Below are 41070 nucleotides of genomic sequence, written 5' to 3'. Positions count from 1 at the left end.
TCTCGCTGCTTGGTGCAACACATGCACCAGGGTTCCTCCGCCTGAACAGCATCCGCAAACCCTCGGCAGAGCCTACGTATCGCGAGCCGCTGGTGCAACACCTGCGCCAGGTATCCTCCGCCTGAACAGCATCCGCAACTGTCAACTGTTTACCCTGCTTCGTTGGTGACAAAATCGGCAAGTTTGGCTTCACCTGTCATTTGAAGAGCGGCTTTGAGCGTATGCCAGCCGAGGTTGGCGCATTTGATCCGCACGGGAAATTGGGCGACGCCTTTCATCACGTTGAGCTTGCGTTGCGCCGTGGGAAATTCGGTTTCCCCTTTCATCATCCCTTGAAAAGTGCCGATCGACTCCAGAGCTTCATCGATCGTCTTGCCAATCAATGCTCCAGCCATCAGATCGACAGAAGCCATCGCGATCGCACAACCTTCACCTTCAAATTTGATATCGGTAACGCGTTCATTACTGGCATCCAACTGAAGTGTCAGCTCGATCGTATCGCCACAGGATGGATTGTGCCCTTTCTGATACCGATCGATCGGGTTGGTTTTGCCGCGATGTTTGGGTTTCTTATAGTGTTCGAGAATCACCTGTTGATACAGATCTCGCAAATTAGTCGTATTCATAGCAAATTAAGCATCATCTAGCGATCGCCGGATCTTTATTATCCGCGATCGCTACTGGACTAGCTAGTGATTTAGCTGACTAGAATCTGAACAAGTTGAGTAGACCATTGAACGGAGTCAGGATCGTGCTGAAACCGTCGCCAATCCGAGTCAGACCATTACGACCGATCACGATCGTATCGTTGTTTTGGAGGCGGGGGTTGTTTTCTGGATCGATCCCTCTGGTGAAGTTAAGTTTGATCAACCGTTTGGTGACACTCCCGTTGGGATTGAGCCGGATGAAGTCAATTTCATTTTTATTGGCACGCACGTTATCAAAACCACCTGCAATTAGCAGTGCTTGGTTGAGAGTCGTATTTGGCGGCATTTCGATCGTCCCACCGCGACCAGCTTTGTTGGCGATTTCTCCGATGACGTTGACGCGGATCGTGGCAGGCGAGAAGGTGGAGGAGGCGACGAGATCGACATCCTGTGCGCTAGGATTGGGCGCGATTGGGATGAAAATGCGATCGCCTTCTTGGAGGATGATATCTTGGCTGGTATCGCCTTGCTGGAGCAATTTGAACAGATTGAGTGAGATCTTCTGTTCGCCAGAGCGAGTCATCCGAATCAATTGTATTTGCCGGATATCAGCGGTAGGTTTGATCCCTGCGGCAGCTTGGATGGCATTGGTGACCGTTGGGAGAGCAACAGTTCCGGTGAGCTGAGTGTTGTTATTGGTGGTGTTACCAGCTCCAGTGACTGTATATGTACCTGGACGATTGACTTCACCGACGACTACTACCTTCGGTGGGCTGATGGCTTGGGGGCCGAGGTTGGAAGCTGCAACTAGACTACTATTGGCATTGTTGATCTCCGATGAAGTCGGTAGCAAGATGGTATCGCCATCTTGGAGGATGATATCTTGACCGAAGTCTCCAGATTTCAAAAGGCTCAATAGGTTAATCGGCACGGTTTGACCTGCACCTGTGCGCGTATTCCGCCGCACTCTGATCCGGCTCAAGTCGGCTGAAGCCGTACTACCACCCGCGATTTTGATCGCTTCGGTGAGTGTGGGCGGGGTGACCCGTCCCGTACCGCCAGTAGATACGCCACTTTCGCCTCTGAGGGTGTAAGTACCTGGTTTGCCGACTTCGCCGAGGATTGCTACTTTGACAGTCGCATCTTGATTGGCGAGGTTGGAGCCTGAGAGCCGCAATCTGTCGGCGGCACTGACATTCTCAGATCGGGCAATGTATACTGTGTCGCCATCGCGCAAGGTGATATCCTGTCCGGTATTACCACGCTGAAGGACATCAAACATATTCACCGCCATAATCCGACCAGTCGCCGCACGACGTACCTGTACTTGGCGCAGATTAGCAGTTTGAGTCGTTCCACCAGCTAGTTGAATTGCTTGGCTGACAGTCGGGAATTTACGGTTGTCAGCCGTGAAGGGGATGGTATAGGAACCCGCCCGTGTGACTTCGCCCGCAATGGCAAATTGCACCGGACGTGGAGCCAAGACACTAATTGTGACGATCGGACGCTTGACGTAGCGGGCAAAATATGCAGTCAGCAATGATGAAGCTCTTTGGACAGTCAGTCCTTGAATCGGAATCGCGCCCACAACGGGGAGATTGATCGCGCCATCGCCGAGGACATAAAACTCACCGCTATATTCAGGAACGTTGAAGATATCTACGCGCAATCTGTCGCCAGGACCCAGCGTGTAAGAATCGGCAAAATTAGATGCAGGCGCGGCTAATCTAGTCATTGGGACTTTCTTGGCTGGCGTTTTTTTAGCTGGTTTCCCTGGAACTGTGACACTGATTTTGGCAACGTTCGTCTTGGCTGGTGTCTTGGGCTTGATTATTTTGGCTGGAGCTGCTAGATCGATCGATTGGAGCACGATCGCTTTGGCTGGAGTCTTGGGCTTACCTGTCTTCGCTGGAGCGGCGATCCCGATCGACTGGAGATTGACGATCGTCAATACTGGCACCAGACCGACGCTGAGACCTTTGTAGAGGTAAGTCCGCAAACTAGCAGTATTCATAAAAAATTTAGATATTAGTATATTAGAGTTGGTGTTTAACAATCTAGCTTATCGCTTAGAGATTGGTGATATTTTCAGTCTTTTATCGTACCTTTACCGCATCATAGTTCGAGACCAACTCATCTAAACTGCATCCAGCGGTAGGTCGAGACGAGGATTTGCATCGCAACCGATCGGTTGTCAGAGACTCTACTCACCTTACCATCAACAATCTGCTCAGATTAGTTTTCAGCCGATCTGAATTGACGACGCTTGACAACAATTTGATGTTCCATAAATAGCTTACACTACTCATTACGATCTCTTTTCATTATGCCCAATTACTCGACCAAAAATAGCGATCGTAGAATCTTTGAGCGGTTGGCGAGCGAGATCGATCGGCACATTGGCGGAACTCAACCTCATAGCCGATCGCCCCAAAAGCCGATCGAGAAGTGTTAATCTAAGAGTAGGCATGTTATCGCAAAAATCTCAATGTTGCCAGCTTCAAAAAAAGTCGTTGTGGGACTCTCCGGTGGGGTAGACAGTTCGGTCGCTGCCGCGCTCCTGTGCGAACAAGGTTATGATGTCCTCGGGTTAACCCTGTGGTTGATGCGCGGTAAGGGTCAATGCTGTTCCGAAGGGATGGTAGATGCTGCCAAGATTTGCGAACAGTTGGGAATTACCCACCAGATCGTCGATAGTCGCGATACTTTCGAGCAGTATATTATTGATTATCTCGTTGCTGGCTACGAAGCAGGTATCACCCCCTTACCCTGTTCGCAGTGCAATAAAGCCGTGAAATTTGGGCCGATGGTGGCGTACGCCAAAGCCGAGCTAGGAGCTGACTATATTGCCACGGGGCACTATGCACGGATTACTTACGATGAGCAGTTGCAACGGTACCAGTTGCGGCGGGCGATCGATCGATCGAAGGATCAAACATATTTTCTCTACGATCTAGAGCAAGATATTCTGGGTGCTACCATCTTTCCGTTGGGGGATACCCTCAAAACCCAGACACGGGACATTGCCGCCGGACTGAATTTATCCACTGCTGACAAGCCTGAGAGTCAAGATCTCTGCCTGGTTGAAAAACACGGCTCGATGAAAACATTCCTCGACAAATATATTAACGAACGTCCAGGTGAAATTGTCGATACGCAAGGCGCAGTTTTAGGTCAACATTTAGGCATTCATCATTACACGATCGGTCAACGTCGCGGGATCGGCATTGCTGCACCCGAACCGTTATATGTAGTGGCTCTCGATGCTATCAAAAACCGCGTAGTGGTTGGTGCGCGGGCTGATGGTCACGGTCTAGAGTGTACAGTCGATCGCGTCAACTGGGTATCGATTCCGCAGCCAGCAACCCCGATTCGTGCCCAAGTGCAGGTGCGATATCGCGCTGAAGCCGTACCTGTGAGTGTCATCCCGCTAGCCGCAGGCAAGGTCAAGCTAGTATTTGATGAGCCGCAATTTGGGATTACCCCAGGTCAAGCGGCGGTCTGGTACGAGGATGATATTGTGCTGGGTGGCGGCATCATCGATCCGATCGTTGCCTAGCTCTACTTAGCCTTCCTTACCAGTGACAACTATTTCGGTTTCGACGTTCCGATCTGGTACTGGCTCGGTATAGTCGCGATCTTCACTAGAGCGATCGCGCTTACCGCGCCGCTCTTGCCACCGATCGAGGATATCCTCGATCAACACAGCATTAATCCAGATTTTGGCAACCACAGTCAGCGGTAACGCCAATAATAACCCCAAAAACCCAAAGAAGGTCGTAAAAAATACTTGAGCGATCAGCGTAATCGCTGGTAGTAAAGATACCTGTTGCGACATAATATATGGCGTCAGGAAATTACTTTCAAATTGCTGGATTAAGAGGTAGATAATAAATATCGCTACCGCTTTCCACGGTTCGTCGAGCAAGGCGATCGCCGTTGGAATCACGACACTCATCGTCGGCCCGACATTGGGGATAAAATTGAGGAGTCCAGCCAGGATCGCTTGGGCGAGGGCTAGCGGAATCCCCAATGACAATAAACCAATCAAACTGAGTACTGCCACCACTACCATGCTCAGGAGTGCCCCACCCACCCATTTACCCAGGGAGATATCGCATTCAGTTAAAATCCCATCGACGCGCCGTCGATAAAAGTTGGGAAATAGCGAGATAAATACTTGACGATAAGCTCCTGGTTGAGCCAGTAGCATGATTGTCAGAATCACCACAAATAAGAGATTTAAGATCGCGGCTAAGGAACTAGAAAATAATGTCAGCGATTGCCCCGCCATCGACTTGAGGAGCGGCTGAATCTGCCGCTCGAGATCGTCTAGCTTTGGTACATACGGAACGAGTGGGGCTGGGATATATGACTGGATACTAGCCTGCCAGCGATCGGCAGACTGAATAATTGCGGGGAATTTGGTGACAGTCAATTCTTGGAACTGCGTAATAAATGGTGGGACGATCAGGATGAAGAAACCAACTAAAATGGCACTAAAGATCCCGAGCGCAGCAACTACGCCGAGCGATCGCGACAGTTTCAACCGCTGCTGAATTTTTCGCGCCAGTTTATTTAGGGCTGTGGCTAGCACGATCGCGGCAAAAACTATCAATAAGACTTGACGAATTTGCCATAGTATGTATAACGATACTACTAAGGCAATTAATCCTAGCCACTGACCGATCGACATAATAGCCCCCAATTTGATTCAAACTCCTATTTAAATTTTAGATGTCTATGACACTAAATCCCCAGCTTCTGAATGAAGTCGGGGATTTAGTGCTGAGATTGGACAATCGTTAGCCGAATCGACCAGATACATAATCATTGGTACGATTATCGACTGGGAATGAAAAGATTTGTTTAGTTTCGCCAAATTCTACCATTCGACCGATCCGACTTTCATCAGTACTGAAGAAAGCAGTATAGTCAGAAACTCGCGCAGCTTGCTGCATATTGTGAGTGACGATCGCGATTGTCAGCTCGTCACGCAGACTGTGGATCAGATCTTCAATTTTGATAGTTGCGATCGGATCTAATGCCGAACAAGGCTCGTCCATTAGCAATACTTTGGGTTTCACAGCCAGTGCGCGCGCGATACAAATTCGCTGCTGTTGTCCGCCTGATAGTCCTAATGCTGATTTGTGCAGTTTATCTTTGACTTCATTCCAGATTGCCGCACCTTTCAAAGCAGTTTCGACAATACCATCGAGTTCGGAACGACTAACTTTCTCCTCACCGATCTTGATGCCGTAAGCAACATTTTCATAAATGCTCATCGGAAAAGGATTAGGCTTTTGAAATACCATTCCTACTTGTCTTCTCAGTTGATTGAGATTGACTTGGGGATGATAAATATCTTGTCCGTACAGCTCTACTTGCCCCTCTGTTTTAATTTTCCCTTCTAATTCACCAATCCGATTGAGGGCTTTGATAAAGGTAGATTTACCACAGCCAGAAGGACCAATAATCGCTGTTACATGATTTTTAAAAATAGTCATGTTGATACTCTCTAGTGCCCTAGACGTACCATAGAAAAAACTCAGGTTGTTTACCTGAATTGCCGTTTCTAACTGTTTAGGAGGTTGATGTGTTTCTGACATAAAATTTTAATAAGCTTACTAATTTCGGCGAATACTCGATCGTGAAGTCATCCATTTTATCTTCCTTTATTCACCAAGAACCGAGCAGGTAAATTGATAATTAAAACTATACCAAGTAAAAATAGAGATGCCGTCCAGACCAATTGACTTTTGATTGGATCGGGATCGTTGTATAAGTTAAAGATCAAAATTGGCAAAGAAGCTGTCGGACTCAAGAGATTATCTGCCCAATCTTGGGCAAAGAGTGCAGTGAATAGTAAGGGAGCTGTCTCACCAATACCACGAGCGACGGCGAGCAATACTCCAGTGGTTAACGCTGGTACAGCATTTGGCAAAATAACCCGTGTAATTGTTTGAAATTTACTCCCACCCAATCCAGATGAAGCTAAACGAAAATTGTTGGGAACTAGCTTCAATACTTCCTCTGTTGTCAAAGCAATAATTGGCAACATCAGAATTGACAAAGCGATGCCGCCAGCAATAGCACTGTAACTAAAATCAAATAATTTTTTAGTAACTAATACGACTGCACTATAAGTAAAAATCCCCACGACGATCGAGGGTACTCCAGTTAAAATAGTCGTCAAAAATTTGATAGTGCGATTGATTTTACCATTAGGCTCGTATTCTGCTAGATAGATGCCAGTAGCAATCCCGATTGGGATGCTCAATAAAGAGGCGATCGTCACCATCAGCAAGGTGCCAACCACTGCATTTGCAAACCCATCATCAATGATGGGTTTGGTAAACATTGCGGCTGTCAAACCAGGAGATCCCTTCAAGATAATATTCCACAAAACTGAAACTAGTGGTAACATCCCAAGGATTGTTAACGCGAAAGCCAAGAGAGTCATCCCGCGATCGAATAAATTCCGAATCGGGGATAAATTTGTCGTTAAATTAGTAGAGACTGATTGTTTCATAGTACTATTTTTCGCCACGTTCGACCAATCTAACTAGTCCGATTGCACCAATATTCACTACTAGAGTGATCGTAAACAAGATCAGCACTAGATAAGTTAGTGCACCAATGTGAATACCTTCTTGAGCCTCTGCAAATGTATTTGCTAAGATGGCTGGAATCGAGTAGGCAGGTGAAAATACTGAAGGACTAATGTTTTCAGCGTTGCCAATTACCATTGTCACTGCCATCGTTTCGCCGAGGGCGCGTCCCAATGCCAACATGATACCACCGACGATCCCCGAAAAAGCTTTGGGTAAAACAACTCGGAAGATTGTTTCCCACCGAGTAGCTCCAAGAGCCATCGAGCCAGTGCGGAGATATCCAGGCACAACCAATAACACCTCTCGACTCACAGCCGCCAAAGTGGGTAAAATCATGATACCCAGCAACATTCCTGCTGTCAAAAGTCCAGAGCCTGACGGTTCGGTACTAAAGAAGGGGATAGTAGTGCCAAATCTGGTGTAAAGGAACTGCTGAACTGGTAAGAGTAGGGGGATGAAGGTATAAAACCCCCATAATCCAAAAATAACACTGGGAATCGCTGCGAGTAATTCGATCGTGAACGCTATCGTCGATCGTAACCATTGAGGTAGTAGATCCTCACTGGTGACAATCGCCACTGCTAAACCGATGGGAATGGCGAAGATCAGCGAAATCAAGCCACTCCCAATCGTGCCATAAATCATTGGTAATGCCCCAAACTTGAGTTCTGGCACATTCCACTCCTGACCCACCAGAAATCCCAGCCCAAACTCTGAAATTGCAGGTAAAGCCTGCTCAGAAACGACCCAGCCCATCATTAAAAGAATGGCAACCGATACCCCGCTAGCTGCATACATTAGATAGCGGAACAATCGGTCAGCCAAATCGGTTTTGGTGGGACGAGTGCGCCTAGCCAAACTATTTTCACTTGGTGTCGGCACAATCAAATTTTGAGGAGAAGACATTGTTAGATTTAGGTTATTATTTCACGCCAGTTTCAACAGCTTGGATCGCACGCTGGGCAACAGCACTAGGGATCGAAGTGTAGTTGAGATCGTCATTAAACTGTTGACCGCTAGTCAGCATCCATCTGACCATCGTCTTGATTGCTTTAGCCTTGGCAGGATCTTTCTGGGCTTTAGGGATCAACAACCAAGTCAAACCAGAAATAGGATACCCTTGATTGGAATTAGCATCAAATACACGAAAGTTTTCTGGGAATTGAACGTCGGATAGAGCTTGGTTTGTAGCCTTTAAAGATGGGGCTACATAGTTGCCACTACCATTCTGTACTAAAGCAGATGTAAGTCCATTTTTGAGTGCAACTTCATACTCGACATAACCAATGCCGCCTGGAGTTTGCTTGACTGACGCAGCTACGCCAGGATTACCTTTACCTTTCAAGAAACTAGCTGGCCATTTAGGTTGGACATTAACACCAATAGCAGATTTGAATTCTGGGCTGATGGCACTGAGATGGTTGGTAAAGATAAATGTGGTTCCACTGCCATCAGCTCGAACGGCAGGTTTGATTGCAATGTTTGGTAATGCAATGCCTTTATTAGCTACAGCGATTTGAGGGTCACTCCAGTTAGTGATTTTACCCAAGAAAATGCCGCTCAAAACTTGTCTGGAAAGTTTAAGATTTCTGACTCCAGGTAGGTTGTAAGGTACAGTGACTGCGCCACCAGCAGTAGGAATCATCAGTACGCCGCCCTTAACCTTGGCAATTTCGGCATCGGTCATGGCGGCATCGCTAGCACCAAAATCTACGGTACCAGCGATTGTTTGTCGAACTCCACCACCACTACCAATACTTTGGTAGTTAACCTTTATGTCTGGGTGAGCCTTCCGCATCTCACGGATATATCTTTCATACAAAGGTTGCGGAAAAGTCGCCCCAGCACCACTAAGAGTTACATCGGCTAATGCCACGAATTGAGTACCAAAAACTGATACTGCTACTGCGGCGAGAGTGGTAAGCCGACCGAATTTTTTGGATAACATATTTGAAGCTGTCAGATTTATTTAGAACAGTTAAGGTTGGCTGATTTCAAAGTCACAAGTTCCGACATAAGCGGCACTACTTATTGCTAACTTTTTTGATATCAGAAGCATCTTAGCGCAACCTCAGATGACTATTCATTATTGTTAGATTAACAGTTGGTTAAGCTTTAATTAATTATTAGTTATAACAGTCACAGATCTAACCGATCGTTAGTGCGATTTTGGTACCCAAACCGATACAGAGCCTCCCTGACAGCAGAACTCGCCCCAGCCATCAGCATTGGTCAGAATTGGGGTTGTGATATTTGTCATGAGATCGATGTAGGTGGTATTTGGTTTACCGACATTCATCCATTTCGTTCCGGCTGCGCTATTTGCGATGATGACAGCCATGCTGTCAGGATGCGCGGTATCGCCGAGTCGCGTCCAGCCGACAGTATTGGGATGGTCGAAATAATCATGCTGGATGCCATAAGCGTAGTGGCGACGCGCGTGGAGCAGTCGATCGATCGCCGGACGATGAGACTGAAGTACGATATCATACTGATTGCCATCGCGACCGCGATCGCGATAAGTTGCGCCGTAATAATCACCATAAAACACACAAGGATAACCAGCTTCACGTAGCAAAATCAGCGCGTAAGCGAGGGGTTTGAACCAATTTTCTACTACTGATTCGAGGGCTTGAAGTGGTTGGGAATCGTGATTTTCGACAAATGTTACTGCTAGTGTGGGTTGATGCTGAACTAGGGAGCCATCGAAGATCTGGCGCAGATCGTAACTTTGACCCTGACGACTAGCGACATGAAAATTATTGTGCAAGGGTGCATCAACTAGGTGAATTTTGCCTTCAGTCTGGTTGATAAAATATTCCAGAGCATCGAGTTCATAAGACCAGTATTCACCAACAGTAAATAGATCTTTTTTGGTATGATTATTAAGATGCTTGAGCCAATCATCAAAGAATCTCGGTTCGATATGTTTGACCGCATCTAGACGTAAACCATCGATTTTGGTTGTATCGAGATACCATTCACCCCAGTAGTTTAACTCGCCTAACACTTCAGGATTGTCCATATCGAGATCGCAGCCCATGAGGTAATCAAAATTACCTTTTTCTGTATCGACATGGCGATCGAAGGTCTTATCTTTAATCAGATATACTGCTTGTTGTTGCTGGTTGTGAACGTTGTAATCGATCGCATCAAAGTGCCACCAATGCCATTGCATCGTCGAGTATTTACCTTGTCTGCCAGGAAAGGTAAAATGCGTCCAACCGCTAATAGTTTGCAGGGAATCGATCGGTTGAAACCGATTATTTGGATCGAGGGGAGTTGCTAGAAATTCTTCTTTGGCATCGGCACCCAAACGGTGATTTAACACGATATCGCCATAGATCTGGATACCTGCGGCATGGGCGAGAGCGATCGCTTTTAGATACTCATCCTTGGTACCATACTTAGTCGCGATCGATCCTTTTTGGTCGAATTCACCCAGATCGAACAGATCGTAGACAGCATACCCGACATCATTGCTACCGTTATTCCCCTTGTAGGCAGGTGGCAACCACAGAGCCGTAAATCCAGCCGCAGCAAGTTCCTGAGCATCACGAGCTAGTTGCTGCCACAACCCTCCTGAATGTGAGTACCAATGGAAGTATTGCATCATCACCCCATTAATTGCTGCCACGATCTAGCTCCTAAATGTAAGTTAATGAAGCATTGATATCAAAAAAACTTCAGACTGTCAACAGCAGTTACTAACTCTGGCACCGCCGCCGCCGCCCAATTGCCTTCGCAACTGCGTCCGGTATTCAAAATCAGCCGTAAGGTGTACTCATTGGGGATGCCAGCTACCTGCATCCATACCAGTTGGCTCTCGGCTTCACAGGCGATATTTTCCTCATCCATCAATTCTGCCTGCATCGATCGCATATTAGCGACAAGTTGCGCGAGTAAGCGACAGAAATCAGCTAACTCGTCAGCCGTCAATTCAAATGCCCAATCATCCCCACCGACTAAGCCTTGATATGCACTTTCTGGACGCCAACCGATCCGCCATCCCGCACCAGACTTGAGAACTTTTTGCATAAAATTTGGGAGCTATAACAAGACTAAATTCGGTGCAGCCTCTTGGTATGAGACGATCCAAGCACTACTTCATACTCGATTTTTAAGCAAGCACCCCTCGCAAGGATACTAATTGTGCTTGAACGATTTGATAGTAGATCCAACTACCTCGACGCTCTTTTGACAATAAACCTGCCTCATACATCACCTTGAGATGGTGGCTGACTGTTGGCTGTGAAAGTCCTAGCGATTCTACCAACTCGCAAGCACAAACCTCTTTACTCGGCTGGGCGGCAATTAAACTCAACAACTGGAGGCGTGCTGGTTCGCCCAATACTCGAAACAAAACTGCGGCACTAGCTGCTTCTGTTTCAGTTAGACGACCCGCTAACAAAGGTGGACAACAAAAAATCGGCGGCGTTTTTAAAGATTTCATAAGTTCTATATTGACATAGATCGATTTGAATTGATAAGATATCGACAACTCTCAATATCAACTAGTATCGATATAGTAAGCGATTGTCATTCTGTAATGTCAAGTGCAAGGCTCCGCCAAAGCGTAGCTTCTGCCTTGGCAAAGAGGCTACGCCAACGCATCCGTCAACGCATCTAGGGAGAAATTAGCATGAATGACGAACAACTCAATCGATTCTCCAGGGGAGAGGCTCCGCCATCGAATGGCGAAAAACCAAATCTAAATATCCGTAGATCGCTCACTCTTGAGATATTAGTAGCCCTGACGCTGGGACTTACAGTATCTGCCTGTAGCAAAAGTTCCGAAGTTACATCATCGCCATCAGGTACTGCTTCACCTGCGACATCTGGATCTGCATCCGCAAGTAGTGGGAGTATTGTCTCTGTTAGTGGTGCTGGGGCAACATATCCCGCGCCTCTATACCAACGCTGGTTTGCTGAATACAACAAGGTAAATCCTGGAACTCAAGTTAGTTATCAATCCGTCGGTAGTGGTGCTGGTGTAGAGCAATTTTTGGCGGGTACTGTCGATTTTGGAGCATCAGACGCACCCTTAAAAGCTGACGAACGCGCCAAGTTCAGAACAAAGTTCGGTGGAGAACCACTTCAGGTGCCTATGACTGGTGGGATAATCGTATTTGCATACAATCTCGATGGGGTTAAAGATTTACAACTATCTCGCACAGCCTACTGTGGGATTGCATCAGGTAAAATTACTAAATGGAACGATCCGGCGATCGTCAAAACCAATGCTGGCGCAAAATTACCCAGCGAAGCAATTAAATTCTTCCACCGTTCTGATGGCAGCGGTACCACTTTTCAGTTTACCAATCACCTCAAAGCTGCTTGCCCCGAATGGACAGCGGGTGCTAGTAAATCGGTAGATTGGTCAAAAGGGATGATAGGTGCTAGAGGCAATCAAGGTGTGTCTGAGGAAATCGCCGCATTACCCAATTCGATCGGGTATGTAGAGTACTCTTTTGCCAAGCTAGCTAATCTCTCGATGGCAGCGATCGAAAATAAGTCTGGAAAATCGATCGTTCCATCCCCAGCCGCAGGTGCGGAGGCATTTGTCGGCGAAAAAGTACCTGCCGATCTTGGACTTACGGTGCCAGATTCTACCAACCCAAAGGCTTATCCCATTTCTGGACTAACTTGGCTCCTACTGTACCCACAGCCGAAAGATGCCACCAAGACAACAGCATTAAAAGCAGTCATTGAGTGGGCGTTGACAACAGGGAAGGCTTCAGCCACCGACCTTGGTTATCTACCTCTCGATGATGAATTAGTAGCCAAGGCAAAAGCAGAACTCAACAAAGTTAAATAAGCTTTGTTGACTGTAGAACTTCATCGAGCCAATGGAAACATAACTCCTAAAAAGCATTAACTAGGTTCAACGTAGCTCGATGATTCTAAATATAGAGTCATGTAAATATCAAGATTTAAAACTTCAAAACAGGAGGCAAACAGATGACAGTTCGGGTGGGAATTAATGGATTTGGACGGATTGGGCGACTAGATTTGCGGGCGGCGTGGGATTGGTCAGAATTAGAATTCGTGCATATCAATGAGGTCAAAGGCGGGGCTGAGACAGCCGCGCACTTACTCAAGTTCGATTCTGTCCACGGACGTTGGGCACCAGAAGTAGAGGCTGAGAACGGGAAAGTCACCATCAATGGTAAATCCCTGACTTTTAGCGAACATGCTCAACCTGGAGATGTACCTTGGCAAGATTTGGGTGTGGATCTGGTACTAGAATGCTCCGGTAAATTTAGAACTCCTGAAACCCTCAACCCTTATTTTAAAGGTGGTGTTCGTAAGGTCATCGTAGCGGCTCCGGTGAAGAAAGAAGCCTTAAATATCGTAATGGGGGTAAATGATGGACTTTATGAGCCAGATAAACATCATCTGCTGACCGCCGCTTCTTGTACTACTAATTGCTTGGCTCCGGTTGTGAAGGTAATTAATGAAGGTTTGGGCATCAAACACGGGATGATTACCACCATCCATGACAATACCAACACGCAAACGATCGTCGATGCACCGCATAAAGATTTGCGTCGTGCCAGAGCTACTAGTTTATCGTTGATTCCCACTTCAACCGGATCGGCAACTGCGATCGGTTTAATTTATCCCGAACTCAACGGTAAACTCAATGGTTTAGCAGTGCGGGTGCCATTACTCAATGCTTCGCTGACTGACTGTGTATTTGAAGTAATGCGATCGACCACAGTTGAAGAAGTTAATCAATTACTCAAAACTGCTGCCGAGCAAGCACCGCTTAAAGGTATTCTCGGCTATGAAGAACGTCCGCTAGTATCGATCGATTACAAAGACGACCCCCGCTCGGCAATTATTGACGCGCTCTCCACAATGGTCGTCAATGAGACGCAAGTGAAAATCCTAGCTTGGTACGACAACGAATGGGGCTACGCCAATCGGATGGTCGAACTCGCCCGTAAAGTAGCTCTGAGCCTGAACTAGTAATAGCGATCGTAAGTTGCCCTCTACCCTTATCAGCTCATGGACTCTCCGACAGCTTCCAGTGCCAATTTTAAGAACTATGTACTAGTAACATTAGCCTACTGGGGCTTCACTATCACCGATGGTGCCCTGCGAATGCTGGTGCTGCTCTACTTTTACAACATTGGTTATACCCCCATCCAGATCGCCTCACTGTTCCTGTTCTACGAAGTTTTCGGTGTAGTCACCAACTTTTTTGGCGGTTGGATTGGCTCCCAATTCGGACTGAAGGTGACACTTTACACTGGGATTGGATTACAGATCCTTTCATTAGTGATTTTGTCCTTCCTCGATCCAACTTGGACACAGTGGATTGCCGTCCCGTATGTGATGGTTGCTCAGGCATTTTCAGGAATTGCCAAAGACTTGACCAAGATGAGTTCCAAGAGTGCGATTCGGTTAGTGGTACCTCAAGATGCTCAGTCATCGCTATTCAAATGGGTGGCAGTGCTGACGGGTTCCAAGAACGCGCTTAAAGGGGTGGGCTTCTTTATTGGTGGTGCTTTGCTGACTTCCGTTGGATTCATCAATGCCTTATGGATCATGGCAGGTGGACTGTCATTAATTATGTTCTCTGGGCTATGGCTGCCCAAGGGGATGGGCAAAATCAAGAAAAAGGTCAAATTTAGCCAGCTCTTTTCTAAGAGCCGCGAAATCAATATTCTCTCGGCTGCTCGGTTCTTTTTATTTGGCTCCAGAGATGTCTGGTTTGTGGTGGGTTTGCCAGTATTTTTGCGGGGACAGTTGAACTGGACTTTCGCGCAGGTGGGGGGCTTCTTGGCTTGTTGGGTGATTGGTTACGGCATCATTCAATTTTCAGCACCAGCATTGCTCAAGCGATTTGGATCTGGTCAGCCGCCAGGAGCGAAAACGATCCAATTTTGGACATTTACGCTGGTTGGAGTCCCCGCCGCGATCGCGTTAGCACTCCAACTAAATGTTCCCCCGACTACTGCCGTTGTGGGTGGACTAATTATCTTTGGTGTGGTGTTTGCCTTCAACTCAGCCGTTCACTCTTACCTAGTATTAGCCTTTACCGACGATGACAAGGTGGCGTTGAATGTGGGCTTTTACTACATGGCCAACTCTGGCGGTCGGCTGGCAGGGACGGTATTATCGGGGCTAGTTTATCAGTTTTATGGGCTGGTGGGCTGTCTGTGGACATCAGCATTCTTTGTGCTGGCGGCAGCACTGGTGACGCTGAAATTACCCGATCCTCAGCCCAGTAACGCGATCGCGTGGAAGGCTGGCGACGGCGATTAATTTTGGGAAGTGACTGACATACATAACCCAAGTTGCTATCGATAGAATGCCTACGATTGAAATCGTGGCTAATGTTGCAAAGTCCGCCTACGCGGACTAACTATATCCATCAGTCCGCGTAGGCGGACTTCGTATCACGAACAGCGGTTTCCAACCGCTGGAGTTACACACTTGAAAATCAACAAGGAACCAAACACGATGAACGCAACAGTAAAAAAATTCGCTACAGTATTGGGAATGCTGGCGGTAACAGTCAGTACCACTGCAACAGCTAACACAACCGCCCACAGCCAATTGTTGGCACAGGGGGCTGTGGGAGATCCAGGAAAAGTGACTACACCAGCGATTAAGATTGATGGTTCGAGTACGGTGTATCCGATTACCCAAGCGATCGTCAAGCTATTTGAAGCAGAGCCGCGCAATAAGGGGCAACAAGTTGAAGTTAAAGTCTCCGGTACGACAGGCGGGTTTGAAAAATTCTGCGCTGGTAAAACAGACATCAGTAATGCTTCGCGACCAATTTTGCTAGCCGAGATGGAAACTTGCAAGAAAAATGGGGTGAGATACATGGAGTTTCCGATCGCTTTTGACGCACTGACGATCGCCATCAATCCTCAAAATGACTGGGCAAAAGACATCACCGTTGCCGAATTGAAAAAGCTCTGGGAACCTGCGGCACAGGGCAAAATCCTCCGCTGGAACCAAGTACGCGCTGCTTGGCCCGATCGACCCATCAAGTTATTTGGGGCGGGTGACAAGTCTGGTACTTTTGATTATTTTACCGAAGCAATCGTCGGGAAATCCAAAGCTAGCCGCAAAGACTATACGCCCAGCGAAGATGATGAAGCCTTGGTCGAGGGGATTAGTAAAGATCCCAATGCTTTGGGATATTTTGGGTATGCTTACTACCAAGAAAACCAAAGCAAGTTGAAACTATTAGCAGTCGATAACGGCAAAGGGGCAATATTGCCATCGACCCAAACTGTCGAGAAAAACCAATATCGACCACTTTCTAGACCGTTATTTATTTATGTAAATCTGCGCTCTAGTTCAAATAGACAGTTACTAGGTAAATTTGTAACACTATATATCAATCGAGTCTCTAAAGTGGCTGATGCTGTAGGATACGTTCCGCTGCCAAATGGAGTTAGAGATCTTAATTATGTTAATTTTAATCGTGGTAAAACAGGCACGGTATTTTCTGGTAAAGCCAGGATCGACTCCAAAATTTCGGATTTACTACCAAAGAAACCAGTTTATTAGGTGTTAATTTAGAATAGAGGCAATTCATGAATTGCCTCTATTCTAAAGTTCAAAGATTGCCTCTAGAATAGCTCACGGCAAAGATCTGTAGTTGGGTTAAAGAATGAAAATAGAGCATACCCAATCAAGTTTATTTCATCCCTTAAACGACGTTTTCGTCGGCTCAGTTGCTCTGCAACAGAATCGCTTATCCTGTCACTTACATAAATTAAAATCAATGGAGCAGCAAACTGAACCGATTATCGATAACTTATGGTGGGTAATTCCTGGCAAACTAGCAGGAGTGCGGAAGCCCACAGCAGCCGAATTGCGGGAATTACAAGCAGTGGGAATTGGGGCGATCGTCTCGGTAACGCACGATCGATCTAATCTGGAATTATACGATCGGGAAAATATTCCTCACTTGTGGCTACCGATCCAGATTGCCAGTTCGCCGAGTCGATCGCAAGTCGCAGAATTAATCGATTTTGTAGATCGACATCATCGCCAAGGTGTGGGGACTGCCGTCCATTGCACGGGCGGCTTACATCGAACGGGGACGATGCTGGCTGCCTACCTGATTTTGAATGGATTATCTGATGAAGATGCGATCGTGACGATCTCAACTGCAAACTCACAGGCAGTGCTAGAACTAGCTCAGACAGTCTTTTTACGTTCTCTCTCAGCGGAAAATAGTTAAAAAAACTGCTAATGACCGCAAGTTTAAATTGAGCGACTCGGATTAAAGTCACATGGAAGTTCAAACTGATGGAACCGCAATCGCTCCAATGGATTGCGGCGGACGGGCACCATGCTGGCTGCTTATCTGATTCATGTCAGTTCGTCTTATGAGGCGGCGATGCAGACAATAAATTTGGCAAATCCTCAAGTCGAGTTACGAGCGGCCCAAACTGAATTTTTACGCTCTTTGGCAGGAGTATAAGCAGCCATTTTTTAAAGCATCATCACCAGCTTTGTAGTTAATAAATTGCACGACCCGATGAAGAATTTCGACCATCCACCCAGAATATTATTTTTATATGGCTCATTGCGCGATCGATCCTACAGCCGCTTGGTAGCGGAAGAAGCTGCCCGAATCATTCAAGGGTTTGGCGCAGAGGTAAAGTTCTTCGACCCCCGTGAATTGCCCATCTATGGCAGCGTTCCCGATACTCATCCGAAAGTACAGGAGTTACGCGAATTGAGCCTGTGGTCGGAAGGTCAAGTCTGGTCTAGTCCAGAGCTGCACGGGCAAATTACAGGGATTATGAAAAATCAGCTCGATTGGATTCCCCTCTCAATTGGAGCCGTGCGACCGACTCAAGGTCGGACATTGGCTGTCATGCAGGTGAGCGGGGGTTCGCAATCTTTTAATGCCGTGAATACGATGCGGTTATTGGGGCGGTGGATGCGGATGTTTACCATTCCCAATCAGTCGTCGGTAGCCAAGGCATATCAAGAGTTTCATGAAGATGGCACGATGAAAGATTCGGATTATCGCGATCGAGTGGTGGATGTGATGGAAGAATTGTACAAGTTTACGCTGCTACTCCGAGATAAAGTAGACAATTTGACCGATCGACATAGCGAACGCAAAGCCGCAGCGAATGCCCTCGAAATTCAATCTCAACAGGTATCATGACTTCTACCAGATCGGCACCTCAAAAAAAGCTATCATTCCTAGATCGATTCCTGACGCTCTGGATTTTTCTAGCAATGGCAATCGGCGTAAGCATCGGCTATTTCTATCCAGCCGTCGATAAAGTAATTAATCGATTTCAGGTCGGCGCGACCAATATTCCGATCGCCATCGGGCTGATTTTGATGATGTATCCACCATTGGCAAAGGTGCGCTATGAAGAACTCAGCGATGTTTTTCGCAATGGCAATGTTTTGGCAATCTCCCTGATTCAGAACTGGATCATCGGCCCAATCTTGATGTTTCTGCTGGCGATCGTATTCTTGCGCGACTACCCAGAATATATGGTGGGGTTGATTTTAATCGGGTTGGCGCGGTGTATTGCGATGGTAATCGTATGGAGCGATCTCGCACGGGGGAATACTGAATATACAGCCGGATTAGTGGCTTTTAATAGTATTTTCCAGGTGATTTTTTACAGTCCTTATGCCTGGTTCTTTTTGACTGTATTGCCGCCAATCTTTGGGCTAAAAAGTACTGGTGTAAATGTTAGTATTGCTGAGATAGCCCAGAGTGTGATGATTTATCTGGGTATTCCCTTTTTAGCTGGCTTTTTGACGCGGTTTTTCTTGGTCAAAGCCAAAGGAAAGCAGTGGTATCATGAAATATTTATCCCCAAAATTAGCCCGATTACCCTAATTGCGCTGCTGCTGACGATCGTCGTCATGTTTAGTCTCCAAGGAAATCTGATCGTCCAGATTCCCCTCGATGTGGTGCGAATTGCGGTACCGATGATTATTTACTTTGTCGTGATGTTCTTGATAAGTTTCTATATGGCGTGGCGGATTAAGACAGATTACGATAGAGCCGCTAGTGTGGCGTTTACCGCTGCGGGTAACAATTTTGAATTAGCGATCGCCGTCGCAATTGCTGTGTTTGGGATTAAATCTGGCGTGGCGTTTGCCGCTGTAGTTGGCCCGTTGGTAGAAGTACCAGTGCTAATTGGGCTGGTTAATATTTCGTTCTGGTTACAGCATAAGTTTTTTACTGAGCGCATAGTCTAAATTAAATTTAGACTAGCCTTTAAATTAAATTTAGAGGTTACAGATCGCCATAGTAGGGGCAATTGAACTAGTACTGGGCGGCACAAATAGCCATATGATTAGAGGAGAGATTTCCCAGAAAAAGTAATACAACTTATGCCAAAACTTGAAGCCGTCAAAATCGACTTGAGTGATGCCGAAGCTCAAGAGTTGGAGCAGTTACTGAGACGAACAAGTACACCACAACAGATAGCCTTACGTGCCAAAATAATTCTGCGGGCTGCTACTGGTTCAAGTAATGGAAAGATCGCTGAAGAATTAGGGATTAGCATCGAGATGAGTCGTCGATGGCGGCAGCGGTGGCGGGAATTGTCGAACAGAGAAGTACCAGCGATAGAACGACTTAAAGATGAAGCTCGACCGGGACATCCTGCCACCTTCACAATGGAACAGATTACGCAACTATATGCAATTGCCTGTTCGCCGCCTGAGCAATATGACCGCCCTCTAAGTCACTGGAGTGCGCGAGAGCTAGCTCTGGTGATGGTCGAACAATGTATCGTTGAATCGATTAGCGAACGACATGTCGGGCGATTACTCACTGAAGCAGACATTAAACCATACCAGAGTAACTACTGGTTGAATCCCCCCCCGACCATCAATTCAAACCGAAAGTCGAAGATATCTGTCAAGTCTACGAGCTAGCACAGGCAAGAGCAAGGATGGGAGAAGTTACATTCAGCCTAGACGAAATGACGGGAATTCAAGCTTTAGAACGAACAATGCCAGATCTCCCGATGAAGCCAGGACGGTGTGTAAAAAGAGAATTTGAATACATTCGGCATGGTACTCAGACCTTAATTGCCAGCTTTAATGTTGCCACTGGTACCATCGCCCTTGCCACGGTAGGAGATACACGTACCGAGCAGGACTTGAAGGCTCATGTCAGCCAATTGATTGAGCTTTCGCCCAATGCCGCAAAATACCATCTAGTTATGGACTGTCTTAACACTCATCAATCTGAAGCATTGGTTCGTATTGCCGCAAACCTAGAACCAGTGCCAATTGAATTGGGTTGTAAGGGCAAATCTGGCATTCTGCATTCGATGATTACTCGATCTGAGTTTTTGGCAGATCCTACTCATCGCCTAGTGGTGCATTTCACTCCAAAACATTGCTCGTGGATGAATCAAATTGAAATTTGGTTTAGTATTTTGGTACGGAAGCTGTTACGAAGAGGAAATTTTACCAGTACGGATGCTCTGAAGACTCGGATTTTAGAATTTATAGAATACTTTAATCGCACAATGGCAAAGCCGTTTAAGTGGACTTACAAAGGAAAGCCATTGTGTAGTTGAAATACGTCTTTATTTATGCTGCTCAGTACTAGTACCTACGCAGCGTAAGCGGCAGGTACTAGTTCACTGAATTGTCCTTACTATTTTGACAATCACTCGATGCTCTATTCTCCCAAGATTTCTGGCTGAGTGAGTTCGTCAGACATCTCGATAATAGCCCGCATCACAGGCTTGATGGAAGGATCGTCAATGTTATCAGATTCATACCGATGGCGTTTTTTAGCACGGTTGGCTACTTGAACGGTAATTTTGTAACGATTAGAAGCTGCGCCAATCAGTTCCTCAGCTCGATAAGCAATCTGAATCGAGTCAAAGTGAGAATGCGAACGACGTTGAATCATATTTGCTCCTAATACAGTTCTATTATCTTCTAGTGTACTCGACCGATCGGTAATTGCGTTGAGAGTCGATCCATCATTCACCATTCACCACCCACCATCCACCATCCACCATCCGTCAGGTAGCAAGATCCCACCGCAGCGGTGAATTCGCTCCGCGCTCATGAAATATACCCAAGCACAGCAGCCCGAATTTCCATTGAGTGTATAAGTGGTGACTAATTCACGGTTATAATCATTCTCAACTGGTTGCCGTTGCGGATCGTAGTCTTCGAGTTCGTCCAATGCTTGTAAGATCCGATCGTCCCTAAATGCCAGCACAAATCCATGTACTTTGTGGCTGCCATGAATTGCTGCTGGATAGCCGCATGAGGGCAAATCGTATAAATCCCCATAAATGTACGCGCGATGGCTAGTAAGTACCTGCTTGCCACAATAGCGATCGAAATTAGCCGCTCCAGGTTTGAGCGTACCGTAGACAAAAACACGTAGATCTTCAGTCATCATTGCTATGTGTACCCCACCACCCATCACTCCCCATCCCTGAATTCCTACTCCCATGACGACAACTACCAACCACAGCCAGTCAATGCAAGTGCCAAAATTGGTGGCAGATCACCTGCGGTGGATGGTTGTCTTGGCGCAATTGCGCGAACTTGGGGGGACGGAGCATCGCTATCCCGTCAAGCAATTGGTAACCGATCTCCAGTTGAGTAGCTTGTTTGCCAAACCAAGTGGTGAAATAGAGCGCGAACCAGTGGTGGGAATTAGTAAGAAAGCTTGGGAGATCTGGTTTTGCGGGAAATCGGTAGAAAAGGGTGAAAGTCCGCTCAATTCTATTTATCAGTGTCGCAGTTTTTATGGTTTGGATGCACCAAATAACTTATTGCAACGATTGAATAAACTGCTAGATCTGGCAACCCTGCGCCACAAAACGCTCGAACCTGAAGCCAGACGCGGCAAGAAGGATAGTAAGTACGATCGCTATCTCGAACAGTGGGGGGACTATGCACTCGCATTAGTTGCATTTAATGGTGGGTGGGAGCAGTTTAGCTCTCGCACGAGTTTGGCACAAATTCAAGATCTGTGGGTAGGTATCCAGCCACCACAAGTAGGGATGACGGGAGCAGATCGTGAGTCATTGATTCAGCGGATTATTTATCTCGATCGCGATCGCTATGTGCAGATTGTGACGACAGCTATTAGTTCATTATATCCGTTGTGGTTTTTCAAATCGCAGGAGCGCAAAGAATTACTCGATCGGATTGCCGCTCGGGATCGGGGGCTAAAAAAAGCGTTACCCAAGCGAGATTTATATATCGATGTCAATACTCAAATCGGACAAATGGCGGGATTACCTTATCCATTTGGCGTTGCTGATGAGCTGCTGGCTTATTGTTGGGATGTAGAGATTGGCGATGTCAGCAGTCATTTGGGTGAGTCGGCATGGTGTCCGATTGCGATTCAATCGATCGCTAGAGAGCTGCAAAATGAGTATTGGAGTCCACCTTTATTATTTACGATGTGGGGGGATGAGTTTCCATTACCCGATGATGATAAACACAATTATTCGATTCCCTTGATCGCCCTTACCCAAGGCGGCAATCAGTTCGGTGAAATGTATCAGCGGATCGCCATTGAGGAGCAACCACTTACAGATCTGAGGATCGGGGTGGAAGCCCATACTTATGGTGAAAAGATCCTCGACAAGCTCGCAACTGAGCAGGTAAAGATCGGTATTCAATCTTACTATAGCCGTACCCAACTCCTCACCGAACAGGTGGATGTCGATCTGATTGCTAGTTATTTCCCAGTTAGTTTGGCATTGCACATCAACCCAAATTACCACCAACTTAGTACGGCAGATTTGTATCAAAAATGGGGAAAAGTCGGGAATGCCTTTAACTATAATTGTCCCCAATTAGTTTTAGCTGGTGGCTTATTTTTAGCCAGACAAGCAAAAACTACAGATCTGATGATCGACTTAGGGATTTACTTGCATACTGTCGAGTTATTAATTCGTCATCTCCGTCCAGAATGGGACTCGATCGAGCGTTATTTTCCGCATTTGGCTAGCAATGATATTACCACCAAACAAGCGGCTGCACAGGCGATTAGGGAGGCTTGTCAGGTAGTCGCCAAAAAGAGTAAATTGGTCAAAGGTGGCGATCTGGTAGCTGCAAATGCGATCGCCCAAATCTTGAGTCAAATTGCGATCGAGATGGTGACAGCTTTAATCCCGAAAACTAGCCCCGAATATCCACAATGTGTAGAGCAGATCGATGATTGGGGGTGGGCAAAGTTATTGGAATCAGTGCAGTTTACATCAGTATATATTGCCTGTGAGTTATTTACAGGGTGATCGATCGGGGTATAATTAAATAGCCCCGATTTCTGGAAGAAATCGAGGCTGTTGATTAGGATTGAGCTGCTTGGTAAAGTCGATTTAAATTTCGTAAGCCTAAGCCGCTGCCCACCCTACTGGGACTGTTAAATCAGATTGAGTTATCTGTTAAAGTCTTAGATTATACTAATTCTTTGACACTGACAGCAAAAGGACAGATTACCGACTCGCGATCGAGTTTATCTGTCAAAGTAGTCTCATCACGATAATGTCGCGGTGTTGCCATCAGTAACCGCCAAGCTTCACCAACAGGAATCAGATTGTAAGAATCCGGGTAGTGAGCTTGCAACAACTCTTGGACAAGTGGATAGTAATCAGAATTGATGCTTGGAAATAAATGATGTTCGGTGTGATAGGAAAAATTGAAGTGCAACAGATCGAAAATCTTGGGCATTCGTAACGACACACTATTGACTAATGGATCGTTAACATCAGTCATCGGGCACAAAAAATGGTTGGTGTAAATATAAAACATTACCCCTGCATAACCAAGTCCTAATGGTAAAATATACGCCAGTAAAATTGCGATAATACTAAACTTGAGATAGGCTAAGATACCCAAATGAATTAAGCTAATTGCTACTAACTCGATCGCGATCGTCTGACGTTTGCGGGGGCTGACGACAACCGGAGCCGGAACATAATCAACATCATCGCGATTGAATAACAAAATTGAAGTAATGTGGCGAAAAGTATGCACTACCCACGATGTCGCCATCCCCAAAACCAAGAGAGCATAGTTGACACCTGAAGATGGTACGAACAGATTTTGAATCCACTTCCCCCAGGTATCATTTTGCCCGACGAGGTACATCCGATCGGGATCGCCGATCGCATTGGTTTCGGTATGATGTTTGTGATTGTGGACGGATTTCCAGAGCGTTGGTGGCATCCATAACAGAGCCAATGCCAAGAAGCTGAGTACGTATCGCCAGCGGGGCTGCTCGACGGTGCTACCGTGCATCATGTCATGCGCGGCAAATAGGCAAATTACAATGCTATTGCCCATGATGAGACTCAATGGGAGATACAGCCACAGCCAACCGAGATCCCACCGATCCAAATCGCGCGCGATCGTCCAACCAAGCCCTAAAATGAGGAGATTGATGGCGAGAATAAATAACTTATTGGCATTGGGTTTAAAAGCTGCTGCGGGAAGTAAGGGGCGGATAACTTTGAGATATTCAGTCTGACTAATCATTAATTTGAGAGGATGTGTGCTTGGAATACTGTGGTAAAAATTGGCTTGACGCTAACGGCAGTATCCAAGTTGCGCTACATTCTAGCTTAACGAAAAACAGGGGTTGAAATCCTCCACCTAATGGTGGATTATTGTTAGGGTGCGATCAAGATCGCTATTGGCAGGAGATCCGTCTAGTATCCTCACAACTTAATTATCAATTATCAATTAATTTAATTAGCGATCGCGAGATCTCCGCCGCTCGATCTCCCGTTGCAATTCTTCGATCTCGCGGCGTAGGCGTTCGGCTTCACTTGTCGCTGGAGTAGTACTGACTACTTCGACAGCAACTCGCGGATAGTTACCCCGACGAATATCGCGATACTCGATCGATTCCGTCCACTCTTGGAGATAGTGAATGCGTTCAGCGGGAAAAGGATGACTGAGCATCCCATTTACGCCAATATACATCAAGGCTTTATAAATCTGATTGAGTCCATCTTCATCCAAACTCCGATAACTTTCAGATTGTTTGATAAATTCTTCGAGACTACATTCATCACCAAATCGCTTGCTACCACCCGCTATTTTCATCATCGTTGTCATCACTGTGCGGGGATTTTCCATCACTAGTAGTGCCGCGCGATCGGATGACAATTCAGCTTTGCGCCGCCATTCATAGAAAGCAACGATCAATCCATTGCTCACAATATTTCCCAGCCCGAATGTCATTTCTCCGAGCGCGGAAGCGGCACTCATCACCCACGTTCCCATTTGGATCAAGATCGTATGTCCGCACTTAATATGTCCCAATTCATGTGCTATGACAGTTTTGATTTCATCATCATTTAAGAGATCCAGTAGTCCGGTATTGATGACAATGTAGGGATGCTCTTGTCCCATCGCATAAGCATTGACTTGGGGATTCTGACTGACAAACAAAGTTGGCTCGGGGTAGATATCTAGATCGCGAACGCATTCTCGAAACATGCCATAAATGGACGCATATTGTCTCGGGCCTGCTTGAATACTATTGCCCATTAGGTATACTAGTTGAGGACGCTCGTAGATAAATTCCACGAATTTACTCGCCACTAGATTGAAGCCAGGAATGCTCCGCAGAGCTTGTTCGGCTTGAAGATCGAGGGGATGTTTGAAAGCTTCGCTCGAAATACCTGGATAAGTAGCCATGTGAATTATAAAATGTGGTGATAAATTGGGCGATTGGTAGGTTGGATGGGAATACTTACTACTACTATACTGAGGTATATTGACAGACGACAATTGCGATGATTTGGTCGAAACCTTGCCATCGGTCGATCGAACTACCACAACGCAGAATATTGTTAAGATCGTTGGCGTAGCCGCGCTCGCTGGCGGTAGTCGAACTTTACCAAGACTCGTTCGATCGATCGAGTCGTTGGCGTAGCATCTGGAAACAAGCATCGCGGGTAAATGTATGAATCAAAATTTAGTTGATAAATTACTCTTAGATCTCAAAAATAGCGATCCGAATATTCGCGAACGCGCTACTCGTCAACTCTGGAGCATCTGGTTCTGGCAAAAAGGTAAAATTCCACTCGAACAAATTGAAGAAAGCGAGCGATTATTGTCTGAAGGTGATGTCGATGCCGCTACATCGATCTTAGACGATCTCGTTGATGCGGTGCCAGATTTTGCAGAAGCGTGGAATCGGCGGGCGGTACTGAAGTTCATGACTCAAAGCTACGATCGCGCGATCGATGATTGTGAGATGGTGTTAACGCTCAATCCAGTTCATTTCGGGGCGTTGCACGGTTTGGGCTTGTGTCACGCCGCACTCGGCAATTATACTGACGCCATTAGGGCGTTTCGCTCCGCGCTAGAGATCCAACCCCACGCGATCGAAAATCAACGTCTGATCTTGGAATGCACAGCTAGGTTGAGTTAAACAGAGTTGATATCCTCAGTGATGAAGGTAAGATCTTGGTGGGTGGTGTTGTGTGCCGTTGGGATCTGTTGGGGCTGGTTGTCTCACCAGCCTATTTTGGCAAATCTGACACCCACCATTTCGGCTGTACCGCTGGTGGTTGCGGCAGCGAATGACAATTTAGACCAAAAAATCAGTAGTAGCAGTCAGAATGATAACTATCGCCCAAATGGTGAATGGATTGGAAGACTAATACTTCCCAGTCAGAAGGAAATTAAACAATCAACTTTAACCGATTGGGCGTGGGTGGAAATCAAACATGCACCTGAGCAAAATCGAGCATTAATCGATCGCGCGTTGCGCCTGACATGGCAACCTCAAGCTCAGATCCAGTCAGATATCCGCCAGGTAACTACAGATGTCCAGTTTACAGCAGGGACGATCGCCAGTCAAAAGCAAGGCAATATTCACCCCCACAGGCTAAATGGGAGATCGGCTGTCGGGGCACTTGAGTCGTTAGCAGGTGCGAGACCTGTGGATGATGTTTTGGTAAGATTGACTGGGGTAAATATCGATACTGAAACTGGCTCACAGAGTCCAATTTTGACGATCGATCGCGAACCAATTCAAATTACTGGTACCTTAACTGGATTAGTGAAGATGCTCGGTGCCGATCATCTTCGGCAACCAGCTTGTACGGATGCTAAATTCTGCCCTCATGAGTATTTTCAAGTCCAGCATTACAATTTAACTACTGAGAATTTTGATGGCGAAGTCGAATTGATTCGGATACCGCAGGTGCCCGCCAAAAAGTCGGGGCTATTGGCTAGTACGAATCGGGATTTGGAGCGATCTCCCTCAGGGAGCCAGGGCTGGTACATCTATGGAGATCGAGATCCGCAGGGTTTATTTACAGTTGCGGCACTTCAACCGCGCTCTTTATTGGCACTGACACCGCAGCGAGAGATTGTCGATATTGATGCCAAATTTGATTATCTCGATCGCCAGCATTGGCAAAATACGCCTCAAAATAAAGGAAAATTATCACAAGTCAAATTCGTGGGTATGTCTACTCAGACTCATCCAGCAACATTGGGAACTAGAGCATTAGTCATCCATTCATTCGGTGGCATTGGTGGTAAAACGGGCGATCCTGCCGACATCTGGCAAACTATTACCGGACATTTTGCCTATGGGATGGCGACAGTGACGCGATCGACATTTACTGGCGCGCCAGAGTGGCAGGTAGCATACAATCAGGTGTATGCTCACAATCCCGATGGTATCATTGCCGGAAAACAAGATTGGGCGACGTATCTAGGACATCTCCAGCGGGGCTGGTTGGCGACTCGCCCAGTTGCGGATCTCTTAATCAGTTATCCACCTGTAACGGTAGATTATGATTTTGGCGGTATCAAAATCTCACCCCTGACTGAATTACAGCGACAATTAACTATTTTTGCAGCGCGTTACCGCACTGGCGACGGTACGGGAGCTGCTAGTGTGACACCTGCGACTTCTTGTGTGCAAGATGCCAATCAAGCTTTATACATCACGATTCGGCAATTAAACCGTAAAGTTATCACACAGCCTGCAATTCAAGCCTGGATCGATACTCATCCCCAGCATCCTCAAACCCTCAGATTTCGAGAGCTACAATCTTTGGGAGCAGAGCTAGAAACTACCCTCGCCCCACTGGGAATAGTTCGCCAAGATTGGCAACAAAATGCAGCGAAACTAGCAGGGATTCAGTCGAGCCAGGGGTTTGTAAGTAGTAACAATCCGATCGCGGGATTGGTAAGTTGGCGGACAATGTTACCACGCGGTGCTCAGGATGGGATTGCCAAAATTTTTACCCAGCGGGGGGCAACGATTTGGTTTTTAAATACCTATCAGGTGGGTGGTATAAATCCAGATATTTTTCCGATCGCGCCAACTATTTTATTCGGACAAATACCCATTTTAGCGACGTTAATCGTGAGAATCTGGGCGGGAATAGTCACACTCCCAAGTCTATCGGGATGGTTATTGGGATTGGGATTACTAATCGGTTATGCAGTATTTGCGCTGGCGATCGGATTTAGATCGGGATTTCTAACACTCAATCATTTATCATCAACTTCAAGGCTAGGATTTTGGCAGCATATTCGATCGTGGTTTGCACTATTCTTGATGCCTGCATTAGTAGAAGAGTTGATATTTAGACTATTATTAATACCACACCCGATCGAGACAGCCTCACCATTACATATTTATGTAACGTCACTGATATCCTTGATTTTATTCGTCAGCTATCATCCATTTAATGCTCGAACATTTTACAAATTAGGCAATCCCACATTTATGAACTGGAGATTCCTAACCTTGACAGGTTTGTTGGGTGGAGTTTGTACGATCGCTTATTTAGCCACTGGCTCGATTTGGAGTGCAGTAGTCATTCACTGGCTAGTAGTCGGAGTTTGGCTCAAGTTTCTCGGCGGAGCGCAACGGCTGGAGACATCGCGCGTCCCACCGTCGATGGCACATTGGCTGTAAGATGAAGTCGCTCTAGTTGAATAGTCAGCCAGGGATTACCTAAATTAACTGCAAAAAAAGGACTCTCACTCGGAATGCTCAACTGAAACGGCGTCCATTGGACTCCAGTTTCAACATCACCGCGAAACGATAAAATATCTCGCTCTAAGCTACCAAAGACATCACCACTGATTTTGAGCTTTCCCCAGAATGAGAGTGGTAATGTAGTCGAAGAGCGATCGACTCGACACAGCGATTTATCACCTTGCGAAACCGTAATATCTCGATCGCTCCAGCTAAAATCAGCTAGCTCTTTTGGCAGTCCCCAGATATTTCTACCTCCCGCCACTGACACGGGATTGTCTACATAAATATGCGAAATCCACGCGCCCAGTTTGCCCCGATAACGGACTAGAGCCGGAGCGACAATCAATTCATGATATTGGAGTGTCGAATTAGGCTCGTAGATAGACAAGTATAGGCTTCCCACTGTTTTGCTCGGGAGCACGGGGACGATCTCAAAATCTCCAGGTACAAATTGTCTGGCGATGGCGAGATCGAGCAGATGAAAAGATTGCAATGCGGTACCATAAAGCTGCCAGGGAGCTGCGGGATAGAACATAGTTGTGCGATCGGCAGAGTGTCTCTATTTTTGAGTATGACACGGAAATTAATTGGCGGGGAAGTTGCCCAAAATCGCCCCCGATCTTGTTGCTTTTAGTATCGCCATTGGGTCAAATCCAGCCGATCGATGTCAGAATGGTTCAGATAAAGCTTTATACGTCCCTTCAATCAGTGGTAAATATGTTAAATAGCCTGCACACAGCCTTTGCTAGCAATCGAGTCCTCAAAGTCATCAGTGGGTTGAATAATTTCGATTTTCTGCGGGTGGCGATGGTAGTCAGAGCCGCAGATCGTGGCGGTGCAACATTTCTGGATATTGCTGCCGATCCCGAATTAGTACGGATGGCACGTCAGCTCACCCATCTCCCGATCTGTGTTTCTGCCGTCGAACCCGAGTTATTTGTCGCGGCTGTCGCCGCAGGTGCTGACTTAATCGAGATTGGTAATTTTGATAGTTTCTACGCTCAAGGCATCCGATTTGAAGCAGATGAAGTTTTGACCCTGACTCAAGCTACGCGTGCCTTATTGCCCAGTATTACCCTGTCTGTGACCGTTCCCCATATCCTGAGCTTGGACAAACAAGTCGAGCTAGCGCAAGCTCTAGTCGCTGCGGGTGCAGACATCATCCAAACCGAAGGCGGCACCAGCAGCACTCCCAGCCACCCTGGTACGCTCGGCTTAATCGAAAAAGCAGCACCAACTCTCGCGGCTGCTTATGAAATCTCACGCGCTGTCAACGTTCCCGTACTTTGTGCCTCTGGTTTATCTAGCGTCACCGCACCACTAGCGATTGCCGCTGGTGCCGCCGGAATCGGCGTCGGTTCGGCAATCAACAAGCTCAACGACGAAATAGCCATGATTGCCGTAGTTCGCAGTTTGGCAGAAGCTCTCGCCGCAACTCCTGTTGCAGTAAGAGGGTAGATGGTAGGGGGTAGAGGGTAGACGCGTCTTTGACTCTCTACTCCTTTTTCTATGCTCCTCACTCCCTCACTCCCTACTCCCGATCCTATCCCTACCCTCTATATCCGGTAAACCCCACTGACATCGATCGGCAAATACCAGCTAAAATACTTAATAGCTTCCTAGTGATAATGGAACACCTGCTGTGCTTGCTCAACTAATTGCTGACTTCCGAATTATTTTCGATCGCGATCCTGCTGCTCGTAACTGGGTAGAGGTTCTCTTCTGCTATCCAGGGCTACAAGCCTTATCGCTACATCGTTTTGCTCACTGGCTGTATGAATTAGGTATCCCCTTTATCCCCCGCTTTATTTCACATCTAGCACGGTTCTTTACAGGCATTGAGATTCACCCAGGTGCGACAATTGGCAAGGGGGTCTTTATCGATCATGGGATGGGGGTAGTTATTGGTGAAACCGCAATTATTGGGGACTATGCGCTGATCTATCAGGGTGTGACGCTCGGCGGTACTGGGAAAGAAGTTGGGAAACGACATCCGACACTGGGTGAAAATGTCATTGTTGGGGCAGGGGCAAAAGTATTGGGAAATCTCCAAATCGGTAGTAATGTGCGGATTGGTGCGGGTTCGGTGGTATTGCGGGATGTCCCGTCAGATTGTACGGTAGTCGGCATTCCTGGGCGGATCTTGTATCGAGCTGGCGAACGCGTCGGGCCATTGGAACATGGTAGCCTACCGGATACTGAAGCTCAAGTGATTCGCGCCTTGGTCGATCGGATCGAAAGTCTAGAGCAACAAGTCCAGAAAATGCAAGTGGAACAAACTTGTAATGCGATCGTCCAAGGGATCGAAACTCCCTCAGCAGAGGGGATCGAGGCACCGCAAAGCTGTCATTTGGAAGATAAAGTCATTCGGCAATTTTTAGATGGTGCAGGTATTTAAAATTGACAGTTGACAGTTGACAGTTGACAGTCGATAGCATTGTGATTAAGTAGGTGGGCGTACTTAAACATAAGATATAATGTAGAGTGGGCAGTGTCTTTACTAAAATACATGCGGATAAGACCGCCGCGTGATTTTAGTCGCTGCCCACCAGATCGGTTTCAGGAGATATCGATTTGACAAATAATTATAATGACTTACTTAAATAGCAGGGGTGATTGACAATCACCCCTGCTGTTTTGATGACAAATTCGGAGCCAATTTAACGATCGTTACTAATAATGGATGCGATCGAATATCCAATCGATCGCCGATCGTGTAGGATAATTGGGTATTGTCGTAAACCCTGCATTTATCAATCTGAAAATTGAAATAATGATAAAAAAATCCTTGGTTGCTCTGTGTTTAGGCTTGATTTCGACCAGCAGCATCGCTGTGCCCATTGCTGTTGCTGCGGACGCTAAATCTACCAATCGGGTATTGCCAGATCTGACGATCGGGTGCGATCTGGCGATCGCTGGTGGTGGGTTGAGTGGTACGGCGACTGCTTATGAAGGGTTACTGGCTGGGAAAACAGTCTGCATGACAGAGATAACTGACTGGGTAGGGGGACAAATCACCGCGCAGGGAGTATCGGCACTAGACGAACGTCCCACTCAACGCACCAAACTGTACTTCCCACGCGGCTATCTCGAATTTCGGCAAAAAGTGCAAGATTTTTATGGCAAATTAAATTCTGGCTACTGCTGGGTGAGTGAAGTTTGTTTCATCCCCAAAGACGGTGACAAAATCTTGTATGGGATGTTGAAGAGCGCGGAGAGTAAGGGTAAAGGGAAGTTGTATTGGTATCCCAACACAGTTGTCAAAGAACTCATCGTCCGCAACCGAGGGACGGGAAAACAGATTAATGCCGTTGTCGCTATCCAACACCAGCCGCAACCTGGAACGGCACCACTCAACACCGAACCATTGTCACAGACGATCGATGATACCTATAGCGACAGCGATTCTGCCAAGTTCAAGAAGCAAAAAATCATCTTCATCCCCACCTATAAAACTCCCAACCAGCAAGCAACTCAACCCGCAGATTGGTATGTAGTCGATGCCACCGAAACCGGAGAACTGATCGGATTGGCGGATGTCCCATATCGGCTGGGACTCGATCCGCGCTCATCTGACGAACCCTCGGCCGCAACTACGACAGGCGACCCTTACTGCACCCAGGGATTTACCTACCCATTCGCGATGGAGACAACAGAGACACCGAGACTACAGGTGCAACCAGTATTCTATCAACAGTATGCGCCCTACTATAGCTATGAACTCAAACGCTTGGCTGATTTTGGGGTAGTCTATACCTATCGGCGCATCTACAGCTCCGGTACGGGCAAACCGAGCAAATTTGGCGGAATTAACTACACTGCACCCACACCAGGCGATATCTCCATGCAAAACTGGACGTGGGGCAATGATTATCGTCCTGGTAGTGCCGCTGATAATTTGATTCTCGATCGATCGCAACTGCAAACCAGCGGTCAATTGCAACCAGGTGGCTGGATGGGCGGCTTGCGGACAGATACCCTCCGTAAAGGTGAAGAACATGCCCAAGGCTTCTATTATTGGCTAGTTGCGGGTTCGACTGACTCTCAAGCCAATCCCGACCCCCAATCACCCGATTATTGGGTCAAAACGCCCAATCCCAATCAACGCTATCTGAGTGGATTGGACTCACCGATGGGGACAGTACATGGCTTATCCAAATATCCCTACATCCGCGAAGGACGGCGCATCATCGGTAGACCTAGCTATGGGTACAAAGATGGATTTACGATCGCCGAGGTCGATATCAGCCGCAACAACCTACTCGATCGCGCCAAAATGCCAGAATTATCAGCCGCCGCCAATCGACGGCTAGAGGCAAGTTTGTCGGGGGTAAATGCACTCGATGTCTTGACCGGAGCTAAAGTGACCCCTCGCAATCGCGCGACTATCTACGCCGATACAGTCGGGATCGGACACTACGCGATCGATTTCCATCCCTGTATGCAAAACAGCCCTCCCGAAGCTCCCAATAACCGCGAACGCGATGGCGCGCGCCAAGGCGGCGGTCAAGCTTATCCCTTCCAAATCCCCTTGCGGGCAATGATCCCTCAAAAGATTGATAATATGTTGGTGGCTGGCAAAAGTATCGCCACTAGTCATGTTGCTGCTGCTGCGTATCGGGTACACTCCTTTGAATGGTCTGCTGGTGCTGCTGCTGGTACTACCATCACCTATGCGCTAGAAAAAGGCATCACCCCCGCTCAAATGGTCGAAGATCTCCCCAATCGTTCGCCCTCAATTATTGAGTTACGCAAACGTTTAGAAGCCAGCAACAACCCAACATCGTTTCCGAATACTTCAATTTTTAACAATAACTGGCAAGAGTGGAAGTAATTAGCTATGGTTTTTACGACTGAAAAGTCTAGTCAAACAGTCCCAAAGACCTACCCAAATTTTAAAGTCATCGTCTTGGATGATGACTTTAATACCTTTGAGCATGTGCATACTTGCTTGATGACTTATATCCCCGGAATGAGTGAAGATCGGGCGTGGGAACTCACCAATCAAGTCCATTTTGAAGGACGATCGATCGTCTGGGTCGGCCCTCAAGAGCAAGCGGAACTCTATCATCAACAGTTACGCCGTGCGGGTTTGACGATGGCACCGCTAGAGGCGGCTTGAATAGTTTGAATTTAATTAAAGTCTCAGTTATCGATCGATCTGAGACTTATTACATACGCTATTTTACTAAAATGTGCTATGCTGCTCTAACTGTTCTTTTTGCAGCCTCAGTTTCGTAACATTTTAGAATTAAATCGTTTAAACGAGATAGATCGCTGACTGATGAAATTATAACTCTGGAGGCAGCATCTCCAATTGATGCTGGGACTTCCTGAGCTTCAAAATTTGGAGCTAGTAATTTTACTTCATCAACAGATAGTCGAGTTACAAAGCTTTTTTTCTTTGGTGATAAATATAGTCTTAAAAACCACCAATTTGTTTTACCTACATTGACTCCAAAATAAGATATAACATCTTTGTATTTTACTTCTAAGTTGTGAGATTTAGATAAGCTTGTAATAAACTTGATTTTCTCAAATGCCTCTAATTCCTCAGCGGTTGTCTCTATTTGACTACTTGCTCCATCTTGTTCGGAGCTATCTTCCTCTTCATCGATCTCTTCTAATTTTATAGTTGAGATCGATTCAATTGATTGTCCCATTTCCTTGCTAATAGATTGAGTCATCAATTCAACTAAGCTTCCTTGAATAGATTTTTTAACTATCGGTCGAAACTTCTCAATTACCTTACTTGTTATTTTACTGTCTATTGCATATTTAGAGCTGATGCTACCAAGCTGTGAAATGAGAAATCGAATAAATTCATCAGAAGGAGAGCGAAGTAGCTTATCTACTAGTTGAGTCATACCTCTCAAGTAGACCATTTCTTCTGCATGTTTCTTAATTGCAAAAGCATCAAAATTATCTCGATGAAATAGTATTAAGTTTTCGATTTGCTCCCGATCGTAATTAAGGATATTGAAGCTAAAGAAAGGTTCATCATCCATCATGTTTTCATGACGCAAGTCTGTAAAAAAGAGATATTCAACGCCATTTGTGACAATAGCAACCTTAGCTGAACGTAACCCATTAAAATACCGCTTGAGCTGACCATCGTGAGCCTCAGGCTTTTGGCCGCGAGCCTTAGCTTCAATTAGCATGACAATTGCGTTACTAATTGAGATAGCATAGTCAACTTTCTCTAACTGTCCCGATCTTTTAATCGCAAAATCTGCTTTGTACTCAGGGATAACCTCAGTGGGATCGAAGCAATCATAGCCCAAGGTACCAAAGAATGGAACAATTAATCCCATTTTTGTTGCTTCTTCTCCTGAGACTACTTCAGCCCGCTTGCGGACTTGCTCTGCAACTTTAACGATCTCATCAGCAAATGCCATATTAATTACTTCAATAACTAGAATATATATATTTAGATTGCCCGAAAGTTAAGCCAAATCTCTCATCGAGCGATCGCAGCAGCTACCAAATAGCCGTGCAATAATAGAGATGATTTCGACCATCATCGTTTACACATTTACCAGCCTGAGGTAGAAGCAATGATTGGGATTACCCTCCAAGAAACCAGAGTTTATCAAGATGCCAAAGCTGAAGGCAAAGCTGAAGGAGTAACAGAGGGTCGTCAAACTGAGGGACGGTCTTCGATCTTACGCCAATTGTCGCGGCGATTTGGGACGTTAACATCACAAGTCCATACCGCAGTGTTAGCTTTGTCATTGAAGCAGCTCGAAAATCTTGGGGAAGCTTTATTGGAATTCGATCGCATTGATGATTTGGTGAGTTGGTTGGAGACTCATCGGGAGTAACGATCGATCGAATACACCCTCATTCCCACTCCTGCAATCGATCGAGCCAATGCTGCAATGCCCGCTCGATCTGCTCCTTACGTCGCTCAAAATTGGCAGCGAGGGTAATAATAAGGATACCTGCCAATAAGCCGATCGCCCATTTGGTAATCGAATAGTCAGCGATAAGCACGAGTAACTGATAAGTAATGGTCAGCAAAAACGTCACCGTCCCGACATAAAACCACGCTCGTACCCTCATTACTAGTCCGGTGAGCGCGATCGCTAGTCCAAGGGCGATCGGTAACCACGGCTGATGCCATACTAAGGCTGTGACCGCGATCGTGCCGCTACCACCGATCCGCCCATAATGACGATTTCGCTGGGAGTTTTGCCAGTAAGGGTCCCACTGGACCGCTACCAAAATCGACAAGCCCACCAGCAGTGCATACCAGATCGGACTCGTCAACTGATACTCAAATAGCAGCCGCATCCCCGCCCAGTTGATAAATACCAGACTCAAATAAGCCCAGCCAAACCGCCGTTGTCGTCGCGCTACTGCTGCATAAAACACCGCCAGCACGACCAAATTGAGCAGCGAAATCCGTTCCCACTCAAATACTACCCGCGTTAAAGGCAATACCAGTGCGACTATGCGCCACGGGCGATCGTGCCAGCCCCATTGTCGCCAGGGAGCTAGCAACAGCAGCAAACCCACTAGACAAGCTAGTAAAATCAATCCCTCATCAATGATGCCCAGATTTTGAAATATCGATCGCGCGTAGATGCCCACGCCCAACAGCTCCACCAAGCCGACATAAATCCACCAATCACTCCCCGCTGGCTGCTGCCGTGCTGCGCGGGCTTGGAGCGCAGCATAACCGCCCAATAACACGCCGACAGCTAAATGCAGCCATGTCAATCTGGGTGTCGCCATCGTCGGGACGCTGGCGGCGGCTAGATTCCAGGCACTTGCTACCGCCCAGTGGACATGCGCGACTTTGGTCAGATCTGCCAGCGGGAAATCCCACCAGCGATCGCCACTCTGCCGCCACCGCCACCATACACCCAACCGATAACTCAGTGCCAATACTGCCGTCACCAAGCCATAGACAGTCAAGGCATCAACGATACTACCGCCCACCGGAGCTTGAGTCAGGTAATGAGTAACTAGCTCATAACCACCCAAAGTTACCAATAGCATCCCGCCATAACCGATCGCTTTAGCCTCCAGGCGGCGACTGGTAAGCACCCCAACTACACCGACGATCGCCGTTAGCAGCCCAGTATAAGTAGTAAAAAATGGCAGTCTCAGGATTAAGCCCCACCCTGCTAATAGGCTCGGTAACAATTTGGACTCTGGTAGTAGTTCTGCGCGTTCTGGATGTCGGCGATCGCCCACATCGATCGCTACCCACAGCGGCACGGAGAGGATGATATTGAGAGTTGCCAGTGCCAAGGTATCCCCACCGACTAGATGCACCACAGCAGATAGCGCGATCTGGATCGTCCAATTGCAGCCCCAAAACCAGACGCGATCGGGAACTGATGAGTTTTGCCACCGTTGGCGGTAGCGGATCGCTGCGACCAAAATTCCGGTAGCTAATAGTGTTGTGAAATCTCTACTTTCAAACCACTGTGTTGTGGGTGCAGCATCTCCCCAAGGCAAGCTCAGTGACGGTACCAGCCAGTTGAGATGGTCGCGAATATAGTCGATCGAGCCGATGATTAATCCTATTCCGGCGATCGCGATCGCCCATCGATCGCTAGCTAGCGCATAGAGTCGGGGTAACTTGCGACTAATAAACCACAGACTACCACAGGCGATCGCCCCGACGATCGACCAGTAGCCAGGGAAAATGTCACCTGCCAGCAGATTGACGATCGCTCCCAGTCCAAAACCGATCTGAATAACCGCCGCTGAAAGCTGTTGCAGTCTTTTGAATAGAGGAAACATTAAGCCAACAGCCAGCAGCAGGAAAATCGTTGGAGCTGTTGTGCCGATCGCGGATTGCCATGCCAATCGATCCTCGATCGTCAACACCAATCCCGCGCCCAAAGCTGCGATCGCCCACCAAGCAGCCATAGTCTGGCTGGTAAGCTGCCACGGCTGCACTGGCGGCTTCCGAGTCGCCACATAAGTCAAAGCGATCGGGATCGGCACCCACCACAGCCACAGAGATCGCGCTTCAGGGTAAGTCGCTAGTGTCAGCAGACAGCCATAGGCGGCGATCGCCAACCCCAGCCCAAAATTCGCACTACTGCGCTGCCAGCCATCCCAATTGCGCCGGACGGGTTGGGCACAGAGCCAGAATTCGACTACCGCCAAGCTGCTTGAGGCGATCGCCATCACCAGCAGATCGACTGCCAAAACATCACCGCCAGTAGCAGTGACAAAGTTGCTAGCGATCGCTCGACACCAATCCCAGCGATATCCCAGCGCAGCAAAAATCGTACCCACTCCGCACAGGTGAGTGAGATAGATATAGCTCGTCCGCACTGGCAAGTAACGTAGCGTCAAGTGAGCCAAAATGAGGGTGGACGCCAATAAGTCGATGAATAAACTTAGCGGCACAGTCAAATTGACCAGCACTAGTATCGCCCCAGTCCACAATATCAGCGACTCACCCGTGCGCGCGATCGAGTGCCACTCTTTGCGCCAGAATCGATCGGTAATCCAAACCCACAGCAGCAAGTACGGGAAAATTGTCAGCGAACCAGCCACAAAATAGTTCTGACCGAATAGCTGAATCAGAATGGGTACAACCCATGCAAAAATCCTGCCAGGATCTAAAGGTAGCCACAGGAAACTACTGAGGACATAGGCTTGCAATCCGACCAAAAATAGCCAGATCGCCTCGCGATGTTGGCGATCCGATCGCAGCCGTTGCCACAGCCATTGTAGAGCCAGACAACTCACCGCTACTGCTTGCCAGGAGCTACCTGTGGGTACACTCACCAAGTCGCCGATCCCCAGCAGCCACCCCAGCATCAATAAACTCGCCCCGATTCGCTGATACAGCCGCGCTAGATTGGCTAGCGTCACCCGATAGCGTGCCAACCGGACAGCCGAGCCGTAGATCTCGCCCACCCGTTCCAACCGCCTGAGCCGCTCGGACTTTTGTAACCCCCACTGCGTCCATAACCAGCCCACAATCCCGATCGCCAGCCCAAATCTATTTAGAGGTAAAGACGTGACAACCAGCCCCCGCAGTAGCAATACCCCCACACCATAAATAGCCAGCGCACCACCTTCGCGTTGGCGAATTTTGGGCAACCAGATCGCCACCCCGATCGCCCCGATATAAATCGCGATCGTTGACCAGGACTGGATTTGCCAGCCGAGTTGCAAACCGCCCAAACCTAAATAAATCAGTAGTAACCAACCCAACTGCGGTGCATCACTTTTGCCCTGCTGTTGTCGATACTTGAGGTAGACAATCCCCATTAGCCCGACAATTGCCACCAGAGCAGTCACCAGCTCCAGCGGTTGCTGCCACAATCCAAACGAATCGATCGCCCAAAAATTGACGGGAATCAGCAGCAGCGTCACGATCTGTAACGTCTGAGCCGTCAGTCTCAACCCCTCCTGCCGCCGCGCCCAGCCACCTACGACCCAAAACCCGATCGTATACAGCCACAACAAGCCATACTGCCCCCACGCCGGAAATAGCGACCACTGAGTAGCTGCCAAAACTCCAGAGGAGAGGATGACTAGGAATACACCCAAAAACAGCAGCCAGCGGACACTCAATTCATCCTTGAGGTTGCGCCAGAGGGTTTGGGCGGAGGAGGGGATCTTGGCAGGTTTGGCTGTGGGCGGTGGGACGACACCTGTAACAGCTACAGGCAATGCTGGTAGCTCGATATCTTCACTCAGACAGGTACTAGCGATCTGGAGGATTTGCGCTCGATCGAGCATTCCCGATCGCACCAATCGATCGAGGATCGCCAATAGTGCTGGATCGTTGGGATCGATCTGCAACTCTAACCAGATCGATTTCACTGACGGCTGGGACATAATTGCTTGGAGGTGACTAGGTACTATCCTCCCTTAGTATTCCCCTGTTTGCGCTCCGGCTTGTGACAGTTTGGCGATCGCTCTACCGCCGATCTTGGTGCTTACAAGCAATTTGCCCCACTTTTAGAAAAATTTTGACAAAGATGAGATTAGTTTCCGGATGGTTGAGTGTCTTTGGTGTAAATAACAGAACGATCGCTTGGTTTGGATATCTGCTCGCCGCACAACTACTCATTTTCAACATGCTCAAATATTCAGTCATCGCTGGGACAACTGCCATTATCAATCTAGTTTTAGTCTTAACCAATCCACCACAGATTGTCAATGCAGTGGAATTTGAGGGATTGACATCGATTAGTCATGAGAAGCTCATTATCAAAGATACCAAATCTATTCAGATCGATGCTAAACAGCAATCCGATCTTCAAGGTATCCATGAAACCCTCACCCAGTATTATCGGGGCTTTAATGAGTACAACATCGATCGAATGGAACGGGTATCGATCTCAGTCTCACCTGCCGAAAAGAAATATTTACAAGGCATCTTCGCTCAGCTCAGGGCTGCTCAGGTAGATATGAGTGTCGAAGTTCAAAATATTGAGCTAGTCTCCCTCACTGCCAACAATGCTCTCATCAATGTCGAGCAAGTTATGAAAACTAAAAGCCCACTCAGATCGATGACTTCTCAACAGTCAGCATCTGTCATGCTAACTAAATATCGAGGTAAATGGAAAATTAGCGATGGCAATACTGTTGTCAAGTCCATCAGATAACTAGTGCGATCGATATTATTACGATCTTCAGGTTTGTCTAGTTATTTAAATTCGCTCGATTAATACTCGGTCTTCACTCGATCCAGTTCTACTCATTAATTATAGATCTAAACCAACAGTTCAATATTATCATCGTAATTTAAAATGAAACCATCGACTATAAACTGGTTGTCGAAAGCAATCATAATGTCATTATTTCTAACAGTTATCAATATAGATAC

The 41070-nt window shown here is 47.1% G+C and carries 39 protein-coding genes (1 of these 39 cut by a window edge); 21 read left to right on the top strand and 18 right to left on the bottom strand.

What is annotated here, in order from left to right; genetic code table 11:
* Positions 1-149: 149 nt before the first annotated feature.
* The 3 genes from sufU to ACEW9I_RS23170 form a co-directional block, all read right to left on the bottom strand.
* Positions 150-626, bottom strand: a complete 477-nt coding sequence (sufU, locus tag ACEW9I_RS23180) for a Fe-S cluster assembly sulfur transfer protein SufU (protein ID WP_373542691.1) — start codon at positions 624-626, stop codon at positions 150-152.
* A 79-nt stretch (positions 627-705) separates the two neighbouring features.
* Positions 706-2661 (bottom strand): SLBB domain-containing protein, encoded by a 1956-nt coding sequence (locus ACEW9I_RS23175; protein WP_373542690.1) that lies wholly within the window; start codon positions 2659-2661, stop codon positions 706-708.
* Positions 2662-2955: 294 nt separating this feature from the next.
* Positions 2956-3117 (bottom strand): hypothetical protein, encoded by a 162-nt coding sequence (locus ACEW9I_RS23170; RefSeq protein ID WP_373542689.1) that lies wholly within the window; start codon positions 3115-3117, stop codon positions 2956-2958.
* A gap of 18 nt (positions 3118-3135) precedes the next feature.
* Here ACEW9I_RS23170 and mnmA point away from each other — a divergent pair, with 18 nt between their 5' ends.
* Positions 3136-4206, top strand: a complete 1071-nt coding sequence (mnmA, locus tag ACEW9I_RS23165) for a tRNA 2-thiouridine(34) synthase MnmA (protein WP_373542688.1) — start codon at positions 3136-3138, stop codon at positions 4204-4206.
* Between the two features lie 6 nt (positions 4207-4212).
* Here the strand turns inward: mnmA and ACEW9I_RS23160 are convergent, their stop codons facing one another.
* The 8 genes from ACEW9I_RS23160 to ACEW9I_RS23125 form a co-directional block, all read right to left on the bottom strand.
* Entirely contained in the window at positions 4213-5343 is a 1131-nt protein-coding gene (locus ACEW9I_RS23160; protein WP_373542687.1) for an AI-2E family transporter, read from the bottom strand.
* Positions 5344-5452: 109 nt separating this feature from the next.
* A complete protein-coding gene (gene pstB, locus ACEW9I_RS23155) occupies positions 5453-6256 on the bottom strand; it encodes a phosphate ABC transporter ATP-binding protein PstB (RefSeq protein WP_373542686.1) in 804 nt (267 codons plus the stop codon).
* A gap of 56 nt (positions 6257-6312) precedes the next feature.
* Entirely contained in the window at positions 6313-7179 is an 867-nt protein-coding gene (gene pstA / locus ACEW9I_RS23150; RefSeq protein ID WP_373542685.1) for a phosphate ABC transporter permease PstA, read from the bottom strand.
* Between the two features lie 4 nt (positions 7180-7183).
* Positions 7184-8167, bottom strand: coding sequence for a phosphate ABC transporter permease subunit PstC (pstC, locus tag ACEW9I_RS23145; RefSeq protein ID WP_373542684.1), 984 nt, complete (start codon positions 8165-8167; stop codon positions 7184-7186).
* Between the two features lie 16 nt (positions 8168-8183).
* Positions 8184-9209, bottom strand: a complete 1026-nt coding sequence (pstS, locus tag ACEW9I_RS23140; protein WP_373542683.1) for a phosphate ABC transporter substrate-binding protein PstS — start codon at positions 9207-9209, stop codon at positions 8184-8186.
* 210 nt (positions 9210-9419) lie between these two features.
* On the bottom strand, positions 9420-10898 hold the full coding sequence (locus ACEW9I_RS23135) for an alpha-amylase (RefSeq protein WP_373542682.1): 1479 nt from the start codon (positions 10896-10898) through the stop codon (positions 9420-9422).
* A gap of 38 nt (positions 10899-10936) precedes the next feature.
* Positions 10937-11299, bottom strand: a complete 363-nt coding sequence (locus ACEW9I_RS23130; protein ID WP_373542681.1) for a DUF1818 family protein — start codon at positions 11297-11299, stop codon at positions 10937-10939.
* Positions 11300-11381: 82 nt separating this feature from the next.
* Positions 11382-11714, bottom strand: coding sequence for an ArsR/SmtB family transcription factor (locus tag ACEW9I_RS23125; RefSeq protein WP_373542680.1), 333 nt, complete (start codon positions 11712-11714; stop codon positions 11382-11384).
* Positions 11715-11903: 189 nt separating this feature from the next.
* On the opposite strand from ACEW9I_RS23125, the gene pstS (ACEW9I_RS23120) reads away from it, so the two are divergent.
* The 10 genes from pstS (ACEW9I_RS23120) to ACEW9I_RS23075 all read left to right on the top strand — a co-directional run bounded on the left by pstS (ACEW9I_RS23120) (position 11904) and on the right by ACEW9I_RS23075 (position 20820).
* Positions 11904-13079: a phosphate ABC transporter substrate-binding protein PstS gene (gene pstS, locus ACEW9I_RS23120; RefSeq protein ID WP_373542679.1), complete on the top strand. Its 1176-nt coding sequence runs from the start codon at positions 11904-11906 to the stop codon at positions 13077-13079.
* A gap of 143 nt (positions 13080-13222) precedes the next feature.
* On the top strand, positions 13223-14236 hold the full coding sequence (locus tag ACEW9I_RS23115) for an ArsJ-associated glyceraldehyde-3-phosphate dehydrogenase (protein ID WP_373542678.1): 1014 nt from the start codon (positions 13223-13225) through the stop codon (positions 14234-14236).
* 39 nt (positions 14237-14275) lie between these two features.
* Positions 14276-15538, top strand: a complete 1263-nt coding sequence (arsJ, locus tag ACEW9I_RS23110; RefSeq protein WP_373542677.1) for an organoarsenical effux MFS transporter ArsJ — start codon at positions 14276-14278, stop codon at positions 15536-15538.
* Between the two features lie 198 nt (positions 15539-15736).
* Entirely contained in the window at positions 15737-16801 is a 1065-nt protein-coding gene (locus ACEW9I_RS23105) for a PstS family phosphate ABC transporter substrate-binding protein (protein WP_373542676.1), read from the top strand.
* 217 nt (positions 16802-17018) lie between these two features.
* Positions 17019-17480 carry a dual specificity protein phosphatase family protein gene (locus ACEW9I_RS23100; protein WP_373542675.1) on the top strand — a complete coding sequence of 154 codons (462 nt, stop codon included), beginning with the start codon at positions 17019-17021 and terminating at the stop codon, positions 17478-17480.
* A 111-nt stretch (positions 17481-17591) separates the two neighbouring features.
* A complete protein-coding gene (locus ACEW9I_RS23095; protein ID WP_373542674.1) occupies positions 17592-17723 on the top strand; it encodes a hypothetical protein in 132 nt (43 codons plus the stop codon).
* A gap of 57 nt (positions 17724-17780) precedes the next feature.
* On the top strand, positions 17781-18422 hold the full coding sequence (gene arsH / locus ACEW9I_RS23090; protein WP_373542673.1) for an arsenical resistance protein ArsH: 642 nt from the start codon (positions 17781-17783) through the stop codon (positions 18420-18422).
* Positions 18419-19483, top strand: a complete 1065-nt coding sequence (gene arsB / locus ACEW9I_RS23085) for an ACR3 family arsenite efflux transporter (RefSeq protein WP_373542672.1) — start codon at positions 18419-18421, stop codon at positions 19481-19483. The genes arsH and arsB overlap by 4 nt, the downstream gene beginning before the upstream one ends.
* A gap of 135 nt (positions 19484-19618) precedes the next feature.
* The gene (locus ACEW9I_RS23080; RefSeq protein ID WP_373542671.1) at positions 19619-20167 is read left to right on the top strand and encodes a transposase; all 549 of its coding nucleotides are present in this window, start codon (positions 19619-19621) and stop codon (positions 20165-20167) included.
* Positions 20168-20184: 17 nt separating this feature from the next.
* Positions 20185-20820: a transposase gene (locus ACEW9I_RS23075; protein WP_373542670.1), complete on the top strand. Its 636-nt coding sequence runs from the start codon at positions 20185-20187 to the stop codon at positions 20818-20820.
* A gap of 104 nt (positions 20821-20924) precedes the next feature.
* Here ACEW9I_RS23075 and ACEW9I_RS23070 read toward each other — a convergent pair whose 3' ends face one another.
* Positions 20925-21161 (bottom strand): DNA-directed RNA polymerase subunit omega, encoded by a 237-nt coding sequence (locus ACEW9I_RS23070; protein WP_373542669.1) that lies wholly within the window; start codon positions 21159-21161, stop codon positions 20925-20927.
* Positions 21162-21245: 84 nt separating this feature from the next.
* Positions 21246-21719, bottom strand: coding sequence for a gamma-glutamylcyclotransferase (locus ACEW9I_RS23065; RefSeq protein WP_373542668.1), 474 nt, complete (start codon positions 21717-21719; stop codon positions 21246-21248).
* On the opposite strand from ACEW9I_RS23065, the gene ACEW9I_RS23060 reads away from it, so the two are divergent.
* Positions 21718-23520, top strand: coding sequence for a hypothetical protein (locus ACEW9I_RS23060; protein WP_373542667.1), 1803 nt, complete (start codon positions 21718-21720; stop codon positions 23518-23520). The two genes, ACEW9I_RS23065 and ACEW9I_RS23060, sit on opposite strands and share 2 nt — an antisense overlap.
* A 163-nt stretch (positions 23521-23683) precedes the next feature.
* Here the strand turns inward: ACEW9I_RS23060 and ACEW9I_RS23055 are convergent, their stop codons facing one another.
* Both ACEW9I_RS23055 and ACEW9I_RS23050 read right to left on the bottom strand, forming a co-directional pair.
* Positions 23684-24763: a fatty acid desaturase gene (locus ACEW9I_RS23055; protein ID WP_373542666.1), complete on the bottom strand. Its 1080-nt coding sequence runs from the start codon at positions 24761-24763 to the stop codon at positions 23684-23686.
* 216 nt (positions 24764-24979) lie between these two features.
* On the bottom strand, positions 24980-25933 hold the full coding sequence (locus ACEW9I_RS23050) for a M48 family metallopeptidase (RefSeq protein ID WP_373542696.1): 954 nt from the start codon (positions 25931-25933) through the stop codon (positions 24980-24982).
* A gap of 268 nt (positions 25934-26201) precedes the next feature.
* Here ACEW9I_RS23050 and ACEW9I_RS23045 point away from each other — a divergent pair, with 268 nt between their 5' ends.
* On the top strand, positions 26202-26672 hold the full coding sequence (locus tag ACEW9I_RS23045; protein ID WP_373542665.1) for a tetratricopeptide repeat protein: 471 nt from the start codon (positions 26202-26204) through the stop codon (positions 26670-26672).
* A 21-nt stretch (positions 26673-26693) separates the two neighbouring features.
* On the top strand, positions 26694-29186 hold the full coding sequence (locus ACEW9I_RS23040) for a type II CAAX prenyl endopeptidase Rce1 family protein (RefSeq protein ID WP_373542664.1): 2493 nt from the start codon (positions 26694-26696) through the stop codon (positions 29184-29186).
* On the opposite strand, the gene ACEW9I_RS23035 is transcribed toward ACEW9I_RS23040, so the two are convergent.
* Positions 29116-29787 carry an acetoacetate decarboxylase family protein gene (locus tag ACEW9I_RS23035; RefSeq protein ID WP_373542663.1) on the bottom strand — a complete coding sequence of 224 codons (672 nt, stop codon included), beginning with the start codon at positions 29785-29787 and terminating at the stop codon, positions 29116-29118. The two genes, ACEW9I_RS23040 and ACEW9I_RS23035, sit on opposite strands and share 71 nt — an antisense overlap.
* 182 nt (positions 29788-29969) lie before the next feature.
* Between ACEW9I_RS23035 and ACEW9I_RS23030 the strand changes: the two genes are divergently transcribed.
* The 4 genes from ACEW9I_RS23030 to clpS all read left to right on the top strand — a co-directional run bounded on the left by ACEW9I_RS23030 (position 29970) and on the right by clpS (position 34374).
* Positions 29970-30710 carry a DUF561 domain-containing protein gene (locus tag ACEW9I_RS23030; RefSeq protein ID WP_373542662.1) on the top strand — a complete coding sequence of 247 codons (741 nt, stop codon included), beginning with the start codon at positions 29970-29972 and terminating at the stop codon, positions 30708-30710.
* A 184-nt stretch (positions 30711-30894) separates the two neighbouring features.
* Entirely contained in the window at positions 30895-31650 is a 756-nt protein-coding gene (cysE, locus tag ACEW9I_RS23025) for a serine O-acetyltransferase (protein ID WP_373542661.1), read from the top strand.
* 375 nt (positions 31651-32025) lie between these two features.
* Positions 32026-34086 carry an FAD-dependent oxidoreductase gene (locus ACEW9I_RS23020; RefSeq protein WP_373542660.1) on the top strand — a complete coding sequence of 687 codons (2061 nt, stop codon included), beginning with the start codon at positions 32026-32028 and terminating at the stop codon, positions 34084-34086.
* 6 nt (positions 34087-34092) lie between these two features.
* Complete coding sequence (clpS, locus tag ACEW9I_RS23015) at positions 34093-34374, top strand: ATP-dependent Clp protease adapter ClpS (protein ID WP_373542659.1); 282 nt, start codon at positions 34093-34095, stop codon at positions 34372-34374.
* A gap of 76 nt (positions 34375-34450) precedes the next feature.
* Here the strand turns inward: clpS and ACEW9I_RS23010 are convergent, their stop codons facing one another.
* On the bottom strand, positions 34451-35650 hold the full coding sequence (locus ACEW9I_RS23010) for a restriction endonuclease subunit R (RefSeq protein WP_373542658.1): 1200 nt from the start codon (positions 35648-35650) through the stop codon (positions 34451-34453).
* Between the two features lie 159 nt (positions 35651-35809).
* On the opposite strand from ACEW9I_RS23010, the gene ACEW9I_RS23005 reads away from it, so the two are divergent.
* Positions 35810-36076: a DUF4351 domain-containing protein gene (locus tag ACEW9I_RS23005; protein WP_373542657.1), complete on the top strand. Its 267-nt coding sequence runs from the start codon at positions 35810-35812 to the stop codon at positions 36074-36076.
* 19 nt (positions 36077-36095) lie between these two features.
* Here the strand turns inward: ACEW9I_RS23005 and ACEW9I_RS23000 are convergent, their stop codons facing one another.
* Positions 36096-40076, bottom strand: coding sequence for a hypothetical protein (locus ACEW9I_RS23000; protein ID WP_373542656.1), 3981 nt, complete (start codon positions 40074-40076; stop codon positions 36096-36098).
* 143 nt (positions 40077-40219) lie between these two features.
* Between ACEW9I_RS23000 and ACEW9I_RS22995 the strand changes: the two genes are divergently transcribed.
* Complete coding sequence (locus tag ACEW9I_RS22995; protein WP_373542655.1) at positions 40220-40849, top strand: hypothetical protein; 630 nt, start codon at positions 40220-40222, stop codon at positions 40847-40849.
* 186 nt (positions 40850-41035) lie between these two features.
* Positions 41036-41070, top strand: partial view of a hypothetical protein gene (locus ACEW9I_RS22990; RefSeq protein WP_373542654.1) — the 5' portion only. Its footprint extends 883 nt past the window's final position; the window shows 35 of its 918 coding nt (coding positions 1-35); its start codon is at positions 41036-41038; the stop codon falls past the right edge of the window.

The sequence above is a fragment of the Chamaesiphon sp. genome, assembly GCF_041738855.1.
GTDB lineage: Bacteria > Cyanobacteriota > Cyanobacteriia > Cyanobacteriales > Chamaesiphonaceae > Chamaesiphon.
The sequence above is the reverse complement of the archived record's forward strand: the minus strand, read 5'-3'. Positions and strand labels throughout refer to the sequence as shown.

Coding starts and splice junctions, on each gene's coding strand:
- ACEW9I_RS23010 (WP_373542658.1), bottom strand. CDS start 35,650: ATGGCATTTGCTGATGAGATCGTTAAAGTTGCAGAGCAAGTCCGCAAG.
- pstC (WP_373542684.1), bottom strand. CDS start 8,167: ATGTCTTCTCCTCAAAATTTGATTGTGCCGACACCAAGTGAAAATAGT.
- ACEW9I_RS23050 (WP_373542696.1), bottom strand. CDS start 25,933: ATGGCTACTTATCCAGGTATTTCGAGCGAAGCTTTCAAACATCCCCTC.
- pstA (WP_373542685.1), bottom strand. CDS start 7,179: ATGAAACAATCAGTCTCTACTAATTTAACGACAAATTTATCCCCGATT.
- arsJ (WP_373542677.1), top strand. CDS start 14,276: ATGGACTCTCCGACAGCTTCCAGTGCCAATTTTAAGAACTATGTACTA.
- ACEW9I_RS23125 (WP_373542680.1), bottom strand. CDS start 11,714: ATGAAATCTTTAAAAACGCCGCCGATTTTTTGTTGTCCACCTTTGTTA.
- ACEW9I_RS23000 (WP_373542656.1), bottom strand. CDS start 40,076: ATGTCCCAGCCGTCAGTGAAATCGATCTGGTTAGAGTTGCAGATCGAT.
- pstS (WP_373542683.1), bottom strand. CDS start 9,209: ATGTTATCCAAAAAATTCGGTCGGCTTACCACTCTCGCCGCAGTAGCA.
- ACEW9I_RS23020 (WP_373542660.1), top strand. CDS start 32,026: ATGATAAAAAAATCCTTGGTTGCTCTGTGTTTAGGCTTGATTTCGACC.
- pstS (WP_373542679.1), top strand. CDS start 11,904: ATGAATGACGAACAACTCAATCGATTCTCCAGGGGAGAGGCTCCGCCA.
- ACEW9I_RS23115 (WP_373542678.1), top strand. CDS start 13,223: ATGACAGTTCGGGTGGGAATTAATGGATTTGGACGGATTGGGCGACTA.
- ACEW9I_RS23075 (WP_373542670.1), top strand. CDS start 20,185: ATGGGAGAAGTTACATTCAGCCTAGACGAAATGACGGGAATTCAAGCT.
- ACEW9I_RS23095 (WP_373542674.1), top strand. CDS start 17,592: ATGCTGGCTGCTTATCTGATTCATGTCAGTTCGTCTTATGAGGCGGCG.
- clpS (WP_373542659.1), top strand. CDS start 34,093: ATGGTTTTTACGACTGAAAAGTCTAGTCAAACAGTCCCAAAGACCTAC.
- ACEW9I_RS23070 (WP_373542669.1), bottom strand. CDS start 21,161: ATGATTCAACGTCGTTCGCATTCTCACTTTGACTCGATTCAGATTGCT.
- ACEW9I_RS23030 (WP_373542662.1), top strand. CDS start 29,970: ATGTTAAATAGCCTGCACACAGCCTTTGCTAGCAATCGAGTCCTCAAA.
- ACEW9I_RS23005 (WP_373542657.1), top strand. CDS start 35,810: ATGATTGGGATTACCCTCCAAGAAACCAGAGTTTATCAAGATGCCAAA.
- ACEW9I_RS23105 (WP_373542676.1), top strand. CDS start 15,737: ATGAACGCAACAGTAAAAAAATTCGCTACAGTATTGGGAATGCTGGCG.
- pstB (WP_373542686.1), bottom strand. CDS start 6,256: ATGTCAGAAACACATCAACCTCCTAAACAGTTAGAAACGGCAATTCAG.
- ACEW9I_RS23130 (WP_373542681.1), bottom strand. CDS start 11,299: ATGCAAAAAGTTCTCAAGTCTGGTGCGGGATGGCGGATCGGTTGGCGT.
- ACEW9I_RS23175 (WP_373542690.1), bottom strand. CDS start 2,661: ATGAATACTGCTAGTTTGCGGACTTACCTCTACAAAGGTCTCAGCGTC.
- ACEW9I_RS23055 (WP_373542666.1), bottom strand. CDS start 24,763: ATGATTAGTCAGACTGAATATCTCAAAGTTATCCGCCCCTTACTTCCC.
- ACEW9I_RS23080 (WP_373542671.1), top strand. CDS start 19,619: ATGCCAAAACTTGAAGCCGTCAAAATCGACTTGAGTGATGCCGAAGCT.
- ACEW9I_RS23060 (WP_373542667.1), top strand. CDS start 21,718: ATGACGACAACTACCAACCACAGCCAGTCAATGCAAGTGCCAAAATTG.
- sufU (WP_373542691.1), bottom strand. CDS start 626: ATGAATACGACTAATTTGCGAGATCTGTATCAACAGGTGATTCTCGAA.
- ACEW9I_RS23160 (WP_373542687.1), bottom strand. CDS start 5,343: ATGTCGATCGGTCAGTGGCTAGGATTAATTGCCTTAGTAGTATCGTTA.
- ACEW9I_RS23035 (WP_373542663.1), bottom strand. CDS start 29,787: ATGTTCTATCCCGCAGCTCCCTGGCAGCTTTATGGTACCGCATTGCAA.
- ACEW9I_RS22995 (WP_373542655.1), top strand. CDS start 40,220: ATGAGATTAGTTTCCGGATGGTTGAGTGTCTTTGGTGTAAATAACAGA.
- ACEW9I_RS23100 (WP_373542675.1), top strand. CDS start 17,019: ATGGAGCAGCAAACTGAACCGATTATCGATAACTTATGGTGGGTAATT.
- mnmA (WP_373542688.1), top strand. CDS start 3,136: ATGTTGCCAGCTTCAAAAAAAGTCGTTGTGGGACTCTCCGGTGGGGTA.
- ACEW9I_RS23045 (WP_373542665.1), top strand. CDS start 26,202: ATGAATCAAAATTTAGTTGATAAATTACTCTTAGATCTCAAAAATAGC.
- arsH (WP_373542673.1), top strand. CDS start 17,781: ATGAAGAATTTCGACCATCCACCCAGAATATTATTTTTATATGGCTCA.
- ACEW9I_RS23040 (WP_373542664.1), top strand. CDS start 26,694: ATGAAGGTAAGATCTTGGTGGGTGGTGTTGTGTGCCGTTGGGATCTGT.
- arsB (WP_373542672.1), top strand. CDS start 18,419: ATGACTTCTACCAGATCGGCACCTCAAAAAAAGCTATCATTCCTAGAT.
- ACEW9I_RS23170 (WP_373542689.1), bottom strand. CDS start 3,117: ATGCCTACTCTTAGATTAACACTTCTCGATCGGCTTTTGGGGCGATCG.
- ACEW9I_RS23065 (WP_373542668.1), bottom strand. CDS start 21,719: ATGGGAGTAGGAATTCAGGGATGGGGAGTGATGGGTGGTGGGGTACAC.